Annotated in this window: 54 protein-coding genes and 1 pseudogene (1 of these 55 only partly in view); 25 read left to right on the forward strand and 30 right to left on the reverse strand. The window is 62.6% G+C overall.

Annotation, left to right across the window (positions count from 1 at the left end; genetic code table 11):
• Window positions 1–32: 32 nt before the first annotated feature.
• The 4 genes from AC1DXN_RS00345 to AC1DXN_RS00360 all read right to left on the reverse strand — a co-directional run bounded on the left by AC1DXN_RS00345 (window position 33) and on the right by AC1DXN_RS00360 (window position 2,829).
• Window positions 33–404 (reverse strand): TfoX/Sxy family protein, encoded by a 372-nt coding sequence (locus AC1DXN_RS00345; protein ID WP_477272297.1) that lies wholly within the window; start codon window positions 402–404, stop codon window positions 33–35.
• A gap of 127 nt (window positions 405–531) precedes the next feature.
• Window positions 532–1,128 carry a glutathione S-transferase family protein gene (locus tag AC1DXN_RS00350; protein WP_477248232.1) on the reverse strand — a complete coding sequence of 199 codons (597 nt, stop codon included), beginning with the start codon at window positions 1,126–1,128 and terminating at the stop codon, window positions 532–534.
• A 314-nt stretch (window positions 1,129–1,442) separates the two neighbouring features.
• Window positions 1,443–1,772 carry a hypothetical protein gene (locus AC1DXN_RS00355; RefSeq protein WP_477421430.1) on the reverse strand — a complete coding sequence of 110 codons (330 nt, stop codon included), beginning with the start codon at window positions 1,770–1,772 and terminating at the stop codon, window positions 1,443–1,445.
• 526 nt (window positions 1,773–2,298) lie between these two features.
• Window positions 2,299–2,829, reverse strand: coding sequence for a DinB family protein (locus AC1DXN_RS00360; protein WP_477272293.1), 531 nt, complete (start codon window positions 2,827–2,829; stop codon window positions 2,299–2,301).
• Between the two features lie 96 nt (window positions 2,830–2,925).
• Here AC1DXN_RS00360 and AC1DXN_RS00365 point away from each other — a divergent pair, with 96 nt between their 5' ends.
• Window positions 2,926–3,531: a TetR/AcrR family transcriptional regulator gene (locus AC1DXN_RS00365; RefSeq protein ID WP_477272441.1), complete on the forward strand. Its 606-nt coding sequence runs from the start codon at window positions 2,926–2,928 to the stop codon at window positions 3,529–3,531.
• 117 nt (window positions 3,532–3,648) lie between these two features.
• Here AC1DXN_RS00365 and AC1DXN_RS00370 read toward each other — a convergent pair whose 3' ends face one another.
• From AC1DXN_RS00370 to AC1DXN_RS00380, 3 genes are all read right to left on the reverse strand, one after another.
• Complete coding sequence (locus AC1DXN_RS00370) at window positions 3,649–4,101, reverse strand: hypothetical protein (protein ID WP_477272291.1); 453 nt, start codon at window positions 4,099–4,101, stop codon at window positions 3,649–3,651.
• A 393-nt stretch (window positions 4,102–4,494) separates the two neighbouring features.
• Window positions 4,495–5,343: a 23S rRNA (adenine(2030)-N(6))-methyltransferase RlmJ gene (locus tag AC1DXN_RS00375; RefSeq protein WP_477248242.1), complete on the reverse strand. Its 849-nt coding sequence runs from the start codon at window positions 5,341–5,343 to the stop codon at window positions 4,495–4,497.
• Window positions 5,340–5,960, reverse strand: a complete 621-nt coding sequence (locus AC1DXN_RS00380; RefSeq protein WP_477272289.1) for a hypothetical protein — start codon at window positions 5,958–5,960, stop codon at window positions 5,340–5,342. Before AC1DXN_RS00380 ends, AC1DXN_RS00375 begins: the two co-directional genes overlap by 4 nt.
• Window positions 5,961–7,186: 1,226 nt before the next feature.
• On the opposite strand from AC1DXN_RS00380, the gene AC1DXN_RS00385 reads away from it, so the two are divergent.
• A complete protein-coding gene (locus tag AC1DXN_RS00385; RefSeq protein WP_477272287.1) occupies window positions 7,187–8,224 on the forward strand; it encodes a UDP-glucuronic acid decarboxylase family protein in 1,038 nt (345 codons plus the stop codon).
• Window positions 8,225–9,304 (forward strand): UDP-glucose 4-epimerase GalE, encoded by a 1,080-nt coding sequence (gene galE, locus AC1DXN_RS00390; protein WP_477272285.1) that lies wholly within the window; start codon window positions 8,225–8,227, stop codon window positions 9,302–9,304. It abuts the gene before it with no gap.
• Window positions 9,305–9,423: 119 nt separating this feature from the next.
• Here the strand turns inward: galE and AC1DXN_RS00395 are convergent, their stop codons facing one another.
• The 4 genes and pseudogenes from AC1DXN_RS00395 to AC1DXN_RS00410 form a co-directional block, all read right to left on the reverse strand.
• Complete coding sequence (locus AC1DXN_RS00395; protein ID WP_477272283.1) at window positions 9,424–9,660, reverse strand: DUF995 domain-containing protein; 237 nt, start codon at window positions 9,658–9,660, stop codon at window positions 9,424–9,426.
• Between the two features lie 70 nt (window positions 9,661–9,730).
• Window positions 9,731–10,057 (reverse strand): annotated as a pseudogene (locus tag AC1DXN_RS00400) (DUF995 domain-containing protein); the annotation flags it as partial.
• 180 nt (window positions 10,058–10,237) lie between these two features.
• Entirely contained in the window at window positions 10,238–10,885 is a 648-nt protein-coding gene (locus AC1DXN_RS00405; protein ID WP_477272281.1) for a hypothetical protein, read from the reverse strand.
• Between the two features lie 235 nt (window positions 10,886–11,120).
• Entirely contained in the window at window positions 11,121–11,639 is a 519-nt protein-coding gene (locus tag AC1DXN_RS00410) for a hypothetical protein (RefSeq protein ID WP_477272280.1), read from the reverse strand.
• Between the two features lie 233 nt (window positions 11,640–11,872).
• On the opposite strand from AC1DXN_RS00410, the gene AC1DXN_RS00415 reads away from it, so the two are divergent.
• On the forward strand, window positions 11,873–14,566 hold the full coding sequence (locus AC1DXN_RS00415; protein ID WP_477272278.1) for a DUF6212 domain-containing protein: 2,694 nt from the start codon (window positions 11,873–11,875) through the stop codon (window positions 14,564–14,566).
• A 162-nt stretch (window positions 14,567–14,728) separates the two neighbouring features.
• Window positions 14,729–15,016, forward strand: coding sequence for a hypothetical protein (locus AC1DXN_RS00420; RefSeq protein WP_477272276.1), 288 nt, complete (start codon window positions 14,729–14,731; stop codon window positions 15,014–15,016).
• Between the two features lie 37 nt (window positions 15,017–15,053).
• Here the strand turns inward: AC1DXN_RS00420 and AC1DXN_RS00425 are convergent, their stop codons facing one another.
• Window positions 15,054–16,061: a glycosyltransferase family 2 protein gene (locus AC1DXN_RS00425; protein ID WP_477272274.1), complete on the reverse strand. Its 1,008-nt coding sequence runs from the start codon at window positions 16,059–16,061 to the stop codon at window positions 15,054–15,056.
• Between the two features lie 131 nt (window positions 16,062–16,192).
• Between AC1DXN_RS00425 and AC1DXN_RS00430 the strand changes: the two genes are divergently transcribed.
• Both AC1DXN_RS00430 and AC1DXN_RS00435 read left to right on the forward strand, forming a co-directional pair.
• Window positions 16,193–19,495, forward strand: a complete 3,303-nt coding sequence (locus AC1DXN_RS00430; RefSeq protein ID WP_477272272.1) for a DUF6212 domain-containing protein — start codon at window positions 16,193–16,195, stop codon at window positions 19,493–19,495.
• An 85-nt stretch (window positions 19,496–19,580) separates the two neighbouring features.
• Window positions 19,581–19,865: a hypothetical protein gene (locus AC1DXN_RS00435; RefSeq protein WP_477272270.1), complete on the forward strand. Its 285-nt coding sequence runs from the start codon at window positions 19,581–19,583 to the stop codon at window positions 19,863–19,865.
• A 43-nt stretch (window positions 19,866–19,908) separates the two neighbouring features.
• Here AC1DXN_RS00435 and AC1DXN_RS00440 read toward each other — a convergent pair whose 3' ends face one another.
• Entirely contained in the window at window positions 19,909–20,529 is a 621-nt protein-coding gene (locus AC1DXN_RS00440; RefSeq protein ID WP_477272268.1) for a TetR/AcrR family transcriptional regulator, read from the reverse strand.
• 125 nt (window positions 20,530–20,654) lie between these two features.
• Here AC1DXN_RS00440 and AC1DXN_RS00445 point away from each other — a divergent pair, with 125 nt between their 5' ends.
• Window positions 20,655–21,122, forward strand: coding sequence for a carboxymuconolactone decarboxylase family protein (locus AC1DXN_RS00445; protein ID WP_477272266.1), 468 nt, complete (start codon window positions 20,655–20,657; stop codon window positions 21,120–21,122).
• A 67-nt stretch (window positions 21,123–21,189) separates the two neighbouring features.
• On the opposite strand, the gene arsK is transcribed toward AC1DXN_RS00445, so the two are convergent.
• The 6 genes from arsK to AC1DXN_RS00475 all read right to left on the reverse strand — a co-directional run bounded on the left by arsK (window position 21,190) and on the right by AC1DXN_RS00475 (window position 25,775).
• Complete coding sequence (gene arsK / locus AC1DXN_RS00450) at window positions 21,190–22,434, reverse strand: arsenite efflux MFS transporter ArsK (RefSeq protein WP_477272264.1); 1,245 nt, start codon at window positions 22,432–22,434, stop codon at window positions 21,190–21,192.
• Window positions 22,431–23,843: an NAD(P)-binding protein gene (locus AC1DXN_RS00455; protein WP_477272262.1), complete on the reverse strand. Its 1,413-nt coding sequence runs from the start codon at window positions 23,841–23,843 to the stop codon at window positions 22,431–22,433. Before AC1DXN_RS00455 ends, arsK begins: the two co-directional genes overlap by 4 nt.
• A 53-nt stretch (window positions 23,844–23,896) precedes the next feature.
• The gene (locus AC1DXN_RS00460; protein ID WP_477272260.1) at window positions 23,897–24,217 is read right to left on the reverse strand and encodes an ArsR/SmtB family transcription factor; all 321 of its coding nucleotides are present in this window, start codon (window positions 24,215–24,217) and stop codon (window positions 23,897–23,899) included.
• Window positions 24,218–24,282: 65 nt separating this feature from the next.
• Window positions 24,283–24,705, reverse strand: a complete 423-nt coding sequence (gene arsC / locus AC1DXN_RS00465; protein WP_477272258.1) for an arsenate reductase (glutaredoxin) — start codon at window positions 24,703–24,705, stop codon at window positions 24,283–24,285.
• Window positions 24,702–25,391, reverse strand: coding sequence for an aquaporin (locus tag AC1DXN_RS00470; protein WP_477272257.1), 690 nt, complete (start codon window positions 25,389–25,391; stop codon window positions 24,702–24,704). The genes arsC and AC1DXN_RS00470 overlap by 4 nt, the downstream gene beginning before the upstream one ends.
• A 51-nt stretch (window positions 25,392–25,442) precedes the next feature.
• Complete coding sequence (locus tag AC1DXN_RS00475) at window positions 25,443–25,775, reverse strand: ArsR/SmtB family transcription factor (RefSeq protein WP_477248277.1); 333 nt, start codon at window positions 25,773–25,775, stop codon at window positions 25,443–25,445.
• A 184-nt stretch (window positions 25,776–25,959) separates the two neighbouring features.
• Between AC1DXN_RS00475 and AC1DXN_RS00480 the strand changes: the two genes are divergently transcribed.
• Window positions 25,960–26,541, forward strand: coding sequence for a cation efflux transmembrane domain-containing protein (locus AC1DXN_RS00480; protein WP_477272439.1), 582 nt, complete (start codon window positions 25,960–25,962; stop codon window positions 26,539–26,541).
• Between the two features lie 100 nt (window positions 26,542–26,641).
• Here AC1DXN_RS00480 and AC1DXN_RS00485 read toward each other — a convergent pair whose 3' ends face one another.
• Entirely contained in the window at window positions 26,642–28,876 is a 2,235-nt protein-coding gene (locus AC1DXN_RS00485; protein ID WP_477272255.1) for a heavy metal translocating P-type ATPase, read from the reverse strand.
• Between the two features lie 70 nt (window positions 28,877–28,946).
• Between AC1DXN_RS00485 and AC1DXN_RS00490 the strand changes: the two genes are divergently transcribed.
• The gene (locus tag AC1DXN_RS00490) at window positions 28,947–29,369 is read left to right on the forward strand and encodes a MerR family transcriptional regulator (RefSeq protein ID WP_477272437.1); all 423 of its coding nucleotides are present in this window, start codon (window positions 28,947–28,949) and stop codon (window positions 29,367–29,369) included.
• Between the two features lie 18 nt (window positions 29,370–29,387).
• On the opposite strand, the gene AC1DXN_RS00495 is transcribed toward AC1DXN_RS00490, so the two are convergent.
• The 3 genes from AC1DXN_RS00495 to AC1DXN_RS00505 form a co-directional block, all read right to left on the reverse strand.
• Window positions 29,388–29,996 (reverse strand): class I SAM-dependent methyltransferase, encoded by a 609-nt coding sequence (locus AC1DXN_RS00495; protein ID WP_477272253.1) that lies wholly within the window; start codon window positions 29,994–29,996, stop codon window positions 29,388–29,390.
• A gap of 67 nt (window positions 29,997–30,063) precedes the next feature.
• The gene (locus tag AC1DXN_RS00500) at window positions 30,064–30,513 is read right to left on the reverse strand and encodes a DNA polymerase III subunit chi (protein WP_477272251.1); all 450 of its coding nucleotides are present in this window, start codon (window positions 30,511–30,513) and stop codon (window positions 30,064–30,066) included.
• A gap of 80 nt (window positions 30,514–30,593) precedes the next feature.
• Entirely contained in the window at window positions 30,594–32,090 is a 1,497-nt protein-coding gene (locus tag AC1DXN_RS00505; RefSeq protein ID WP_477272249.1) for a leucyl aminopeptidase, read from the reverse strand.
• 340 nt (window positions 32,091–32,430) lie between these two features.
• Here AC1DXN_RS00505 and lptF point away from each other — a divergent pair, with 340 nt between their 5' ends.
• The 6 genes from lptF (at window position 32,431) to rsmA (ending at window position 40,109) form a co-directional block, all read left to right on the forward strand.
• On the forward strand, window positions 32,431–33,633 hold the full coding sequence (gene lptF, locus AC1DXN_RS00510; protein WP_477272247.1) for an LPS export ABC transporter permease LptF: 1,203 nt from the start codon (window positions 32,431–32,433) through the stop codon (window positions 33,631–33,633).
• 16 nt (window positions 33,634–33,649) lie between these two features.
• Window positions 33,650–34,732 carry an LPS export ABC transporter permease LptG gene (gene lptG / locus AC1DXN_RS00515; protein ID WP_477272245.1) on the forward strand — a complete coding sequence of 361 codons (1,083 nt, stop codon included), beginning with the start codon at window positions 33,650–33,652 and terminating at the stop codon, window positions 34,730–34,732.
• A complete protein-coding gene (locus AC1DXN_RS00520; protein WP_477272243.1) occupies window positions 34,732–37,140 on the forward strand; it encodes an LPS-assembly protein LptD in 2,409 nt (802 codons plus the stop codon). The genes lptG and AC1DXN_RS00520 overlap by 1 nt, the downstream gene beginning before the upstream one ends.
• Window positions 37,141–37,264: 124 nt before the next feature.
• Window positions 37,265–38,203, forward strand: coding sequence for a peptidylprolyl isomerase (locus AC1DXN_RS00525; protein WP_477272241.1), 939 nt, complete (start codon window positions 37,265–37,267; stop codon window positions 38,201–38,203).
• A 12-nt stretch (window positions 38,204–38,215) separates the two neighbouring features.
• The gene (pdxA, locus tag AC1DXN_RS00530) at window positions 38,216–39,244 is read left to right on the forward strand and encodes a 4-hydroxythreonine-4-phosphate dehydrogenase PdxA (protein WP_477272239.1); all 1,029 of its coding nucleotides are present in this window, start codon (window positions 38,216–38,218) and stop codon (window positions 39,242–39,244) included.
• 10 nt (window positions 39,245–39,254) lie between these two features.
• Window positions 39,255–40,109, forward strand: coding sequence for a 16S rRNA (adenine(1518)-N(6)/adenine(1519)-N(6))-dimethyltransferase RsmA (rsmA, locus tag AC1DXN_RS00535; protein ID WP_477272237.1), 855 nt, complete (start codon window positions 39,255–39,257; stop codon window positions 40,107–40,109).
• Window positions 40,110–40,243: 134 nt separating this feature from the next.
• Here rsmA and gmk read toward each other — a convergent pair whose 3' ends face one another.
• The 7 genes from gmk to fabD all read right to left on the reverse strand — a co-directional run bounded on the left by gmk (window position 40,244) and on the right by fabD (window position 46,784).
• Entirely contained in the window at window positions 40,244–40,900 is a 657-nt protein-coding gene (gmk, locus tag AC1DXN_RS00540) for a guanylate kinase (RefSeq protein WP_477272235.1), read from the reverse strand.
• 5 nt (window positions 40,901–40,905) lie between these two features.
• Window positions 40,906–41,796 (reverse strand): YicC/YloC family endoribonuclease, encoded by an 891-nt coding sequence (locus AC1DXN_RS00545; protein ID WP_477272233.1) that lies wholly within the window; start codon window positions 41,794–41,796, stop codon window positions 40,906–40,908.
• A gap of 174 nt (window positions 41,797–41,970) precedes the next feature.
• Window positions 41,971–43,233, reverse strand: a complete 1,263-nt coding sequence (mltG, locus tag AC1DXN_RS00550; protein ID WP_477272231.1) for an endolytic transglycosylase MltG — start codon at window positions 43,231–43,233, stop codon at window positions 41,971–41,973.
• Between the two features lie 90 nt (window positions 43,234–43,323).
• Window positions 43,324–44,586: a beta-ketoacyl-ACP synthase II gene (fabF, locus tag AC1DXN_RS00555; RefSeq protein WP_477272229.1), complete on the reverse strand. Its 1,263-nt coding sequence runs from the start codon at window positions 44,584–44,586 to the stop codon at window positions 43,324–43,326.
• 34 nt (window positions 44,587–44,620) lie between these two features.
• Window positions 44,621–44,857 (reverse strand): acyl carrier protein, encoded by a 237-nt coding sequence (locus AC1DXN_RS00560; RefSeq protein WP_056109445.1) that lies wholly within the window; start codon window positions 44,855–44,857, stop codon window positions 44,621–44,623.
• A 190-nt stretch (window positions 44,858–45,047) separates the two neighbouring features.
• A complete protein-coding gene (fabG, locus tag AC1DXN_RS00565) occupies window positions 45,048–45,785 on the reverse strand; it encodes a 3-oxoacyl-[acyl-carrier-protein] reductase (RefSeq protein WP_477272227.1) in 738 nt (245 codons plus the stop codon).
• A 57-nt stretch (window positions 45,786–45,842) separates the two neighbouring features.
• On the reverse strand, window positions 45,843–46,784 hold the full coding sequence (fabD, locus tag AC1DXN_RS00570) for an ACP S-malonyltransferase (protein ID WP_477272225.1): 942 nt from the start codon (window positions 46,782–46,784) through the stop codon (window positions 45,843–45,845).
• A 231-nt stretch (window positions 46,785–47,015) separates the two neighbouring features.
• On the opposite strand from fabD, the gene AC1DXN_RS00575 reads away from it, so the two are divergent.
• The 9 genes from AC1DXN_RS00575 to radA form a co-directional block, all read left to right on the forward strand.
• Complete coding sequence (locus AC1DXN_RS00575; protein ID WP_477272223.1) at window positions 47,016–48,977, forward strand: LTA synthase family protein; 1,962 nt, start codon at window positions 47,016–47,018, stop codon at window positions 48,975–48,977.
• Between the two features lie 314 nt (window positions 48,978–49,291).
• Window positions 49,292–49,792: a 30S ribosomal protein S6 gene (gene rpsF / locus AC1DXN_RS00580; protein WP_477272221.1), complete on the forward strand. Its 501-nt coding sequence runs from the start codon at window positions 49,292–49,294 to the stop codon at window positions 49,790–49,792.
• Window positions 49,792–50,040: a 30S ribosomal protein S18 gene (rpsR, locus tag AC1DXN_RS00585; RefSeq protein WP_006203718.1), complete on the forward strand. Its 249-nt coding sequence runs from the start codon at window positions 49,792–49,794 to the stop codon at window positions 50,038–50,040. Before rpsF ends, rpsR begins: the two co-directional genes overlap by 1 nt.
• A gap of 218 nt (window positions 50,041–50,258) precedes the next feature.
• The gene (gene rplI, locus AC1DXN_RS00590) at window positions 50,259–50,843 is read left to right on the forward strand and encodes a 50S ribosomal protein L9 (RefSeq protein WP_477248313.1); all 585 of its coding nucleotides are present in this window, start codon (window positions 50,259–50,261) and stop codon (window positions 50,841–50,843) included.
• A 177-nt stretch (window positions 50,844–51,020) separates the two neighbouring features.
• A complete protein-coding gene (locus tag AC1DXN_RS00595; protein ID WP_477272219.1) occupies window positions 51,021–52,310 on the forward strand; it encodes a class I SAM-dependent methyltransferase in 1,290 nt (429 codons plus the stop codon).
• A gap of 84 nt (window positions 52,311–52,394) precedes the next feature.
• Complete coding sequence (locus tag AC1DXN_RS00600) at window positions 52,395–52,718, forward strand: YnfA family protein (protein ID WP_477272217.1); 324 nt, start codon at window positions 52,395–52,397, stop codon at window positions 52,716–52,718.
• A 3-nt stretch (window positions 52,719–52,721) separates the two neighbouring features.
• Window positions 52,722–53,690 carry a small ribosomal subunit Rsm22 family protein gene (locus AC1DXN_RS00605; protein WP_477272215.1) on the forward strand — a complete coding sequence of 323 codons (969 nt, stop codon included), beginning with the start codon at window positions 52,722–52,724 and terminating at the stop codon, window positions 53,688–53,690.
• Window positions 53,691–53,900: 210 nt separating this feature from the next.
• Window positions 53,901–55,391, forward strand: coding sequence for a replicative DNA helicase (locus AC1DXN_RS00610; protein WP_477272213.1), 1,491 nt, complete (start codon window positions 53,901–53,903; stop codon window positions 55,389–55,391).
• A 251-nt stretch (window positions 55,392–55,642) separates the two neighbouring features.
• Window positions 55,643–56,503, forward strand: the 5' portion of a protein-coding gene (radA, locus tag AC1DXN_RS00615; RefSeq protein WP_477272211.1) for a DNA repair protein RadA. 543 nt of this gene lie beyond the right edge of the window; 861 of the gene's 1,404 nt are visible here — the first part of the coding sequence; the start codon lies at window positions 55,643–55,645; its stop codon lies off the right edge, out of view.

Consider the following 56,503-nt stretch of genomic DNA (forward strand, 5'->3'; position numbering starts at 1 on the left):
TCGACCGGCGCAGGATAGCCAGCGCGATCGCCTCAAGCGCGTCGCTTTGCGACCTTGGTGGGTTTCGATTTCGGCGGCAGCGTCTCGACGAAAGCCAACGCGCGATCAAGCCAGCCGGCGAGATCGGCTTCGGTCGCGGTACCCTCCGGCGCGACATGGACATAGCCTTCCATCGCCCGTCCGCCCATCTCCATCGGGCGGGCATGCGGACGCGCGACGGCCGCCTCATGCGCCGCCTTGCCGACACGCACCAGCAGTCCGCGCTTCGAGGTGCCGATCAGCATGTTGCCGTTGAACATGAAGCAGGTGCCGCCGAACATCTTCTGTTCGGTGAAGGCGCGCTGGCCAAGGGCGGCACGCAGGCGCTCGACCATGGGGTCCGCTGTGCTGGCTGATTTCGGCATGTTCGCCACCTGTGTGCGATTTGCGTGGCGTCAGGCAAGCACGGAAGCAGGCGGGGGATCAACAAGGAAGTGAGGGTGTAGCCTGCGGCAACTCCTTCTCACGTTCTTGTGGGAGAAGGAGGAGTGACTACGCCGGTACCGCCGGCTTCAGCTCCGGAAACTTCTCGTCGAAGCGCGCCGCCCAGCGTGTCAGCCGGCCGCGGCCCTTTTCCCACTTTCCGGCAAAGCGCAGCGACAAATAACCAAGGCAGGCGCGCAGCGCCATCTGGCCGGCGGTGATCTTCTTGGGCAGTTTCGGCGGATTGGCGTTGAGCAGATCAAGGGCCGCCGTAATCTTCGACCACTGCTTGTCCAGCCAGGGCTGGTAGACCACATCTTCCGGACGCACGCGCCGCTCATAGACCATCGACAGCGCGCAATCGCAGATGCCGTCGGCCAGCGCCTCCAGCACCTCAGCCTCAAGGCGCTTGTCGGCATTGCGTGGAAACAGCGCACTCTTCGATACACGGTTGAGGTGCTGGGTGATGGCACGGCTGTCGTGGATCGAGCGGCCGTCGTCGAGGACCAGCACCGGGATCTTGCCGAGCGGATTGGCGGCCATCAGTTCGGCTGGCTTGTCCTCGGTCCTGAGCGGCACGAGATCGATGGCGATGCCGGCATAGGCTGCCGCCATGCGTACCTTGGAACTGTAGGGAGAGGACGACGCGTAGAGCAGCTTGGGCATGGTCGGGTTCCTGTTTGCCGATGGGGCAGTGTTGACCGATCAGGCGCAGCCGAGCAATGGCCAGAAGCGAAAAACCCAGCCACCAGAAACCGCCGGTGATTTTTTAGGACCGGACAGGTCTCGGCATTGCAGCGAAAACAAAAAAAGCCCCACCGGACTTCGCCTGACGGCGAAGTCCTGGGAGCTGCGAAAAGATATCCTCCGTCCGCCTCTGTTCTCGCCTTCCGAATACCAAGCCGACCAGCGAGCGGAGCGCCTGTCCGGCACCGCCCTTGACTGCTTGGCACTGTCCCCCGGCGAGGGAAGAAACGCGCTTACTTCTTGCCGGCCTTCGCGGGCGCTGCCTTCTTGGCCGCCGGCGCTGCTTTCTTCACCGGTGCCGAAGACTTCGCTGCCGCTGCCTTTGCCGGTGCAGCCTTCGCGGCCGGCTTCTTGGCAGGTGCTGCTTTCTTCGCTGCCGGTTTCGCCGCTGCCTTTGCGGCCGGCTTCTTGGCCGGTGCTGCCTTGGCAGCCGGTTTCTTGGCAGGCGCTGCTTTCTTCACTGCGGGTTTTGCCGCAGCCTTTGCAGCCGGCTTCTTGGCCGGTGCTGCTTTTGCCTTGGCCGCCGCGGCCTTCGGCTTGGCAGCGGGCGCTGCTTTCTTCACTGCAGTCGCAGCCTTCGCCGCTACTGCTTTTACAGGTGCTTTCTTTGCCGGTGCCTTGGACGCCGGCGCTTTGGATAACTGCTTAGCCATGCGATGCCCCTTTAGTTGTGCCGATGGCCGTTAATGACCCGGCGCGTCAATGCATATCTGACTCGCGCGTGTCTAGCCAGCGAAGCATTACAGTGATTTTAGCAGATTAAGTTTCGGTTACGACCGCAAAGCGATCGTGCTGAATCTTTGATCGCGTAACGAAGTCTGCGGCGGAAATTCTTCGCACTCTATCTTGGTTGATCTTGTCGACACGCTCAGGATTTTTTCGAGCGGCGTCGACCGCAGACACCGGCAGCCGCTCGCAAAGATCATGAAGAGTTGCCGGATCGCACGCTTCGTCTTATCCAGTCGCGACGAACAAGCGCGAAGACGAAAGCAACACGACAGGCGTGTCGTTGCATCATCTTGAGGCATACGATGAAAGTGAGCTTTTAGCTCATATTCCTTAGAGATCACCTCGCTCGCGAAAAAACGTTCAGACGCCGAGCGGCTCGCGTACCGTCTGCAGCCGGCGCTCCGGCTCGGCCCGGTGGAGATGGACGGCGAAGGTGTCCCATGGCGGCGAGAGGGAAAGCCCAACCAGGATGCGGCCGATCTCGCCGCGATGATAGCCGCCGTGCAGAACGACATGGGTCAGCATTTCCTGACGCAACATCAAGCCCTTGTCTTCATTGGTAAAAATGAACGGCACAGGTTCGGACAATTGGCTTGGCGACACGGCTTCAAGATATTCCAGGTACCAGCAATCCATCGCTGCGACATCGGTGCGCAGCGCGTCGAGCGCCGGCGTTTCCTCTGTGTTGTCGGCGCTGTAGCCGTGGCGCGCGCCTGTGAGATGCGCCGCGAATATTTTTGACACCACGTGGCTGTGATTGAGAAGCCGTGTCGCGACGTGGCGCTCCTTGGCGTGCGCATGCGGATCCAGTTTCGCAAGCTTCTCCAGCAACTCGTCATTGGCCCACGTCTGATAGGCGAAGAGACTGCGAAGCAAAACCAGGACACTCATGATCGGTATCCCTTTGCGGAGAATGTGAGTATCTTGTTCATATTCTCGCGGGATGGAGCGGACATGTCTACTCGCATTGCAAAGCCGCGCGTGCGCATGCGCAAGGAGCCGCGCCAGGCGCGCTCCAGAGCGACCGTCGAGGCGATCATTGAGGCGGGTGCTCACGTTCTGAGCGATCTCGGATGGGCCGGCTTCACCACCAACAAGGTGGCCGAGGCGGCCGGCGCCAGCATCGGCTCACTCTACCAGTATTTCCCCGACAAGCTTTCTTTGGTCGAGGCAATCCGGCGCCGTCACTTCGATCAAGTGCTGTCGGTCATTGCCGAGTCGGTCGAAGGGGACAAGCCGCTCAAGAGATTCGCGCAGCAGCTGGTACGTGGCATGATCGCGGCGCACAGCATCCACCCGACATTGCACCAGGTGCTGCTTGACGAGGCGCCGAGCGACCGCGGCTCAAGGGCCGCCCATGCGTCGTTCCAGTCGCGCTATCTCAGTCACTATGCAGCGGCCGTCGCCGTCTATCGCAAGCCGAGAAAGAACGCCGATGTTGAAACCGTCGCGCGCGTGCTGTCCTCCGCAGTCGAGGGCGTTATCCACAACGCAGCGCGACGGGACATGCTGGACTCACCCGAGTTGCAACAGCAGCTGGTCGAACTGATCTGCGCTTACCTTGCCGAACGGCACAGAACCACGCAGCGGTGAGACGGCGGTCTATCGGGGTCGATCTTGTCGCAAACAAGCGCAGTCACCAGCAGCGCCGGGGCGGCGTTGGCATCTTGCCGAGCAACAGCACGAAAATTTCGTGGTTGGAAGACTGCGTCAGCGCAGGACGCGGCAGCGGCCGTTGTAGACCATCCAGCGGTCGAAGCCCGAGACGCAGAACTCGACATTGTCGCCGATCGAGGCAAAGCCCTGGCCTTCCTCGATCAGGTACCAGATGGTGCGGGCGCGGCCGTCGGAGAGGCTGACGGTGGCGCCGCAATAGCGGCGGCCGATCGGCCAGGTGTCGTTGGCCGGCAGATAGCGATGCTGGTGGATGCGGCGGAAATCGGTGATCGCGACATCGGGCAGATGCGGCACGTGATGCACCTGGTAGGAGAAGCGGCTCGTGATCTTGTTCAGCACCCAGGCCTGGCCGCAGACACTGTCGTCATCGTCGGAATAGACGCCGAGGTCCGCCGCCTGCACCGCCTGGGTGAGCCCAAGCGAGGTACCGAGCGGCGTGCAAAGGGCGATGAGTGCGGCAAGAGCGGATCTGGCGAAGCGAGTCATGGCAGCCTCTTGTGGTCGATTGCGTCCACTGTGCGGATTCGCTCACGCGCGGTCAAGCGGTTGCACTGATGATGGTTTCCAGTTCGCAATTGCTTTTGGCAGGCCCGCGCCTCCGGCATGGAACCGGAATGGCTTCGGCGCGTTGACGTCCAGATCCGAGAACCCAAAGACTTGGGTCGTTAAAGAGCCCGCCTTCCCGACCCCTCAGGAAGGCGGGCTTTTTCGCGCCTGCCGCCAGCCTTCGCTCAAAGCGAAGAGGCTGCAGCTTTCCTGGCTCTGCGGAGCATTTGCGGTTGGCACCCGGCTGTCGAAATCTTTAGCGACTTTGCGTCGTCGCCGCGGGCATCGCCAGCCGTCAAAGCGGCCAGCGCGTGAAAACCGGCGCTTGTGTGGCTACTCGCCGGCCAGCCACTCCAGCGACCAATGCGCCGGCTTTTCCACGGCCAGCAATTTGTGCAAGGCCGGCAGCACGGTTCGCAATTCACCCTCCAGCGTGAATGGCGGGTTGACCACCAGCATGCCGCTGCCATCAAGGCTAGGCTCTCGCGAGGCCGGCCTGATCTCGAATTCGATGTCGAGCAGCTTCGGGATGCCGGATTGCTTCAGCGCCTTCCTGAAGGCAATGACCGCCTTGCGGTCCTTGATCGGGTACCACAGCGCATAGATGCCGCCCGGCCAGCGTTTGTGCGCTCTTTGCAGCCCGTCGACGAGGCGCTCGAACTCGCCCTCCTCCTCGAACGGCGGATCGATGAGCACCAGGCCGCGCTTTTCCTTGGGCGGCAGATGCGCGCCGAGCGCCAGCCAGCCGTCGAGTTCGATCACCCGGGTCTGGAAATCGCCGGCGAACAGCGTCTTCAGCCTGGTGACGTCCTTGGGGTGCAGCTCGATCGCCGACAGCCGGTCCTGCTTGCGCATGAGGTGGCGCGCGATCAGCGGCGAGCCGGGATATTTCTCGACGCCGCCCTCGGGGTTGAGCGAACGCACCGCATCGAGATAGGGCGCAAGAAGAGTCGCCGCCGGACCGCCGGGCGCGGCATCGATCAGTCTTCCGATGCCGCCCTGCCACTCGCCGGTCTTCTGCGCTTCTACCGACGACAAATCGTAGCGGCCGATGCCGGCATGGGTGTCGATGACGCGAAACGCCTTGTCCTTCTGCTTCAGATAATCGAGCAGCCGCACCAGCACGACATGCTTGACGACATCGGCAAAATTTCCGGCGTGATAGGCGTGGCGGTAATTCAAGTGGCGCCCCTGCCCCACCGCGGCGGTGGCGGCTGCGAGTTTGGATTTTCCGGCCGGCCACCACCGCCACCACGAAAGCGCCTGGCCAGCAACAGCCCGATCAGGCCAGCGGCCATCAGCGAGAAGCCGACCGGCCGGGCTCTGCTGTCGATCGCGCCGGCACCTGAGCGCAGCACGAGATCCGCCGCCCGTATCTCGATGCCATCGGCGTCGCCCGGACCGACGGTGAAGACGTAGGGGCCGGGGCTGACGGCAGCGATCACGCCAGCCTCGTCGCGAAAAATCTTGTCGGGCAGTTGCGGGCTGACCTGGCGCGGATTGTCGGAATGGTTGAACTGCAGCGTCGAGGCCAGCACCGTCTTGCCACCTGTCGCGGCGGTCAGCGTCAGCACCGTGCGCTGCTGCGAAACAATGCGCTCGGCTTTTGCGGTGAGATCGACCAGCACGCGCACCGGCGCGTCACGCCCGGCCAGCGGCACCGTCACCGGCTTGAAGCGGCCCTGCTCGTAAACCCGCCATGTGCCGATCTCATGGCCGGAGAAATTGCTCATCGCCCACGGATAGACGATGCCGATGCCGGCGCCGGCAAGCAGGATCAGGACAAACAGAAAGCGCATTGAGTCACCCGAGTGTTCGACCAGCTTGCCAATAGCGCTCTAGGGATCAAAAGGCGATGGCCCTGCGCCGCGGGCCTCGCCTGTCCAAGACAAAGGATAATCGCCAAAGGAATTGTGCGGAATCGGCCAAAGCGAGTTGGCCGCCGCCCCAACTGCATCGCGTCATGGCTGCGTCGCAACACTGACGGATTTCTACCTATGCGCTCAAAAGCCATCGCTAAATTAGAAATTTGCTACATAAATGGATGGGGCCAGGACCGTTCCACGACTTTGATTATTGAGGGGCATATTGTGCCCGAGGGATTTCGAATCCAAAAGTCCACAAGAAGCACGATGGCACATATTTCAATCCGAAATGCCTTCGATACCGATCTTCATGCATAATTTCACAGTCACATGAGTTTTATCGCAACTGTAATCAGCCACAAGATTCTATTAATTACGCGCCCGCACTGTTAAATTTTCCTATAATCATTGAATTCCTATGTAGATAATCTTGATATAGGTCGGTCAATAAAGAGCACGAACGCGCCTTCTCCAACCGATGGGGTGAACCTGAACCCCTACATTGGCAATGCCGCGAACATTTTTAGCCCGCGCCGTTTCGGGCGCCGATCGCATCGTTTTCTAAGAATTTATGGAGCAAGCCCGGTGTTACGCTGTTTTCTGTGTTTTACAAATTGGAGCATTTCAAATATAATATGCATCATATGTGACATTCGCTGGTATTTTACTGACGTATCTCGCTCATAATCTAAGATTGTTTTTCTATATCACCGGCTTCTACCATCCAAAAATCCCATAAACATTCGTATTTTCTATTGGTATATTGGGAATTGTGCGACCAATGCTCGAACTTCAGCGGCAGACGCTGCCGGCCTCATGATTAACCACTCTCCAACGTTTACGGTTAACGATTCGCTAATTTAGTTGACTATGCTTTCCACAGGTATATTTTTGATACGTTGGGATGTGCAATTTGGGCGAGCAATGGGCGATGGTGGCACCAGACGCGTAACCGCGATTTCGGGGCGTAATCGAATGCTGAACGGCAGCCAATAGCCGCATAGCGTCGCCCAGCGAACTCAAAAAGCAATCAACGGACATCAGGAGTGACGATTCCGCAGAAGCGGAGGGTTTGCGACGTTCGCAGGGACGTGGCCGGGCAACGCTATGTCCGGTCCGGGCGGTAGCGTGCTCAGTGCGTTAGGGCGATGGGGTGGAATATGGGTAGAACTGTCAACGTTCTGAAACTCGAGTCCGGGAACCGCCGAAGGGGCGCCAACACCAATCGGGGCCGCGCCCTGGTTGCCGGTGGGGCAGGATTTCTGGGTTCGCATCTGTGCGAGCGTCTTTTGCTGGATGGATACGACGTTGTCGTGCTGGACAATTTCCACACCGGCAAAAGATACAATCTCAATGCCATCCTGCGCAATCCGCGCTTTACGTGCATCAAGCACGACATTGTCGATGCATTGCCTTCGGATCTTCAGGTCGATGAAATCTACAACCTCGCCTGCCCGGCCTCCCCGCCGCATTACCAGGCAGATCCGATCCATACGTTCAAGACAAGCGTGATTGGTTCGCTGAACCTGCTGGAACTCGCGCGGCGCAACAATGCCAAGATATTTCAGGCTTCGACGTCCGAGGTCTATGGCGACCCCCTGGTGCATCCGCAGCCGGAGGGTTACTTCGGCAACGTCAACCCGCATGGTCCGCGTTCCTGCTATGACGAGGGCAAGCGGTCGGCCGAGACGCTGTTCTTCGACTATTCGAGAATGTTCGGCCTCGATATCCGCGTCGCTCGGATTTTCAACACCTATGGCCGCCGCATGCAGCCAGACGATGGCCGCGTCGTGTCGAACTTCATCGTCCAGGCTTTGCACGGTGACGACCTGACCGTCTACGGCAGCGGCCAGCAGACACGTTCATTCTGCTATGCCGACGACCTGATCGAAGGCTTCATCCGGCTGATGAATGCACCGAGCGCGCCGCAGCACCCGGTCAATCTCGGCAACCCTGCCGAATTCACCATCATGGAGCTGGCGACACAGGTGATCGAATACACCCACTCGCGGTCGAAGATCGTGCATCGGCCGCTGCCCGTCGACGATCCCAAACAGCGCAAGCCGGACATCTCCTTCGCCAGGGACAATCTCGGTTGGGAGCCAAAGATCAGCCTGAGCCAGGGGCTTGCGCATACCGCGGCGTATTTTGACGCCCTGCTCTACGCGCGCCGGCCCGTCAAAGGGGCTGCGATGTAAATGAACCGCCCGGCAATCCTGGTGACTGGTGGGGCCGGTTACATCGGCAGCCACACCTGCAAGCAGTTGTCAGCCGCCGGCTACCTGCCCGTCGTTTTCGACGATCTGAGCCGCGGCAACGAGAAATCCGTTGCCTGGGGGCCGCTTGTGGTCGGCGATATTCGGGACAGGAAGGCGCTGCAGCAGGCGATCAGGACGTATCAGCCGAAAGCGATAATCCACTTTGCAGCGCTGGCCTATGTCGGCGAGTCCGTTCATGAGCCCGCAGAATATTTTTCGACCAATGTCTCGGGTACCATCGCGGTGCTTGATGCGGCGCGCGCGAACTCGATCGAAAACATCATCTTTTCAAGCAGCTGCGCGACATACGGCGTGCCCGAAACACTGCCCATTCGCGAGACCTCGGCGCAAAATCCAATCAGCCCCTATGGCCGGACCAAGCTGATGGGCGAGCAGATCATCAGGGACTATGCCTGCGCCTACGGAATGAAATATGCGATCCTGCGCTATTTCAACGCCTGTGGCGCCGATCCCGACGGTGAGCTCGGTGAGTGGCACTCGCCTGAAACGCACCTGATCCCGCGAGTGCTCATGGCCGCATCCGGCATCATCGACGAGATCGAGGTTTTCGGCACGGACTACGACACGTCTGATGGCACCTGCGTGCGCGACTACATCCATGTCAGCGATCTGGCGCGCGCGCATCTGAAAGCCCTCATACATCTGGAGGCGGGTGGCGAAAGCCTGTCGGTCAATCTCGGCACCGGACGCGGGGTGTCCATCAAGGAGATCCTCCAGGCGGTCACCCGGATGACGTCAAAATCGGTTCCGGCCGTCTTCAGAACCCGGCGTCCGGGAGACCCGGCAGAGCTCTATGCAGACCCAGCCAATGCACTCAAACATCTCGGCTTTGCGCCGGAACTTTCCGACATCGATACGATCGTCAGGACGGCCGCCCCATTCTTCGGACTGGCGGCCGCCGCATCCACAATTCCGATGCCGACGGCGAACCGCCGCCGGTCAACTGCGCCAGGCATGTCAAATGCATCGGAAAGCTATACCAGCTCGAAAAGCTGGTAGTCGTCCCTGTTTGTAGTGTGTCGGGACGTGGGCTCGCTGAGGTGGGTGGGGCTTCTCAGCGAGCCTTTTCATGCATGCCGTCATACCAAAAATCGCTGCGCGCTTTTGGGCCGCATGCATCAATTCTTGGAATCGATCAGGCTACGGATCTTGTCGAACTGCGCGCCCCTTGTATCGCCTTCCTCGAATTTCCGCTGCTCGTCGGAAGGGTCTTCCGCAGAGTGCCTGAAACTGTACCAGGTTCCGTCCGGATCCTTGCGCTGCTCGAGGGTCCCACCCTGGATGCGGTGGCTGAAACAGGTGCGAATGGGCGCCGCGGCGTAGGTCTTGGACCGCCAGACGAGATCCATGCACATCTTGCCATCGTTGGTCAGATGCCCATCTGCCTTCGCCGACAGAAGCCGTGTCCTGTACGGAGGTCCAGGCCCGGACCGGTCGATCCTTCTGTCCGAAATAGGCTGCTCCGTCATTCCACAACCATGTGCGGTCAGCGTAGAGAAGCTGAAGCTCGAAAGCCGTCGGGACGGTAACGGCATCTGCAGGTGCGCTGTCTTGGGCGGCAGCTGCGTACGCGGCTCCGCAAAGCGCCATCTGGTACCAAATGGCCAAGAGGGGCGCAAGGGAGACACGCCTGGCAAGTCGACGGCACCTTGCCCCGCTCGTTAACTCAGATGGCAATCCGGTCCGGGTCGTCATGCTGAGCGATCGCATTTCGATGTTCGCTTCCCAAGCGGGCGTCGACCAGCCGAGCATGCCGCAAGAACGGGCCCGGTCCGTCCTGCGTTGACATGTGGCCGTGATTGGCTTCACGCCGCAACCGTCAAGTATCTCGCATGCTATTGACTGCCGCGCGAAGATGTCAACCTTCCTGTGAGACCGGCTGCATCTGTCGCAACGCCTCAGGACAACGTCCTTGGCAATGATATCCAGACGTCACCCGAGCGGGTAGAAATCGTCCCCGGAGACAGTTGTGAGATAGGTGGTGAATTCCCAGTAATTCTCAATGCGCTCGACAAACGGGCGCGACGGCTGCTTCAGGATCTCGGTCTCAAAATGGTCCAGGCGCTGGGCGCCGCCGAAATAGGCGATTATGGCGTTTCCGACCAGAGGGTCGGCGATATCATTGTAATGGATCGGGAAATAGGGCTGCCCTGTTTTGAACAGCACGGATCTGATCTTGGCCCGGAACAGGTTCAGGTCAGAGAGATATGCGTTGAACCGGTGAATGTCGAAATACACCTTTTTCCGGCGACGGCCGGCAGGCAATGGTTCCGAGGCTAGAACCAGCCAGACCCCGGATGCTTCAGCCTCGAGCAACGAAACGAAGGAAGCTATCGGGTTCCTGACAAGCCAGAGCTTCTTGACGCTTTCATCTTCTAGCACGGGAAGAATGGCGGGACGCACCTGATCGGGAAATATATGAAACCCGACAAAGCGGGCAGAGGGATCGTCGAAAATCCGCGCAATGAACAGCTCGGATTCGGCATCCCGCACGTCAACGCTTTCGCGCTGCAGATTCATTTTCTCGTGGTAGTCGAAGCGCAAACCGACAAAGTTCGGATTGAAGACTTCGCCGTGCATCACCATCCCTTCATACTGATTGAGATGGCGATTGAGTGCTTGAGACCCGGTTCGGGGCGAAGCGAGAAGGACGAACTTTTGACAAGACTGCATGTCGCACCAAGTTCGAGACGACCGAGACGCCCGAAAATACACCAATGACCTGTTCAATCAATTGGGCATCGCCGCATGGTTCAGCGACGGCGGGCGCTGTCGAGCACCCGCCGTCGTGACGTTTCAGTATTGGCTCCAGCAATCAGCCGCCACGCAACCGCGTCGGGCTCAGGCTCGCGATTGTCGTGCCCCGCTGTTCGGACGGGCACGTCGGCAGAAAGCGGCTCGCATCCGCGTATGTCATCGTCGCGATGGAACCCTTCAGCCCACCGCGCTTGGCGATCCAGCCGCGAACCCAGCCAGGGTAGTTTTTCATCATGAAATTCGCGGCCACCTGATTGCCCCGCGCCCCAGCGCCATACGGCAGGTGAAAGCCGAACGACGCGTTGTGCGTGACGCACATCTTGCTCTTGGGCATCGACAGATACAGCGTGCAGGCCGAGTCGCACGCACCGTTGAACCGCACGAAGGTGCCGCTGCGGCGCATTTTCAGCGCACGGATGGCATAGTCGATCACATATCCGCCGCGATCGCCACTGACCGTCTTGACGTTGGCAGTGCCAAGGCTGATGCGCGGTCGCAGCAGTTCACCTGCGGAGCTCGCCGAGACCATTGCGCCCATCAAACCGAGCGCACCGAGAAACTTCATTATCGTTTTCATTTGCGCCTCCTGCTATGCCGTCAATGACTAGCTGGGAGGCGTAAAGATTGAATATTCCGCGTCGCTAAAGTTGTATCAGTCGGTTGATTGTACAGCCATTTTAGGACCTGCTTGACGATTTGGTTTACTAATGGCGCAGAAGGATGATCACTAAGAAGTAAACCCGGCGCGGGCATCATTGCCGATCGACCGTGCGGAAGCGCACGCGGCGGAATTGGATCAGAGGACGTTGGATGGCCGTTGGTGGCAAGGCGCAGACGCCGTCAAAATCTGAAGGCAAGCCTCGCCGCGTTTGTGTCGTGACGAATGTGATCGACCAAGGTGGCGAAGACGCCACCATGGTCGAGCTGGCCAGGCTTTTCGCCAAAGATGGCGACGACGTCACCCTGCTATGGGTTCCTGGCAGGGATGCAGCATCTCTCGAAGAGGAGGCGGCGCACCATCGCGACCTGGAGGCGGCCTCGGTGCGACTGGAAATTCTCGACAAGTCCGACCAGCTGCTTCCTTCGCTGGCGACGCCCGAGAGCCGGTCCGCCGCGGTGCTGCATTATCTCGAACGGTCCGGCCACGATTTGGTCTACGCGCCGCTTGAGGGCGGATTGCCTTACTACACGCTGCTGGCGGTCGAGACTGCTGCCTTTGCCGCGCCGCCGATCGTGGTCGTCGCCCATGCACCGGGAGAATGGGAACATGAAGCCGACAAGGCGTTCATGGGCAGCACCAAGGCGGTTGCCGTCGCCTACATGGAGAAATACTGCGCCGAGATGGCGAACAGGACGATCTGTGTGTCGGCCGCCTTGCGACGGTGGATGTTGTCGAAGGGCTGGAAAGTGAAGAAGGCGATAGTAACGCCGATGTTGCTGTTGCAGCACCGCCTCGGCCCAGCCGGAGTGCGGCCGTCGACTGCGACGAGAAGCACAAGAGAACTTGTCGTCCTGGCCGGGTGGCGCTTCCGCGATGGCCTGACGCTGCTTTGCGACGCGCTCGACATCATCGCGCCAACAGCGCCAAAAGGGCTGACGGTCACCGCATTCGGTCCCTTCGGAAAGATCATGGGCGAGCACAGCGGTGGACTGCTTCTGAGACGCGCCGAGCGGTGGCCTTTCAAGCTCAACCTGTTGGCGCGCGCAAGCCCCGCCGCAAAGCTCGATTACGTCGCGCGGACGGGCGCGCTCGCTGTCATCCCCGCCCGCGCCGCATCGACGGGCGGCGCCATCGCCGCATGTATCGAGGCGGGGCTGCCTTTCGTTGCGACCAATGTCGACGCGAACGCCGAGACCTGGAATGCGCAGGCGAGGCAACCGCGGCTGGTCGATCCTGACGCTGCGGCATTGGCGCAGGCGATTTCGGCGGCTCTCAATGACCCGCCTCGCCCACGGCCTGTCGACAGCCTGCGCCAATGTCGGCAATCCTGGCTGGATACGCGCAATTTGCCGACGCCAGCCAAGCGCAGGCGCGTCGATAAAGGTGCCGGGTCGTCGCCACTGGTCTCGATCGTCATGGCCCACCGCAACCGGCCGCTCTATCTGAAACAGGCAATCGCAGCGATCGAGGCGCAAACCTACGATAACCTGGAACTGGTTCTGGTCGACGACGGAAGCGACCTGGACGAAGACAGGCGGTTGCTGGATGCGCTGGAACCGACTTTCCGTCAGCGCGGATGGAAGATCCTTCGCCGACCGCACAAGCATCTCGGCGCGGCGCGAAATGCCGGCATCCGCGCTTCGCAAGGCGAGCTGATCCTTTTCGTCGACGATGACAACGCGCTGTTTGTGGAGGCCGTCGATCATTTCGTACGTGCCATGGCAACATCGGGCGCTGACATCTGCACTGCGTTCCAACTGATCTTCTACGAGGATCTCGTGCCCGAGGATCGCGCCGACGGGCTGATCCAGTACCTGCCCCTGGGTGGTCCCGACGCGCTCGGCCTGATCCACAACGTCTACGGTGACGCGAATGCGATGATGCGCCGATCTGTCTTCTCGCGGATCGGGTTCTTGATCGAACAGCCCGGCTACGCCATGCACGACTGGGAATTATTTGCGCGAGCCTCCCTCGCCGGACTCAAGATCAGGACGATTCCAAAGCCGCTATACTGGTATCGCTCGAAACCGGATGGAATGTTCCGGACGTCGAATTGGTACGACAACCGGCTTCCTGTCCTGGAGGCGTTCAGGTCGAGCCAATCCGTTGACGTCCGCCTGCTGTATCATTTGGCCATCGCCCAGAACACGCAGCGGTCCGAAATGGAAAGTGCCCGCGAAAACCTGAAATATACCCCCGGCAATCGAAAATATCTGGAGCTGTGCGACATCGAACCGAACAGCGATGCGGCCATAGAGAAACTCGCGAGCATTGCTGGATCGATCGGCCGCCCCGATACGGCTGCCACCTTGCTTGGACGCCCCGCCGCCGCCGCATACCACGATGCCCCGGATCGTCCTGATGCCGGCGGCAGTTCGCTCACCCTCGGCTACGACGTACTGAGGAGCGCACGGTTGCTTACCCTGCGCGTCGCGGCTCTGCCGCTGCTGCTTGTCGCACCGGATGATGGCGGGGTGTTCCTGCGTCCGCATACGGACGGCGCGGTCGCGGCATCGCTTGATCATCAATTTCCAGCCTTCTTCCGGAAGGTGGAAGCAATCGTCGAAGTCGCTCATGCCGATGCGCCGGCGATGGATTTCGGTCTTGCCCTTGTTCGCCCCGATCAAACCATAGATTGGCAACAGGACATCGCCGCGCAAACGATCGCCTTTTCGGGCTGGATGAGCGTCGAAGACAAATTCGTGCGCCATCCCTTGGTGGCAGCGCTTCGCACACGACGGAAAATGCCGCTTTCAATCGTTCTCGCCGTTCGCTTCGCTGGAACGTCCAATGGCTCTCCGACCAATGCTTTCTTTCGCAGGCTGACACTGTTCGGTGATTAGCGGCGATCCGGCAAAGCAGGTGAGGCCCCTGAGCGCAAGCGAGGCCCCGGTCCGATCAATTGCGCGCGTTAACCATGTTGGCTCAACCTTGCCAAAATGGTTGACAAAACGTTAACAGATGCTAATATTTCCAGTGGGTTATTTAGTGTGTGGGGTGGTATTATGCGCAAGGTCCAATCGCTGCTTTTGGGCGGCCTTAGTCTGCTGGGGTTGAGCGTCGCTTTCTCCGGCGTGGCACAGGCGAGAATGAATGTTGGTGTTCAGGAAGCCGAGCTCGCCTGCGAGCAGGCTCTTAAACTCGGCACCATAGAGGCGCTTGAGGATTATCTGCACCGTTACCCGGATGCTCCGTCAGCCTGCAAGGCGCTTGCTCTCAACAGCCTGTCGCAGTTTGGGCCAGGTGGCGGGACCCGCAACGGTGGTGACGGTGGCCACCGTTACGGCGGATAAGCATCGGCCGGATTTTTCCCTTGATAGCTTGGGCACATCAGGTGGGCTCGTCCCTGCGTTGTTGCGGCATGGTCAGGGTTGACACGAATCCGGCATAGCGCTCCGAGGTTTTCATCCAGCCGAACTCCACGAGTTGCGCGGCGTCACCGCGATAGCGGACAGAGCGATCGTTACGGAGCGCCAGCTTCGGATTACGCTCCAAGGCTTCCATACAAGCGGCGCGCTCCTCAAGCCCTTTTTCCTTGACGGCCGCATTCTCGCTAAGGGACGACACCGATTTCTGGCGGAAGCCCCAGACGAATTTGAAGTGGAGCAATGCGACGCGGAGTTCGCTGAATCGGACTTCGCTTATCGTGTGTTGCGCGACGTTATAATGCCTGCCCCGCCCCCACCGTACGATCGGCACTTTTGTGAGGCATGGGGGGAACGTTTGCTTGAACCGGCCGTGCCAGAAGGCGCGTTCCCTCACGCCACCGAACATCTGCTCCGCTGGATACTTGCCGTCGCGGGCGCGTAGCCACCCCGGCTCCGGGTCGAAGTAGGGTGAGGCCTCGACCAGCGGGATCGTGCCGTCATAGCGGCACTCGGCCAGCGGGCCGTCGGCGTACATGTCGATCATGGAGCCGATTACAGCTTCGGCGCCGGTGGAGTCGAGATAGCGGCAAAGCTGCCGCAGGCTTGCCCGCTCGCAATCGGGATAAACGAGAAGCTCGTCGGCGTCGACCGAAACGCACCAATGGCCGGTACCGAAGACATTCATGAGCGTGTTGGTCCATCGCGGCGGATCGACGTTTTCCGCGAAATGCGATCCTTCGGTGTGGAAGCAATGGCTGTCCGGCTGCTCCAGGATCAGCTCGCGCGTCCCGTCCGTGGAGCCGTTGTCCAGGAAGAAAAACCGGTCGACGCCGAGGCCGCGGTAATGCTCGAGAAGTTGCGGTAGCAACGTTGCTTCGTTGCGCAGCCCGACAAAGCACAGGATCTCTCCATCGGCCATGTCGATCGGCCGATCATCCAGTCGCGCGAGATGTTTTGGGGAACGGACCATCCGAAAACCATTAAGTCCGTTCACGCGAAAGGCAAGTGCGGTATGGTGAGCTCCGCGAGATAGTTATCGAAGTATTATCGTACAGTCGGCAAGACTGTTCCTGCGAGGCAGGCCGACAAAGGAGGACTGATTTGAGCGTTCGCTCCAAGACAGGCGCGGTGTCCGGGGATAAGCGGCAGGCAAGCAAGACGGCCCGCAATGTGTGTATCGTCTCCGAGGTCGAGTTCGGCTCGACGGTGACCGCCGATCCCGGGTCGGCGACCTACGCGCTGGCTCAGCATCTGGCGGCAACAGGTGACACTGTGACATTGCTTTGGGTGCCAAGCCCGCTCGGCAGCCAGCCCGATGATCAGGAGATCGCCAAGGTAGGCAAATGGTGCTTCGACAATTTCCTGGTCAGGCTGGAATTGTTGCCACCGTCACCCGACTTGCTGCGGGGCCCGGAGTCGAGCGACAAGAACTCGTTGGCTGTCTACCACTACCTCAAGCAGAACGCTTCCGACGTCGTCTATTTTGCGCTTGAGGGCGGACTGGCGCATTTCCCTACCCTTGCGAAGCGCACGGGCGTCTTTCCCAATCCTCCCGTGATCGTCGTGCTCGCGCATGAACCACTTATGTGGAAGCTGGAGGCCAATGCCCAGGCGGTCGAACGCAAGGAGCAGATGACCGTCGCGCACATGGAAAGGACGTCGGCCGAAACGTGCGACCATCTTGTCGTCATCGGCCAGTCGCTGCTCGACTGGATGGCGAAGGCAGCTTGGAAGCTGCCCGCCAGCCTTCACATTGCCGCGCCCCTTGAGCCGCTGGAGTGGCGTTCGAACTTCGTCGTCGATCATTACAGGCCGCGAGAGCGGCCGACCGCGGAAGTGGTTCATTTCTCAGGCACGGAGGCGCGTGATGGACTGACACTGTTCTGCGATGCGCTCGATCGTCTGGCCGACAAAGGTGTCACTGATTTGGCGGTGACGGTTGTCGGCGCATTTGGTCATGTCCTGGGTGAGCATTCGGGCGGGATGGTCGTTCGTCGGGCGCGGCAATGGCCGTTCAAATTGAAGCTCCTGCCCATTCGGGATGAGCCTGAGATCTTCCGATATCTGCGCCAGAGCCATGCGCTGGTGGCGATTACGCACTCGGCTGCCCAGCTCCCGCTGGATGTGGTGACCTGCCTCGACGAGGAAATCCCGTTCGTCGCGACGGACGTCGGCAGCATACGCGACATGCTCCATCCGAAATCCGCCGACGAAGTCATGATGGAGGCATCCGCTTCCGCCATAGCAGCCAAGATCGCGTCGGTTCTGGAAAGCCGATCGTTCGGCCCGGCGAAGCCGCTGCAAAGACGGGAAGCGCGCGACAAAGCCTGGAGCCGGCTGCACGCAAAATTCTCCCGTGAACCCGGTAAGGTCTCCAGCCGCAGCCCGAGCCGGCCGCCGCTCGTTTCGATCATCACCGCGCACTACAACCGGGCGCGCCTGTTGCCGCAGGCGATTGCCTCTGTTCGGCGCCAGGACTATCCCAACATCGAATTGGTGCTCGTTGACGACGGCAGCACCGACCCGGACGCAATCCAGTTATTGGCGGAGCTCGAGCCGGAGTTCGGGCAGCGTGGCTGGCAGATCATCCGGCAGAAGAACGGCTACCTCGGCAAGGCACGCAACACGGGAATCCGCGCCGCCAAGGGCTCGCTGATCCTGTTCCTCGACGACGACAACGCACTTTTCCCGAACGCCGTCAGCACGTTCGTCGCCGGCATGCAAAAGTCCGGCGCCGATATCTGCACGACCTTCGCCAAGTGGCTCAACGAGCCCTTCGTGCCGCCGGACACAAAAGCCGGCTACATGCTCTATTTCCCCGTCGGTGGCCCTACCGACATCGCCCTGCTCAACAATCCATATGGCGATGCCAATGCGTTGTTCCGGCGTGAGGTGTTCGACAAGATAGGCTACCTGAATGAGGAGCGGGGCTTTTCCGCAAGCGATTGGGAATTCTTCCTTCGGGCGGACCTGGCAGGCCTGGAGATCGTCCCCATTCCAGAGCCGCTCTATTGGTACCGGTCATCGCCGACGAGCATGAACCGCAATGCCGAGTGGCTGAGGAACCGCAAGCCGATCATCGCGGTCTTCCGAAAGCATAGATTCGCGAATACGGACATGTTCGTGCAACTCGGCATCAACTCGAACACTGCCAATCATGAGAAGGACCTCAACCTCTGGAATTTGGAGCTGCGGGTCAACGACGAACGGTATCTCAAGCTAAGCACGGGCTCCGCCAACAGCGATGATGCAATGCAGTTGCTGGCCGAGATCGCGGCGCGCGAAGGCAGGGCCGATACGGCGATTTCGCTTCTCGCTCATACAGGGCGAATCGACTTCGCCTTGGGTGTGGTCGAAATGCTCAACGCGGCGGCCGACGAGACGGTGCCGGAGCTACTCTCCTCGCTTTACCGCGAGCAGTATCTCTCCGCCGAGCCCCTGCGTCTGGCTCACGTCAGTTCGCATCCGGATGCCGATCCAGACCTGCTGAGCTATGTCGAACAATCGCCGGACCAGCTGTTTCTCGAAGCCAAGGGCAGCAATGTCACCATGGCTTTGCTGAAGGGCGTCTGCCCACCGGGCGTCACCAGCGCCAGCTGCTGGGTTTACCTCGACGAGGAGCTGGCGGACCCTGCTCAATTTCAGCTCGTCATCGTAGACGCGGAAAACCAGGCCGTCGGCGATCTCGCCCAGCTCCTTGAAAGCGGCAACGGGAGCGGCTGGGCCGATCTCCGCCGAGCGCGCGAGGCGCGCGAAATAAGGGCGACAGTCAGTTCGCCGGCATCAGGCAGGCGCGATCTGTTGCTGGCGGTGAGGTGCGGCGGCAGCAGTCCGAGCGGGCGCGTACTCGGCGGCTTTTCAGGCATCCAGATCCGCCATGCCGTTTCGGTCGGTGCAACGCGCCCGCGCCTCAATGCGCCGCAACAGCGCCAACGTATCCGCCGGATGACCGATGATGAACTGAAGCGTGCAACGCTCGTGACCGATTATCCCTCCGAGCTGCCAACACTGCTCGTCGCCGGCGACAATGGCGGCATCTTCCTGCGACCGAGCACGCATGGCATTGTTGTTGCCGCCCTCAATTCGGCTTTCCCCGCCTTTGCCAGAAGTATCATGGCGACAGTGGAGATAGCTCACGAGGATGCCTCCCCCTTCGAGTTCGCCATGGCGCTGGGCAGGCAGGAAGAAAAACTCGTGTGGAAACACGATGCTCCGGTGGGCGCCTTGTCATTCTCCGGATGGACGCGCGTTTCGAGACCTTTCGAACTGCATGACCTGAAAGTTTCGATCCGGGAGATAGATCGCAAGTGGCTGACGATCTATCTGGCAATCCGGCTGCCACGCGGCTCGAAGCCGACGCCGTCCAATGCTTTCTGGCGCAAGTTGTTGTTGCTGTGGGACTGATGGGCGCGGGTCATCGGGACCCGGTCGTGCCTTGTCGACGTTTAAGTGCGGCAGTAGATTAAGTCCGCGTGGAGGCGCCAGGACCATGAGGAAATCCCTGAATCTTGGTCTGGCGTTTGTTGTCATTGCCGGAAGCGCAGTGTCTTTCGCCGCGGCCGCCCTGACGGCCTTCGCGGCCACGGAATTCACCGGCGCCGACGCTGCAAAGACGAACAAGCAACTGGCCAAGCAGCGCCTGAAGGCGATCGAGGATATCTTGACCGCAGCCGGGATCGACAGCGACCGTATGGTGGACACCAAAGTCGAGTACGTTGGCGACCAGAAACCGAACGTCGTTCGCAGTCGTTTGGCCACCGCGTCCCTGATGTAACGGTTCGCGAAATCTCTGGCGCCTGCCGCACCTTGCCTGACCACTACCTTGCATCGGCGCTGTCGCGCAGACGTTCCATCTCATCCAGCAGCATGTCGAGGCCGAGCTCGAATGTCGCGTCGAATTCGGCGGTGCCGAAGAAGGGGCCGGCGGCCATGACATTGGGAAAATCACGCGCCAGTTGCTCGTCGCTCACCGTGCTGACCGCCGACGGACCTTTGGCATAGCCTGATGTCTCGTCGAGGATGGCGCCCATCAGGTAGTATCCGGCCGTGCGGAACAGCCGCGCCGCCAGCTCGGCGCTGAAGCCGCCGGCTTCGAACAGACCGAGAATGCTGTTCAGCCAGGCGAGGCAGGTCGGCGAATTCATCCGGTAGGTAACGAGGAACGGCGCGAAGGCCGGATGCTCGCGGCCGACGCGGCGGAAATCCTGCATGGCCGTGCGCATCCTTTGCCGCCACGGCAGGCCGGCATCGGGCATTTCGAGCGCGCCGACCAGCCGGTCGACCAGCGCTTCTTGCAGATGCGCCAGCGAGGGAAAGTGATGATAGATGCTCATCGCCTCGCAGCCGAGCGCTGCCGCCAGCTTGCGCATCGAAAAGCCGGCAAGCCCCTCCCGCTCGATCACCTCGAAGGCGGCATCCTCGATCATCTGTCGGGACAACCGCCCACGTGTTCGCGTTTTTTTGATCGATGAGTCCATGGCGTCGCTTGACAACTTACACTGTAAGGTTCATTTTCCGCATCACCTTACATCGTAAGGCTAACAAAGACCAGAGGAGAAAAATCATGTCTGCTTACCGCATTCTTTCATCCGTGCCGTCTTCCATCCGCCGTGCGTCCCTGCTCGCCGTTGCCGCCTGCGCGCTTGCGCTGTCGGCGCCGGCCCATGCCGACGACTATGACGCAGCCATCAAGGACATGCAGGCGACGATGGGCGGCGTGCCAAGCTTCGTGAAACAGTTTCCGAAAGCCGCTGTGCCCGGCGCGTGGGCCGAGGTCAAGGCTTTGCAGTTGAGTGACAAGACGGCGCTGCCGCCCAAGGTCAAGTCGCTGATCTCGCTGGCCGTCGCAGCGCAGATCCCGTGCACCTACTGCATCTGGTCGGACACGCAGGATGCCAAGCGCGCCGGCGCCACCGACGAGGAAATCCAGGAGGCCGTGGCCGTGTCGGCGCTGACCCGCCACTGGAGCACCGTCTTCAACGGCATGCAAATCGATTTCGACACGTTCAAGAAGGAAATGGGCGGGCAGTGAGGTTTTGAAGACAGGGAAGCGATGGCCCGGAGAAGCGGGCCGTCGCCTGTCTTGACAAGGACGCTCGTCAGACGATCTCCGCACCAAGTGCCGCGGTGGTCTCATCCGCAGTCTTGCGCGATTTGTTCTGGCTCCGGCTGAGCAAGGCAATCCCGGCAAACGCCGCAATTCCACACAGCCCGACCAGCACGTTGAGCCAAAGCGCCGGAAAGACGCCGACGGCGGCAATCATGAAAGTCAGACCAAACGGCGCGAAGGCGGAACAGAACTGACGCGCCGCGGTGATCCAGCCGACATAGGAGCCGTAGCGCGCGTGGCCGAACAATTCGAGCGGCAACGTGCCGGTGACGATGCTCATCAGGCCCGAACCGAAACCGAACAACACGGCAAACAGGACGGCGCCCGGCACTGACGGCGCCGCAACAAGCAGCACCGCAAGACCGCCAGCCAAAGCCGCAGTGGCGCCGAGCGCCAGCCATGTCTGGGACAGGCCATGGCCGAACAGCATGTTGACCAGGCGGCTCGCCACCTGCGAGGGGCCAAACAGGCTGGCGACAATCACGGCTGCTCCGCCAAGCCCGACCATCGTCAGCAACGGCACCATTTGGACCAGGATCGCCGACAGCATGAACCCCTCGATGGCAAAGCCTACCAGCATCAGGACGAAGATCGGCGACCAGCCATCGCGTTGCGTGGGCGTCGAGATGCCGGCAGTGGCGGGAACGATCCGGTGCTTCTCGCCAATGCTGCGGGAAAACCGCGCGAGCCACCAGTGGATCGGCAGGCAGACGCCGATATTGAGCGCGGCGAAGAGGAGGAGAACCTCGCGCCAGCCGAGATGGTTGTGCAACACCGTCGTCAGCGGCCAGAACAGTGTCGAGGCAAAGCCGGCGATCAAGGTGAGATGGGTGATGCCGCGACCGCGACCGCCCAGTTGCACGATGGCGACGAACGCCGTGCTGTAGAGCACGAAGCATGAGGCCAGTTCCATCGCCAGCACCCCGGCGGCAAAACCGATACGTCCAGGCGCCAGTGCGCACAGCAGCAGCGCACCGGCCGCGGCCAGCGAACCAGGCACCATAAGGCGGGCAGCGCCATATCTGTCCGCCAGGCTGCCGGCAATGGGTGCCAGAACAGCACTTGCCAGCAGCGATGCCGAAAGCACCGCGAACACCCATTTCGGTGACCATGCCAACTCCGTGGCGACGGCCGGCGCAAGGATGCTGTAGCTGTAGTAGAGCGTGCCGTAGCCGATGATCTGGGTGACGCCGAGCGCCCAGATCGCCGAAGGGGGAACCTTGCGGTCGCTCACTCCGCGGCTTCCATCGCGCTCGACTTTTCCACGCCGCAGCCACAACCAGCCTTGCCGACGGCTTTGGCCTCGGCGTCGGCGACGCAGCAAGCATCCGCCTGCTTTGGCGCCGGACCGCCGCAGCAGCCTTTGGAAGCCTCGCCAACTGTAGACGAAGGCACCGTGCAGACGCCGGTTTCCGGCAGCACCAGTTGCACGGCGTCGGCGGAAGCGATGTCGCCGGCGATCGCCGCTGCGACAGAGCGGACCTGCTCATAGCCGGTCAGCAGCAGGAAGGTCGGCGCGCGGCCATAGCTCTTGATGCCGGCGGTGTAGAAACCGGGCTCGGGATGGCTGAGCTCGCGGTGACCATGCGGCGGCACGTCGCCACAGGAATGCTCGTTGGGATCGATCAGCGGCCCCAGCGCCTTGACGCTTTCGAGCCACGGATCGAGGTCCAATCGAAGCTCGCGTGTCAGCGTGAGATCAGGCCGCTGTCCGGTTGCGGCGATGATGCGGTCGACGGGACCGATCAGCCGCAAGCCATCCTTCGTTTCACCGTCGACGATCAGACGGCCGTCGACCATGCGGATGGCGGTGGTGGCAAAGCCGGTCACCAGCGTGACGCGGCCGCTTTCGGCGAGGTCGCGCAAATCGGCGCCGAGCTCGCCACGCGCCGGCAGTTGGTCGGCATCGCCGCCGCCATAGATGCGCACGAGATCGGTGCCGCGCGTCACCCAGATGAACGCCGTGTCCGGCTCGACATCCGCCAGCCTGGCAAGGTCGAGCAAGGCATTGGCGGCCGAATGGCCGGAGCCGGCAACCAGCGTCGTGCGGCCGGCATAAAGCGCTCGGTCGCGGCCGAGAATGTCGGGGATGCCATAGGCGATGCGATCGGCACATTCCTCCTCACCTTCGGCAGCGATGCCGCCGGCGCCGAGCGGATTGGGCGTTCGCCATGTGCCCGAGGCGTCGATGACGGCGCGCGCGCTGTCGCGCCTTGTGCCATCGGCGGTCTCGACCACCAGCATGAAGGGCCGCGTCTCACGTTGCTTGCTCACAACCTTGTCGGCGCCCCAGCGCGAGATGCCGACGACTCGGGCGCCGGTTTCGATCGATGGCGCGAGCTCCGGAAGGTTTGCAAGCGGCTTGAGATAGCGCGCGACAAGCTCATTGGCGGTCGGAAACGTCTCGGGCTCCGGCATTTCCCAGCCATGGGATTCTAGCAGTGCTCGGGCTGTCTGGTCGACGCAATAGCGCCAGGGCGTGAACACCCGGACATGGCCCCAGTCCCTGAGGTTGGAGGCAACGCTGCTGCCTGCCTCATAGAGCTTCACCGGCAGGCCCTGCTTCAGCAAATGGACGGCTGCCGCCAGACCGACAGGACCGGCGCCGATGACGGCGACAGGAAGATCATCTCGCAAGTTCATTTTACACCTTCCATATTTCCGGGATTACCGAAATAGCTGGCAAAAAAGAGAGATCAGGCGGCGGCCTCTTCCGCGGTCGAATTGCAAGCGGCGTCGGCGCAGCACTCGTCGGCGAGAAAGCCGATGAGTTCGTTCATGATGGGGTAATTGGCGCGGCAGATCAGTGTCGTTGCCTGCCGCTCCTGCGTCACCAGTCCGGTGAGGATGAGACGGTGCAAATGATGCGACAGCGTCGAGGCGGCGATGCCGAGGCTTTCCTGCAGAGTGCCGACCGGCCTGCCCGCTGCGCCCGCCCGAACCAGCGTGCGATAGAGGTTGAGCCGCGTCGGATTGCCGAGCGCTTCGAGTTGTTTGGCTGCTTGTTCGAGTTTCACCGAAATAGCATACGCCGACGATCGCGGCGGTCAAGTCCTATTTCGATAAATCTCGAAATATGGCTTCAGACTACCCGGCTGCCGCCGGCATCGATGACGACTTCGCCGTCTTCCTTGGTGAAGGGGCCAATATCGGGATTGGGCAGGATGTCGAGCACCGCTTCCGACGGCCGCGCCAGAACGACGCCGCGCGGCGTCACCACGATTGGGCGGTTGATCAGGATCGGATGCGCCAGCATGAAATCGAGAATCTCGTCGTCGCTCCATTTGGGATCGCCAAGATTGAGCTCGGCGTAAGGTGTGCCCTTCTCGCGAAGCAGTTCGCGCGGTGTCATTCCCATCGCCGCAATCAGCTCGACCAGTCTTTCACGCGACGGCGGCGTCTTCAGATATTCAATCACCTCCGGCTCCTCGCCGGATTGCCTGATCATGGCCAGCGTGTTGCGCGACGTGCCACAGGAAGGGTTGTGATAGATGGTGATGGTCATTGCGCAGCTCTCATTTCTGCCGTGGTTTTGGGTTCGGCGAGAAGCCAGCCAGCCAGCGCCATGGCGAGCAGCGCGCCGACCAACTCAGCGCCGATGAAGGCCGGGACATCGAGCGGCCTGATGCCGGCAAACGTGTTGGAGAATGCGCGTGCAGTGGCGACGGCCGGGTTGGCAAACGAGGTCGAGGCGGTGAACCAGTAGGCCGATGTGATGTAGAGCCCGACCAGCCAGGGAATGGCGTTGCTGCGAAAGCGCAGGCCGGCCAGGATGGTGAAGACCAAACCGAAGGTGGCCACCAGTTCGGCAATCCACTGGCCGCTTCCGCTCCGCACGGTCTGGGAAATCTGCAGGATGGGCAATTCGAACATGGCATGCGCCAGGAACGCGCCGGCAATGCCACCGAGGATCTGTGCAGCGACATAACCTAGCGCTGCATTGACCCCGATGTCCCGCCGCAACGCAAACACCAGCGTCACCGCCGGATTGAAATGCGCACCGGAAATCGGCCCCAGAATGGTGATCAGCACCACCAGCATCGCGCCGGTCGGAATGGTGTTTCCGAGCAGCGATAGCGCCACGTCATCGGTCAGGCGATCGGCCATGATGCCCGAACCGACAACCGCGGCAACCAGCAGAGCGGTGCCGAGCGCTTCGGCGACGAGGCGGCGTGACAGATCAGTGGCCATGGGACTCAACCGGCTTCGGAAGATTGCAGAACTCGCTCACGGCTTCCTCCCCTAACACCTGCAAGTCACGGCCTGGGCAACCGGCTGGCAAAGCTCAGGCGCGCCGTTGCAGCAATCCTCCATGAGGTAGGCAAGCAGGTCGCGAAAGCCGGTCATGTCGGCGACATAGCGGATGGTGCGGCCCTCGCGCTCGGCACGAACCAGCCCGGCATGGTCGAGAACCTTCAGATGCGCCGACATGGTGTTCTGGACGATACTCAGGCGCGCCGCGATCTTACCGGCCGGCACGCCTTCGGCGCCAGCTTGCACCAGCAGGCGAAACACCTCAAGCCTGGTGTCCTGGCCGAGCGCTGCGAGCGCAAGAAGAGCTGTTGTCTTGTCCATGCATCCATAAATCCGGAACTAAGGATGCTTATCGCCGCAATATGAAAGTTGGATGACAGGCAGCGCCCGAAGATCGGAAGGCGACGGCCCAGTCAATCCGACCGGAAAGGGTGGGGTCTGTTTCCTCTCGCCAAGCATCGCGAAGCCGGTGGCCCAATGCAGCGGTCTCGTTTACGTTCAGAAGATGAACCTCCCCCTCCGTCGCATCGTCCTTATCGTCGCGCTGCTCAATCTCGCCTATTTCGGGCTCGAGTTCGCGGTGGCGCTCACCATAGGGTCAGTGTCTCTGTTCGCCGACAGCATCGACTTTCTGGAAGACGCCTCTGTAAATCTCCTTATCCTGCTCGCACTTGGCTGGTCAGTCCGCTCTCGCGCACGAGTGGGGATGGCTCTGGCACTCATCCTACTCGTGCCCGGTCTGGCCACGCTCTGGACGGCGTGGGAGAAGTTCAACGTGCCGGTGCCGCCGCAGCCGATCGCCTTGACCCTGGCGGGCCTGGGCGCTCTGGCCGTCAACCTCTCCTGTGCCTACATGCTCGCCGCGTACCGTCACCGTGGCGGCAGCCTGACAAAGGCGGCCTTCCTGTCGGCCCGCAATGACGCCTTTGCCAACATCGCCATTATTGTCGCCGGGCTGGTCACGGCTTTGCTCTGGCACTCCGCCTGGCCCGATTTAATAGTGGGTTTAGGGATCGCGGTTATGAACGCCGATGCGGCCCGCGAAGTGTGGGAAGCTGCCCGTGAAGAACACCGTGCGGCGGCGTGAGAACCGGGTAGAGCCGCCCTTGGCCGGCGCAGCCGTGGGTTCATTCGCCCCGTTGGGTTGCACTGGCGGATGTGATACGACGCACGTCGACCGTCGCAACCTACGTGGAGCCCTTCCAGCGCAACAACCGCATGGCGTTGGCTGTCACTAGCACCGTCGCGCCGGTATCGGCGAGAATAGCGGGCCACAGACCAGTCATGCCAGCTATGGTAGTCATCAGAAACAGTACCTTCAGCCCCAGCGCCATGGTGATGTTCTGCTTGATGTTGGCCATGGTCGCTTGAGACAGCCTTATCATCGCAGCGACGTCTCCGACGCGGCCATGCAACACCGCTGCGTCGGCAGTCTCCAGGGCGACATCGGTGCCGCCACCCATGGCGATACCGACATCGGCCGCCGCGAGCGCAGGCGCATCATTGATGCCGTCGCCTACTTTAGCGACGAAAAGCCCCTGCCCTTTCAGCTCGCTGATAATGCGCTGCTTGTCCTCAGGCAGCAGCTCAGCCCGGACCTCAATGCCCAACTGCTTGCCGATAGCCGCTGCCGTGCGCTTATTGTCGCCGGTCAGCATGACGGTCTTGATGCCGGAATCTGTCAGCGCCTTGAGACCGGCCAACGCATCCGGCCGGGGCTCGTCACGCATTGCAATGGCGCCGACGATTTCTTCGCCTATGAGCACAATGGAAACCGTTTTGCCCTGATCATTAAGCGCTGTAATCTCGGCTGTTTGTTCGGCCGAGAGCTCGACCGTGTCGCTGGCCGCCTGCGGCGACGCCAAGAACACTTCGGCACCTTCCACGGTGCCTTTCACGCCCTTGCCGCCCAGCGCCTGCGCCTTGGATGCCGGTGGCACCTTTACCTTTTCGGCAGCAGCCTTCGCGAGGATAGCGAGTGCCAGCGGATGGCTTGAGCCGGTTTCCAGGGCAGCGGCCAGACGCAACGCGTCTGCGTCAGGACGGCCAAAAGAAATCACATCGGTGACTTGTGGCTTGCCGAGGGTCAGCGTTCCGGTCTTGTCCAACGCCACGGCGGTGATCTTGCCGAGGCCTTCCAGCACCGCGCCACCTTTCATCAAGAGGCCGCGCCTGGCGCCGGCCGAGAGCGATGCCGCAATGGCCGCCGGTACCGATATGACGAGAGCGCAGGGACAGCCGATAAGCAGCAACGCCAGACCTTTGTAGATCCATTCGTTCCAGTCACCGGAAAAGGCCAGCGGCGGAACGATGGCCACTAGAGCCCCGACGGCGACAACGCCGGGCGCGTACCAGCGTGAGAAACGATCGATGAAGCGCTCCGTCGGCGCCTTGCTCTCCTGTGCCTCCTCGACCAGCTTGACGATGCGGGCAATGGTGTTGTCGGAGGCTGCCGCTGTCACGATGATGCGCAACACGCCATCGCCATTGATGGTGCCGGCGAACACGTTGGCGTCGACGCCCTTGCGGACCGGCACGCTTTCTCCCGACACCGGCGATTCATCGATGGCACTTTCGCCTTCGACAATCCTGCCATCGGCTGGAATGCGATCGCCAGGCCGCACCAGAATGACGGCACCAACCTTAAGGGCTTCGGCCGGAACTTCGCGCGTGGCGCCATTCTCTTGCAGCAAGGCCGTCTTGGGCACCAGCGTGGTCAGCGCCTGGATGCTGGAGCGAGCCTTGCCGGCGGCCACCCCTTCCAGCAACTCGCCGACGAGGAACAGGAAGACCACCGTGGCGGCTTCCTCGCCGGCGCCGATGATGACGGCGCCGACCGCAGCGATGGTCATCAGCATTTCGATGGTGAAGGAAATGCCGGCGAGCGTAGCCATCGCGGCCCGCCATGCAACCGGCACCAGGCCGATCAGCATGGCGGCAATGAAGACCCAGACGCCGGTGGCCGGCCAGAAATAGTGAATCGCAAAAGCTGCGGCCAATGCCCCGCCGCTGGCGATGGCCAGTCGCCCCTTGGCGCTTTTCCACCACGGTCCCGAGGTGGGCGTGTGCTCGTGGCCGTGCAAGCCCTCCACATCTCCGTCATGGTCATCTTTGGCCGTGCCGGCGTGGTCGTGGCCCGCGTGGTCATGACCGCCCTTGGCGCCGTGCCCGGCCAGCTTGGCATTCTGTCCGGCCTCGCTTGTGAGCTGAGCCACGTAATAGCCGAGGCCTGTCACTTTCTTTTCGATCGCGGCGAGATCGCTTTCCGCGGTGTGCCTGACGGTCATGGTGCCTGATGTGACCGAGACGTTCACATCCTCGACGCCATGCATGCGCCGCACCGCGCCATCGATTTTCGTCGCGCAGCCGGCACAATCCATGCCTTCGACGCGATAGCGGGTTTGTGCGGCGGTTGCAGCCATCGTCTCATTCCTTGAACCATTCCAGTCCGACGCTACATTCTCTAGCGGCTAGAGGAGCAAGCGAAAAATGATGCGCAGCGTCCCGATTGGCGAAGCGGCACGACGGAGCGGGGTGAAAGTGCCGACCATCCGCTACTATGAGCAGATCGGTTTGCTGCCCGCGCCTGTTCGCAGCGAGGGCAATCGCCGGCACTATGAGGCGAGCGATTTGCGCCGGTTGGCGTTTATTCGCCATTCACGCGAGTTGGGGTTCGACATCGAAGCCATTCGCACCCTGCTAACGTTGCAGGACAATCCCAGCCAGCCCTGCGCAACGGCCGACACCATAGCCCAGGCGCGGCTGGCCGACGTGGTTCAGCGAATCCGCAGCCTCACGGCATTGAAAGCCGAGCTGGAACTGATGGTCGAAGGCTGCCGGCATGGGAAGGTCGGCGAATGCCGGGTGATCGAGGTGCTGGCTGATCACAGCCAATGCGAACATGCCCGGCACTGACTGGCAGTTGGGATACTCTCAGCCCGTTGGCTGCTCAAACACGGCGCCATAGTGATAGGGCGGTATTTCGACCACATGCCTTAGCCGCAGGCCGCTCGCCTCGACCGCCTCGATGGTTTGTTGCGGCGACAGTCTCAATTCGGTCCTTGGTCCGCGAGGTTCGCCCAGGATCACCGTTTCCTCGCGCTGGCGGCGATGCCAGTTGACAATGGCGAAGGCGCCACCAGGCTTGAGCGTTGCACGCAGGGCACGAGCCAAGCGCAGCCGCTCGGGAACGCCGTGAAAAGCGTTCGCCATAAAGACGAAGTCAGGTCGCCGCGAAACCAGACTGGCAAGCCCGTAAGCATCGCCCGCCACAAAGTCGCAATTGGTCACGCCGTTTTCGGCCACTCGCTTGCGCGCCAACTCCAGGAAATGCGGGTCGATGTCGATAGCCGTAACGTGAAGCGCGATCCTGGCGATCGGCAGCGTGAACCAGCCATCACCGCAGCACAGATCGACCACATCCATACCCGGTTCGAGCCCTACTGCGGCGAGCACACCATCAGGGTCGGGCCACAGTGCTTCCCACCAGCCGCTGGTAGGCATTTCGGTGCCCTCGAAAAATCCAGGAAGATTGGTGACCATGATTGTATTCCGGTAGATGCCGCGATTGATTCACTCTTGGCGGAACTGAAATGAGACACCGCCCTTACTAAGCCTTGCGTTCCCAGCGGCGGTCCGGCGTTTGCTGCCAATAGGTCACGGCGTGGCCCGCCTCCTTCATCGTCTTCCAGTGGCCCCGCGCCGCCTCGACCTGGGCGGCGTCGTGGCCGTCGAACATGAATACCGCGCGTTCGTAGCCGCCAAGCTCAGGCGGCATCGCGCCGTCGACCAGGAAGCGTATCTTTGCCTCGTTGGGATTCTCCTGGCCGGTGGTCAGCAGGATCGGCTGCTCCGCCGGAAAGGCTTCGCGGTCGATCGCATGGGCCAGGAACGAATCGTCGCGAAACGTCCACAGATGCTGGTCGAGCGCGTCGCGCCGCTCCTCGGTGCCGGTCTGCACCACGGCGCGCCAGCCGCGATCGACGCTGCGCTCCAAGAGGCCGGGCAGCGCGTCCTCCAGCGTCGATTCGGTCAGGTGGTAGAACAGGACGTCGGCCATGATTGCGCCTCTGGAGCAACTCCAGGAAAAGTGTGCAGCGGTTTTCCGTCAGGAATTGCGTAAAAACAAGGATTGAAAGCCTATCCCTCGTAGTTGTCGCGGACCAATCGGTCGAGCAGCCTGACGCCGAAGCCGGAGCCCCATGACTGGTTGATCTCGCTTGGCGGCGAGCCCATCGCGGTGCCGGCGATGTCGAGATGCGCCCACGGCGTCTCCTTGACGAAGCGCTGCAGGAACTGCGCGGCGATGATGGCGCCGCCATAGCGGCCGCCGATGTTCTTCATGTCGGCATTCTTGGAATCGATCAGCTTGTCGTATTCGGCGCCGAGCGGCATGCGCCACAGCCGCTCCTGCGTCGCCTGCCCGGCCGCCGTCAACTTCTCCGACAGTTCGTCATTGTTGGAGAACAGGCCGGCATAATGCTGGCCGAGCGCGACCATGACGGCACCGGTCAGCGTCGCCAGATTGACCATGAACTTCGGCTGGAAGCGGTCGTTGCAATACCACAGCGCGTCGGCCAGGACGAGGCGGCCCTCGGCGTCGGTGTTGAGCACCTCGATGGTCTGGCCCGACATCGAGGTGACGATGTCGCCAGGGCGCTGAGCATGGCCGTCGACGGCATTTTCGACCAGCCCGATGATGCCGACGACATTGGCTTTCGCCTTGCGCGCGGCCAGCGCGTGCATCAGCCCGGTGACGGCCGCAGCACCGCCCATGTCGCCCTTCATGTCCTCCATGCCCGACGCCGGCTTCATCGAATTGCCGCCGGTGTCGAAGGTGACGCCCTTGCCGACGAAGGCTACGGGTGAGTCCTTGGCCTTGCCGCCATTCCATTGCATGACGGCCATGCGGGCGCCGCGCGGCGAGCCCTGGGCGACGCCGAGCAGCGAGCCCATGCCGAGCTTCTTCATCTCCTTCTCGGCCAGGATCTCGACCTTGACGCCGAGCGCCTCGAGCTCCTTGGCGCGGGCGGCAAATTCCACCGGCCCCAGCGCATTGGCGGGTTCATTGACAAGATCGCGCGCCAGAAGCACGCCGTCGATCACCGCCACCTCTTCGGCAAAAGCCTTTTTCGCCGCGGAAGGATCGGCGGTGTGGATGGTCACCTTGACCGGCTTCTTCGGCTCGTTCTTACCGTCATCCTTGTCCTTCTTGGTCTTGTACTTGTCGAAGGAATAGCTGCGCAAAATTATGCCGGCGGCAACGCTCGCCGCTTGCCTGCCGGCAATGGTGGCGCCCGGCACATCGAGCACGACGGCCACCTCCGTCGCTTTGCGCAGCGACGCGGCGACGGTGCCGCCAAGCTTCAGCCAGGCATAGTCGTCGAGGTTGGACACCTTGCCGGCGCCGATCGCCACCAGCCGGTCGAGCGCTGTCCCCTCCGGCGCCAGCACTTCGACAAGGCTGGCGAACTTGCCGGTGAAATCGGCCACCGGGAACGCCCGGTCGAGGGTTTTCGCCGGATCGCAGGCCTTTGCCGGCTCGCCAAGGCTGCCGTCGTCAGCCGCCAGCACGAAGGTGCTGCCCTTTTTGGGCGCGGCAAATTTGGCGAAGGCGATCGAAGGTCTCGAATTCATCAGGTCCTGCTTTCGGGAAACGGCTAAGCTCTAGGGGAAGTGTGCGCGACATTTGGTCGTTTTCCGGCATTTGGCAAGACTTTGCCGAAATTGCATCCCATATGCGCGGTTGAATCGATGACGATTCGTCGCGGCACGGCCCCGCTTCTTGCCGCAACCTGTTGTTAACCATTGATGTTCGCCCTTTCTTATCCATTGCCGCCGACACTCCGGCACGCGGGACGGCGATGTGGAACGGGACCGGATCGAACCGCCGGATGGAAGCAGTTGTACAGGCGCCTGCGGACGACTACCTTGTCGGCAGGCATGATGCCGTTCGGCAAAATCGAGAAAAGCCTTAATGAAGGTCGTTGAACGCTACATCATGCGTCGCGCTTTGGCGGTGTTCCTGGCTGCGCTGGTGTGGACGCTGGCCATCGTGTGGACGACGCAGGTGCTTGCCAAGATCGACCTCGTCACCGACAGCGGCCAGTCGGCGCTGACCTTCTTCGAGGTCGCGGCGCTGATCATCCCGACAATCATCCCGATCGTGGTGCCGTTCGCCCTGGTGGTGGCGGTCGCCCAGACGCTCAGCGTCATGAATTCCGATTCGGAACTGGCCGTCATCAACGCCGCCGGTTCCTCGCGCTGGACCATCGTGCGGCCGATCATGCTTTTGGCGCTGGCGGCGGCGGTCTTTTCCTTCGCGGTCGACAATGGCATCGAGCCCTATGCGCGGCAGAAGAACCGCGAGCTGGTGGCGTCGTCGCGCGCCGATCTGTTGTCGCTGATCATCCAGGAAGGCACTTTCCGCAAGATCGACGAGGGCCTGTTCCTGCAGATCGGCGAGCGGCTTCCCGACAACCGGCTTGGCGGTATCTTCGTCGCCGATTCGCGTGAGGAAGGCGCGAATCTGGTCTACTACGCCAAGACGGGCAGCGTCGTCGAACGCGGCAACGAGAAGGTGCTAATGATGAATGACGGCGTCATCCATCGCAAGACACTGACCGGCGACCTCTCGGTCATCCGCTTTTCGTCCTATGCCTTCGATCTGTCCGCCTTCATGGCGGCGGCGAACGAGGTCACGCTTTTGCCCAAGGACCGCACGACCCAGTACCTGCTCAACCCAAGCCCCAACGACAAGATGTTCCAGCGCCAGCCAAGCCGCTACAGCGCCGAAGTCAACCAGCGTTTTTCCGAATGGTCGTACTCGCTGGTGTTCGCGCTGATTGCGCTGGCGGTGGCCGGTGACGCACGCTCGCACCGCGAGGCGCGCATCCATCCGCTGATCACGGCCATTGCGGTTGCACTGTTCGTGCGCTGGCTCGGCTTCTTCGCCGCCGGCAAGGCCGACAAGATCCCGCAATACGCCTATATGGTCTACGGCGTGCCGATCGTGGCTTCATTGATTGCCATCTGGTTCATCGTCTCAAATCGGGCCATGGAACTGCCCGGCGCCTGGGCCGACTGGATGACCAATCTTGCCAGCCGCTTCAGCGACGGCTGGACCGCCATCAAGCTGCGCTTCGCCAGGCGCGGCGCGTCCGGGCAGGGAATCGGCTGATGGGCTGGACTCGCTAATGGGCTGGACTCTGGGCCGCTACTTCTTCTTCCGCTACGTGGCGATCACGGTGTGGTTTTTCATCGGCCTGCTGGCGCTGGTGTTCCTGATCGATTTCACCGAGCTTTCCGGCCGCATCGTCGGCTTGCCGGGTTTCACCTATGGCTCGGCCTTCGCCATTTCGGCGCTGCGGATGCCGATGATCATGCTGCAGACCGTGCCGTTCGTCGGCCTGTTCTCGGCCATGGCGACGCTGGTGTCGCTGAACCGCAAATACGAGCTGGTCATCGCGCGATCGGCCGGCGTTTCGGCCTGGCAGTTCCTTTTGCCGTGCTGCATCGGCGCGCTCTTGTTCGGGGTGTTGTCGGTCGGCATCATCAATCCGATAGCCGCGCACGCCTTCTCCTGGTCCGAACAGATCGAAACCGAGCTACGCTCCGGCAAATCGAACGCCGTTTCGCCCGACGCGACGCCCTGGATCCGGCAGAAAACCAACTCCGGCGACACCATCATCGGCGCCCGCGCCATTCTCAGTCAGGGACTGGAGATGTCCGACGCCGTCTTCTTCGTCCTGTCTGCGCAAGGCGACATCGTCGAACGCAAGGATGCGGCGCGCGCCTTCCTGCGCGACGGCTATTGGGAGCTGCAGGACGTCAAGGTGTTCAAGAATGGCACCGTCCGGTCGCTGGCCAGCGACCGGGTGGTGACCAATCTCAAGCCGGAATTCGTGCAGGAACGGTTGGCGCGCCCGGAAACCATCCCTTTCTACGAGCTGCCGAGCAAGATTGAGGTTGCCCGTTCCTTCGGCCTGAAGGCAAATGCCTTCGCCATGCAGTTTGATTCGCTGGTGGCGTTGCCGTTCCTGCTTGTCGCCATGACGCTGATTGCGGCAACAGTATCAATGCGATTTGCGAGGATGGGGCAGTCGGCAACGATGATTCTGGGTGGCGTCCTGGCCGGCTTTCTGCTTTATGTCGTTTCGGTGCTGGTCAAGGCATTCGGCGTGGCGGGATTCGTTCCCACAGCCGTGGCTGCATGGGTTCCGGTTGTCGTGGCTATGTTCTTTGGGGTGACATTCCTGCTATACAAGGAAGACGGCTAGTGAGGGAGGCGGTTTTGCGCAGCCATAGGCAGGCCGGTTTGGCACGCCTTTATGGGGCGAGCGCCTTGGCATGCCTGCTCGCCTGCGCCGTGCCGATGGCCCCTGCGCTGGCGCAGGACGTCACCGACATGGCGTCGAAGGTTCCGGCCGGCACGCAGATGCTTTTGGCCGCCGATACGCTTGTCTACAACAACGACAACCAGACCGTGACCGCCGTTGGCGGCGTCCAGATCGACTATGGCGGCAATCGCCTGGTCGCCCAGCGGGTCGTGTACGACCGCAACACCAAGCGCCTGGTTGCCAGCGGCGCTGTTGAAATCATCAACAGCGACGGCACCAAGATCAATTCGGACCATATCGACATCACCGACGATTTCGCCGACGGCTTCGTCAATGCGCTGCGCGTCGAAACGCCGGAAAAGGCCTATTTCGCCGCCGAGAGCGCGGAGCGGATGGGCGGCGTGCTGACGACCTTCCACAACGGCGTCTACACCGCCTGCGAGCCGTGCGAGGACAAGCCGGACAAGGCGCCGACCTGGCGCGTCAAGGCCAGGAAGATCATCTGGAACGGCGAGAAGAAGACGGTTCGCTTCGAGAACGCGAATTTCGAGTTCTTCGGCTTTCCGCTGGCCTACCTCCCGGCCTTCGAGATCGCTGACCCGACGGTCAAGCGCAAGAGCGGCTTCCTGATCCCCGGCATCACCTACAACACCGATCTCGGTGTCGGCGTCAAAATCCCCTATTATTTCGCGCTGTCGCCGACTTACGACCTCACCGTCACCGGCAGCGGCTATACCAAGCAGGGTTTCCTCGGCGAGGCCGAGTGGCGCCAGCGCTTCAACAATGGCGAGTACAGCCTGAAGATCGCCGGCATCCGGCAAGAGAATCCCGACGAATTCATCGACAGCAGTGGCCACAACGTCAATTCCGGTGCCGCTGGCGACCCGAACAAGTTCCGCGGCATGATGGGCACCAAGGGCCAGTTCGCCATCAACCCGCGCTGGGATTTCGGCTGGGACGTCCTGCTGCAGTCCGACAAGAACTTCTCGCGTACCTATGCCATCGACGGCTACAAAGACGCCGTCCATCAGTCGACGGTCTACCTGACCGGCCTCAACGGCCGCAATTATTTCGATGTGCGCGCCATGCGGTTCCAGGTTCAGGAAAACACGCTGGTCAACGATCCGACCGCGCGCGCCGGCAAGCAGCCCTGGGTGCTGCCATCGCTCGACTATGCCTACATCCCCGACATGTCGGTGGCCGGCGGCCAGTTGTCGCTCAACGTCAATGCGCGGGTCATCAGCCGCGACAGCTTGGACAAGGCGCTTGATTCGGCCTCAAACGTCGAGCGCGTGCGCGGCATCGAGGGCCAATCCGGCCGCCTCACCGCCGAGGCCGAGTGGAAGCGCACCTTCACCACCGATGGCGGGCTGCAACTGACGCCGCTGCTGGCGCTACGCGGCGACGCCAGCTACCTCAATGCATCTTCGGCCTCACTCGCCGCGATCAACCAGATGGCGACAAACCTCGGCGAGAACGACGACATGCGTTCGTCGCTGGCCCGTTACATGGCAACCGCCGGGCTTGAAATGCGCTGGCCGGTGCTGTTCTCGATGCCCAGCTCCAGTCATATCGTCGAACCGATGGCACAACTCTTCGTGCGCCCGAACGAGCAATATGTCGGCGGCCTCAGCGTCCCCAACGAGGACGCACAGAGCTTCGTCTTTGATGCCACGACGCTGTTCGAACGCGACAAATTCTCCGGCTACGACCGCATGGAAGGCGGCAGCCGCGCCAATGTCGGCTTCCGCTACTCCGGCGCCTACGACAATGGCTGGAGCACCAACGCGCTGTTCGGCCAATCGTATCAGCTAGGCGGACAGAACTCGTTCGCCGCGCCGGACCTGGTCAATGTCGGTGCCTATTCGGGTCTCGAGACCCCGACCTCCGACTATGTCGGCCTCGTCGGCTTCAACAGCCCCAGCGGCTTCTCCGGTTCGCTCAGCGGCCGTTTCGACGAGCAGAGCTTCGAGGTCCGCCGCGCCGAGGTGAAGGCGGCCTATTCCGGCCTGCCGGTTTCGCTGAGTGCAAAATACGCCTTCATCCAGGCGCAGCCGCTCTACGGCTTCACCACCGACCGTCACGAGGTCACGCTTGGTGCCTCGACGCACCTTAACGAGAACTGGCGCATCTTCGGCACCGGAACCTATGACTTGCAGCAAAGCGTGCTGGTCAAGGACGGGGTCGGCTTTGCCTACAATGATTCCTGCTTCACCTATTTGATGACGTTCTCGGAATCGCGCGACTCGGTCACCAAGGAAGTGTCGCAGAATGTCGGCTTCAACCTGTCGTTCCGCACGCTGGGCGATTTCGGTTCGTCGACCAGCGCCGTCGACACGATCCAGTAACAGGCGATCTTGCGCGTCCAGGGGTGGGCGCACGCGGCTTCAGCGACATCGTTTTGCCGCATAAAGCAGGCACGGGTTTTGGCTCCCTGGCATGGGGTTGGGCGGGAACCGGGATAGATTTGGGATGCTTTCGATGAGGAAATACCTCTTTTCGGCAGGTTTCGCGCTGCTTGTGGCGGCGACCTCGGTCTCGATCACCATGATGACGCCGCCGGCTTTCGCCAGCGAGATCAAATACGTCGTCAACGACGTACCGATCACCACCGGTGACATCGCGCACCGGGCCGCGTTCCTGCGCCTGCAGCACAAGAAGGGCGACGCCGCCAAGGAAATGGTCGACCAGACGCTGCGCGTCACCGAAGCCAGGCGCCTCGGCATCCGCGTGAGCGACGCCCAGGTCGAGGCCGCCTATCAGCGCTTTGCCTCGACCAACAAGATGCAGCTCAAGCAGCTTGACGGCGTCATGGCGCAGTCCGGCGTCAGCAAAGAGCATTTCAAGGAGTTCATCCGCGCCCAGATGGCCTGGAACCAGGCGCTCAGCGCGCGTTACCGTGCTGAAAGTGGCGGGGACGGGGCAGTCAGCGAACAGGATCTTGTCAAGAAGATGCTCGAGAAAGGCGGCGCCAAGCCAAGCGCCACCGAGTACATGCTGCAGCAGGTCATCTTCGTGGTGCCGGCGGCCGAGCGCAGCGCCACGCTGGCCAAGCGCAAACGCGAGGCCGACGCCATGCGCGCCCGCTTCAACGGCTGCAACACCACGCGCGAATTCGCCAAGGGCCTGATCGACGTCACCGTGCGCGATCTTGGCCGAGTGCTGGCGCCGCAATTGCCGCCGGACTGGGCTGAACAGGTCAAGGCCACCAAGGTCGGCGGCGCTACGCCTACGCGCGCGACCGACCGCGGCGTAGAGTTCATCGGCATCTGCTCGTCGCGCGAAGTCTCCGACGACAAGGTCGCCCAGATGGTGTTCCAGAGCGAAGGTTCCACCGACAAGAACGCCGACGCGCTCAGCGAGAAATATGTCGAGGAGTTGCGGAAGAAAGCCCGCATCGTCCAGCGCTGAGCTGGCTTGGCCGTGCTTGACGCAGAACTTCCGCTGGCGCTGAGCGTCGGCGATCCTTCCGGCGTAGGGCCGGAGATCGCCATTGCCGCGTGGCAGGCGCGCGACAGCGCTGGCGTACCGCCATTCTACCTTCTCGCCGACCCGTCGCTGATTGCCGCGCGGGCGCGTCGGCTCGGGGCCGATGTGGCGATCGTTGAGACAACGCCGGCGCAAGCGGCGCGTGTCTTTCACCGAGCCCTGCCCGTCGTGCCGCTGGTTGCCCGCTTCGTCGACAGTCCCGGCCGGCCGGACCCGGCCAATGCCGCCGGCACCATCGAGGCCATCGGCCGCGCCGTGGCCGACTGCCTTGCCGGCCGGGCCGCGGCCGTCGTCACCTGCCCGATCGCCAAGAAGCCGCTCTACGATGCCGGCTTCCGCTTTCCCGGCCACACCGAATATCTGGCGCATCTGGCGTCGCTTCACGGCGGCGTCGAAGTGACGCCGGTAATGCTGCTTGCCGGTCCCGACTTGCGCACCGTTCCGGTGACCATTCACATCGCGCTGGCCGAGGTGCCGAGGGCGCTGACGACGGAGCTGATCGTCACCACCGGCCGCATCACCGCCGCCGACCTGGCAAGTCGTTTCGGCATCGCCAAGCCAAGGCTCGCCATTGCCGGGCTCAATCCGCATGCCGGCGAAGGCGGCGCGATGGGCAGCGAGGACGAGCGCATCATCCGCCCGGCGATCGACATGTTGCGCGCGCTTGGCATTGACGCTTTCGGGCCGCTGCCGGCCGACACGCTGTTCCATGCAAGGGCCCGGGCCGGCTACGACGTGGCGATCTGCATGTATCACGACCAGGCCCTGATCCCGGCCAAGGCGCTAGCCTTTGACGAGGCGGTCAACGTGACGCTCGGCCTGCCCTTCATCCGCACCTCGCCCGACCATGGCACCGCCTTCGACATCGCCGGCAAGGGCATAGCGCGCGCCGAGAGCCTGATCGCGGCGCTGGTCCTCGCCCGCAAGCTGGCCAATACCGGAACGAAGGTCGCTGCCGCATGAGCCCTCGGATATGAGCATCGACGGGCTGCCGCCGCTGCGCGAGGTGATCGAGCGCCATGGGCTGCAGGCGAAGAAGGCGCTCGGCCAGAATTTCCTGCTCGACCTCAACCTCACCGGCAAGATCGCGCGCACCGCCGGCGAGCTGGCAAACTGTACCGTGATCGAGGTCGGCCCCGGCCCCGGCGGGCTGACCCGGGCGCTGCTGCTTGCCGGCGCCCGCCGCGTTGTCGCCATCGAGCGCGACGAGCGCTGCCTGGCGGCGCTTGCAGCGGTGTCGGACCACTATCCCGGCCGGCTCGAGATCATTGCCGGCGATGCACTGAAGACGGATTTCGCCGCCCTTGCCCAGGAGTGGTCAGACGGCGACATGCATGGAAGCGGGGGGCCGGTGAAGATTGTCGCCAACCTGCCTTACAATATCGGCACCGAACTGCTGATCCGCTGGCTGACAATTGCCGAGTGGCCGCCCTTCTATGTCTCGATGACATTGATGTTCCAGCGCGAGGTGGCCGAGCGCATCGTGGCCAGCCCGGGCAGCGACGCCTATGGCCGGCTGGGCGTGCTGGCCGGCTGGCGGACAGAGGCGAGGATCGCCTTCGACGTGCCGCCGCAAGCGTTCACGCCGCCGCCCAAGGTGACGTCCTCGGTGGTGCATCTGGTGCCGCGTGCCAGCCCCTTGCCCACCGAGGTGAAGAAGCTCGGCCGCGTCACAGAGGCGGCCTTCGGCCAGCGTCGCAAGATGCTGCGGCAGAGTGTCAAGAGCCTCGGCGGCGAGGCATTGCTGATGCGCGCCAACATCGATCCGACGCGGCGGGCGGAAACGCTCAGCGTCGAGGAATTCGTGCGGCTGACGAATGCAGTCTAGCCCCCTTCTCCCCGTTCACGGGGAGAAGATGCCGGCAGGCAGATGAGGGGCAGCGCAAACTTTCGTAGGCACGGCGCCGCCCCTCATCCGGCCCTTCGGGCCACCTTCTCCCCGCAAACGGGGAGAAGGAAGATTCACTCCGTTTTCTCGTCCAACAGCCCTGAAACGAAGTCGAACAGGCCCGGCCGGCGATCGCGCCGAAGCCGTTCTGCCGTCACGATGCCGCGCACCTCGGCGAAGGCGCGGTCGAGATCGTCGTTGATGATGACGAAATCATATTCCTTCCAGTGCTCGATCTCGTTGCGGGCGTTTTTCAGCCGCATCTCGATCACCGATTCCTGGTCCTCGGCCCGGCGCTTCAGCCGTGCCTTCAATTCCTTCATCGATGGCGGCAGGATGAAGATCGAGACGATGTCGGCGCGCATCTTCTCCTTGAGCTGCTGGGCGCCTTGCCAGTCGATATCGAACAGCATGTCGCGGCCTTGCGCCAGCGCCAGTTCGGCCGGCTCGCGCGGCGTCGCGTAGCAATTGCCGTGCACCTCCGCCCATTCGAGCAGCGCGTCGGAATCGCGCAGCCGCTCGAACTCGCGCATCGTGCGGAAGTGATAGTGGACGCCCTCGATCTCTGAGCCGCGGCGCGGCCGCGTGGTGACGGAGACCGACAGTTCGAGGCTTGAATCGCTTTCCAGCAGATTGCGCGCGATCGTCGACTTGCCGGCGCCGGACGGCGACGAAAGCACGAGCATCAGCCCCCGACGGCGAATGCGGGAACCTACATCCTTGGCGGCCATCGGGGTTACTCCAGATTCTGGACCTGTTCGCGAAACTGGTCGACCACTGCCTTCAGCTCCAGCCCGATTGCGGTCACCGCCGCGGCGTTCGACTTCGAGCACAGCGTATTCGATTCGCGGTTGAATTCCTGCGCCAGAAAATCGAGCTTGCGGCCGATGGCGCCGCCCCCTGCCAGCAGTGCCCGGCCCGACGCCACATGCGTCTTCAGCCGGTCGATCTCTTCACGGATGTCAGCCTTGGTGGCGAGAAATGCCGCCTCCATGTGCAGGCGGCCGGCGTCGAGATTGGCCGACGCATCCATCAGCAGTCGGACCTGCTCGGCGATGCGTTCGCGGATCGCCGCCGGCTCGCGCGACGGATCGGCCTCGGCCTGCAGCGTCAGCGCCTCGATGGCGTCGATGTGGCCGGACAGCAATGAGGCAAGTGCCGCGCCCTCGCCCTGGCGCGCCAGCTCCAGCCCGCCCAGCGCCACTTCCAGCGCCGACACGATCGCCGTATCGAGGGCTGCCCGCGCCTCTTCGGTTTCGGTGCTTTCGGGAATGTCGAGCACGCCGCGAAGCGCAAGCAGCCCGTCAGCCGTCGCGGGTGCCACGCCGAACTGCTCCTGCAGCCGCTTGGCCAGTCCGGCCAGATCCTTCAAGAAGGCTTCGTTGACCACCGGCTGGACTTGCGCGCCGGCGGCGCGACCAATGGTCAGCGTCGCCTGGAAATTGCCACGGGAAAAGCGCTTCTGCAGCGTCTGCCTGACCGCCGGCTCCAGCCGCTCAAAACCTTGTGGCAGCCGCAGCCTGACCTCGACGCTCTTGCCGTTGACCGACTTGACCTCCCAGGCGATCGACGTGCCGTCCTGTTCGGCGACAGCGCGCGCAAAACCGGTCATGCTCTGCAAACTCATGGTTTTCGTACGTCCCCCTGGCGGCATGCCCCGAAAACGCTCCGGACATGCCTGGCTTCAAAATGCCGGAGCGTCCCATGCGTGTTTAATGCGACGCCGGGCGCTCTTATAAAGTTTTAGAGCGTCCCTGGCGCGTTCAAATGGACACGCGAGGGGCGACTTTAGAAATCAGCGCTACTGGGCGGCTCCGGCATCGCCGCCAGCGTCGCCATTGTCACCGGTATCGCTGCCGTCACCGTCATCGCCGGTTTCGGCCGGCTTGGCGGCGCCAGTCTGGTCGGTGCCTTGGGCTGCCTTGGCGGCATCGTCTGCCTGCTTCTTCTGCAGCGCCCGGTAACGGGCAACGTTCTCATTGTGCTCTTCCAGCGTCGCGGCAAAGACATGGCCACCGGTGCCGTCGGCGACGAAATAGAGATCATCGGTTTTCGACGGATTGGCGACGGCTTCGAGCGCGGCGCGGCCGGGATTGGCAATCGGCGTCGGCGGCAGGCCGTTGATCAGATAGGTGTTGTAGGGCGTCGGCTTCTCGATGTCTGACTGGTAGATCGGACGATCGGCGGGTTTGCCCTTGCCGCCGAACAGGCCGTAGATGATGGTCGGATCCGACTGCAGCCGCATGCCCTTGGCCAGCCGGTTGAGGAAGACGGCGGCGACGCGCGAGCGCTCATCCCCCTTGCCCGTCTCCTTCTCAACGATCGAGGCCAGCGTGACGAAGTCCTCGACATTGGCCAGAGGCAAGTCGGGCGCGCGCCGCTGCCAGACGTCGTCGACCAGCTTCTTCTGGTCGGCCAGAAGCTTGTCGACCATCTGCTGGCGCGTGGCGCCACGGGTGAAGCGCAGCGTGTCGGTGGCGAGGCTGCCCTCCAGCGGCAAGGCCGCCGGCATGTCGCCGGTCAACGCGGCCTGATCGGCGATGCGCTGCATCGCCTGCTCGACCGTCAGCCCTTCGGGAATGGTCAGCGAATACATCACCGACTTGCCGCTCTTCAAAAGTTCCATGATCTCGCGCATCGAGGCCTTGGGCTTGATCTCGTATTCGCCGGCCTTCAGCGCGGAATCGTTGCCGTAGGCGCGCACGCCAAGGCGGAAGATGCGGGCGTCGCTGATCAGTCCGCGGCGCTCGAGCTGGTCGGCGATATCCTGGACGCCGGAGTTCGACTTGACCAGGAAGGTGTCGCCATTGACCGACGGGCCGGCCTCGTTGAACGCCTGCTTGCCAAAATAAAGCGAGATGCCGGCCGCCAGAACCATCAGCATCACCGAGGAGATGACGAAGTTCATGAACACGACGACCTGGCTGCGCGAGGCGCGCGAACGCCGCGGCGGTGGCGTGCCGGCTTCAGGCCGCAATGCCTCGCTGGCCGTCTTCGGCACGATCGGACCGGGCGCAGCCTGTCGCTGCCCAAATTCCCCGTTGCCTGCCGGATTTGTGTTCATAGCGCCCTGCCGTTTGATCTCTCAACGAATCCCCTCGGGCAGAGTAGGGGCGAATATGGCAAAATTGACGACAGGCTGTTGGCGGGCCGGTCAGCCATTGTAGCGCAGGAAGACGAGCGAGGCGTTGGTGCCGCCGAAGCCGAAGGAATTGGACAGCGCCACATCGATCTGGCGAGCCCGCGGTGTGTTCGCGACCAGGTCGATCGCTGTCTCGCGCTCCGGGTTGTCGAGATTGATGGTCGCCGGCGCAATGTTGTCGCGGATGGCAAGGATCGAAAAGATCGCCTCGGCGGCACCGGCCGCCCCCAGGAGATGACCGATTGACGACTTGGTCGACGACATCGAGATTTTCGACGCGGCATTGCCGACCAGCCGCTCGACGGCGCCGAGCTCGATCGTATCGGCCATGGTCGAAGTGCCATGGGCGTTGATGTAGTCCAGATCGGACGGGGTAAGCTTGGCCCGGTTCAGCGCCGCCGTCATGCAGCGGAACGCGCCGTCGCCATCTTCGGCAGGCGCGGTGATATGATAGGCGTCGCCGGTCAGCCCATAGCCGGTGACCTCGGCATAGATTTTTGCGCCGCGCGCCTTGGCGTGTTCGAGTTCTTCCAGCACGACGACGCCGGCGCCCTCGCCCATGACGAAGCCGTCACGGTCACGGTCATAGGGACGCGAGGCTTTTTCCGGCGTGTCGTTGCGCTCGGTGGACAGCGCCCGGCAAGCGGCGAAGCCGGCAAGCGAAAGCCGCGTCACCGGCGATTCGGCACCGCCGGCCAGCATCACGTCGGCATCGCCGAAGATGATCAGCCGGGCGGCATCGCCAATGGCGTGCGCGCCGGTCGAGCAAGCGGTGACGACGGCGTGGTTGGGGCCTTTCAGCCCATGCCGGATCGACACTTGTCCGGACACAAGGTTGATGATGTTGCCAGGAATGAAGAACGGGCTGATGCGGCGCGGGCCGCGTTCCTTCAGGATGATGGCGTTTTCGGCGATGCCTTCAAGGCCGCCAATGCCGGAGCCGATCATGACGCCGGTGGCGCAGCGCTCCTGCTCGTTTGCAGGCTCCCAGCCGGAATCCTTCAGCGCTTCATCGGCGGCCGCGATCCCGTAAAGGATGAAGTCGCCGATCTTGCGCAGTTCCTTTGGCTCGAGCACGGCTTCGGGATTGAGCGTACCGTTAGAGCCGTCACCGCGGGGAATGACGTGGGCGATCTTGCAGGCAAGATCTTCCACTTCGAACTCGGTGACGCGCTTGGCCGCGCTGCGGCCGGTCAGAAGTTGCTTCCAGCTGTGCTCGAAGCCCATGCCGAAAGGCGAAACCAGGCCAAGGCCCGTGACGACGACACGCCTCATCGCAGGTCCTCCCCGGTGATGCCTGCGAAAAGCCTCAGGCCGAAGCCTTGTCGATGTACTTCACAGCGTCGCCGACGGTCAGGATGGTCTCTGCCGCATCGTCCGGAATCTCGACGCCGAACTCTTCTTCGAACGCCATGACGAGTTCGACCGTGTCGAGGCTGTCTGCGCCCAGATCATCGATGAAGCTCGCCTGCTCCGTCACCTTGTCGGCTTCGACGCCAAGGTGTTCGATGACGATCTTCTTGACGCGCTCTGCGGTGTCACTCATTTGGGGCATCCTCGTCTTTTGTTTGTCTGTCTTCGTTAGCGGGCAGAATGCCGCTAATCAAGCTGAAAGATGGTCCTGCCGGAAACGCAACGACAACGGACCGGTTTTTGCCCGAACCGCCGGGTTGCGGGCCGCATTACACGAAAAATAGCGCGCGTCCAAGCCGAAATGGGGTGTTTTCCCGCAACTGTTAGATCATTGCCATGCCGCCATTCACATGAATGGTCTGGCCGGTGACATAGGCCGCCTCGTTGGAAGCGAGATAGGCGACAGCCGAGGCGACTTCGGCGCTGGTGCCCATGCGCCGGGTCGGGATCGCCGCCATGATCGCCTCTTTCTGCTTGTCGTTGAGCTTGTCGGTCATTGCCGATTCGATGAAGCCGGGGGCGACGCAGTTGACAGTGATGTTGCGGGTGGCGATCTCCTGCGCCAGCGACTTGGAAAAGCCGATCATGCCGGCCTTGGTGGCGCAATAGTTGGTCTGGCCGGGATTGCCGGTGACGCCGACCACCGAGGTGATGTTGATGATGCGGCCATGCCGGCGGCGCATCATCGGATGGGTGAGTTCGCGGGTCAGCCGGAACACGGCGGTGAGGTTGACCTCCATCACGCTGTCCCAGTCGGCGTCGGCCATGCGCACGAACAGCCCGTCCTTGGTGATGCCGGCATTGTTGACCAGAATGTCGACACCTTCGAGATCGGCCTCCGCCTTCTGGCCGAGCGCCTTGACCTCGTCGCGGTTCGACAAATTGGCCGGAAACAGCTTGACGCGATCACCGAGCTCGGCGGCCAACGTCTCCAATTTCTCGACGCGCGTGCCATGCAGGCCGACAATGGCGCCTTGCGCGTGCAGCACCCGCGCGATCGCCTCGCCAATGCCTCCCGAAGCGCCGGTGACGAGTGCCTTGCGGCCGGTCAATTCGAACATTTTTGTCTCCCGATCTCAGAGAACACCCTTGGCACGAGTGCGATCAAATCGCCAGTCTCAACCAAGCGCCGCCAGCGCCGCCTCGACATCGGCCGCCGTGCCGACGGCGCCGGTGGCGATGTCGCGGTTGATGCGCCGCGCCAATCCTGACAGCACCTTGCCGGCGCCCACTTCGTGAAGCGTGGTAACGCCGTTTTGGCCGAACCACTCCACCGTTTCGCGCCAGCGCACGCGGCCGGTCACCTGTTCGACCAGGCGGCTGGCGATGACGTCGGGATCGCTGGTCGGGGTCACCGACACGTTGGAGACGACGGGAACGACCGGCGCGTTCTTCGTCACGCCTGCCAGGGCCTCGCGCATGACCTCGGCCGCAGGCGCCATCAGCGCCGAATGGAAGGGCGCCGAGACCTGCAGCATCAACGCCCGCTTGGCACCCTTTTCGGTGCACAGCTTGGCCGCCAGTTCGACCGCGGCCCTGGCGCCGGAGATGACCAGCTGGCCGCCGCCATTGTCGTTGGCGATCTGGCAGACTGAGCCCTTGGCGGCCTCCGCGCAGGCGGCTTCGACATCGGCCTGCTCCAGGCCGATGATCGCCGCCATGGCGCCCTCGCCGGCCGGCACCGCCGCCTGCATGGCGTTGCCACGGATGCGCAGCAGCCGGGCGGCATCGGCGACAGACACGAAACCGGCGGCGGCAAGTGCCGAATATTCGCCGAGCGAATGGCCGGCGACATAGGCGACCTTGTCCTTCAGCGAAAAGCCGCGCGCTTCAAGCGCCCGGACCGCCGCCAGCGACACCGCCATCAGCGCCGGCTGGGCATTGGCGGTCAGCGTCAGCGTCTCCTCCGGTCCTTCCCAGATCAGCTTCGACAGGTTTTCGCCGAGCGCTTCGTCGATTTCCTCGAAGATCTGGCGCGATTCAGGAAAGGCGTCGGCAAGGTCCTTGCCCATGCCGACAGCCTGGCTGCCCTGTCCCGGAAAGGTGAATGCGACGGCCATGTGAGGCTCCAGAGGCTGGTTTTTCCCTGCCTGTGACGCAAGGCGGGCGGCCAAGTCAAGTCCACCGGGGGCCATTCGCGACCGGTTTCGGCACGGCGTCAGCGGGCGAGTGCCTGATCCAAAAGGCTTTTTGGCGATCACTCATGATGAAAACCGAACACGATTCGTTTGCTGGCTCTTCTCATTTTCGCCACAGGCGCTAGCTTTGCGTGACAGTTCGATGACAATTCGATGACGCATTTGTTGCGGGCCGGGGATTTTAAGGTGGCAAACCGTATGAAGCGCGCTGGCAAGGCCGCGCCGCAGTTTCTGGAAGGCGATCCGTCCACCGGCTATCTGCCGGGCCGGAAATGGCCTGTCATCCGCTATGGGCTGCTCAGCCTGCTCGCGTCCGCAATCCTGGTTTTCGCAATCGAACTGATCGTGCGCGGCGACTTCATGGGCACGGTCGGCTTCTTCCTGCAGCCGTTCAAGCCGGGCTGGACCACCATCATCATCTTCGCGCTGATCCTCATCGGCCTCGATGCCGTGCTCGGCCGCAGCCACCAGAGCCTGATGATCGTCGCGCCGCTGACGTTGGCGCTGGCGTTTGTCGGCCACCAGAAGTCGCTCTATCTCGGCGACCCGCTCTATCCCACCGACTTCCTCTACTCCCGCCAGATCGTGGCGCTGATGCCGCTTCTGGTGCGTGATCGCCCGGGAACCGCCATCATGATGGCGGTTGGCATCGTCGGCGGGCTGTCGCTGCTGGTCTATGGCTGGCGGCTATGGCGCCGCCGGGTGCCGGCGCTCAGCCACAAGGGCCGGCTCGCCCGACTGACGCTGACCGTGCCGCTGCTCGCCTTCGTCGTCTCGATCATGGACTATGCCACTTTCTCGTGGACCCGCGACCGGCTGCAGATCATCCCGATTATGTGGGACCAGAAGGAAAACTACGCCTCCAACGGCTTTGCGCTCGCCTTCGCGCTCAACGTGCCGATGGCCCATGTCTCGGCGCCGGCGGGCTACTCCGAAAAGGCGATCGCGGCGATCGACAGATCCGACGTGACGGCGTCGGTGCCGGCAGAGAAGCCCGACATCATCATCGTCATGAGCGAATCCTTCTGGGATCCGACCAAACTGCCCGGCGTCACCATCACGCCCGACCCGATCCCCAATGTGCGGGCACTGCGCTCCGGCTATATGTTCTCGCCCGAATTCGGCGGCATGACCGCCAACATCGAGTTCGAAGCGCTGACCGGCTTTTCCAACGCCTTCCTGCCGGCCGGCAGCATTCCCTACCAGCAATATGTACGCACCCCGACGCCTTCGCTGGCGACGTTCCTGAAAAGCGAGGGCTACAGGGCGCGCGCCATCCATCCCGGCACCAACTGGTTCTGGAACCGCGGTGCTGTCTATGCCGATTTCGGTTTCAACGACTTCAAGTCGGAAGAGAACCTGCCTTATCTGGAAAAGCGCGGCCCCCTGGCCTCCGACGCGGCGATGACCGACGAGATCATTCGCGAGGCCGACGCCAGCGACGATCCGGTGTTCTTCTTCGCCGTCAGCCTGCAGAACCATGGCCCCTACGAGCCGCATCGCTATTACAATCCGACCCACAAGGTCGACGCGCGGATCAGCCCGTGGGCGCGTGAATCGCTGCTAAGCTATGCCGAAGGCTCCGCCGACGCCGACCGCGGCCTCGAGCGGCTGATCGAATGGGCGAAGAAGCGCGACCGGCCGACCGTCATCGCCTTTTTCGGCGACCATCTGCCGCCGCTCGGGCCGGTCTATGTCGAGACCGGGTTCCTCAAGGACAATGTCGCGCCGCGCAAGGAACCGTCGGCCGAGGCGGCGCTCGAGCATCACCAGACGCCGCTGATCCTGTGGTCGAACCGGACGGGTCCGGCCGAAGACATGGGCGCGGTCAGCCCAGCCTTCCTGCCCTACCATATCCTGACCATGGCCGGCATCAGCCACCCCTACTACACCGGCTTCCTCGGCGCCTTGCGCGAGCACTACCGTGTCGTCGACCGCAATCTGCTGTTGACGCCGGCGGGCGACGCCACGCCCGACTGGGCACGGCAGAAGACGATCGATCCGGCGATCAACGATTTCCGCCTGCTGCAATACGACATGATGTTCGGCAAACGCCACGCAGCCCCCGACTTCTTCCCCGAAACGGTCGACAAGCTCGTCGCTCATACGAGCTGAACGCCGGCGTTTTTCGGCCCTGCGACGCCAAGGATGCTGCCTGCAACGCTGCTTGTGCTTGCCTTCCAGCCGGATTGCTGTATAGACGCCCGCAATCTGCCGGTCCTTGCTGGGGGCTGAACGGAGGGCCGGAGGTTTTATCCAAAACCTTCGTGTGAAGCCAGAAGCGCTTCCGCCTCCCGTGTCTCCGCTCTCGACCGTCTCGAAATGCTCCTTTCTTCCCCGCCCCCTTTTGGGATCAGCGGGTCAGAGAAGTTGCAGAGGCTTTTGCCGCCGGGAACCGGGAGAGAAACGAAGAAAGGCACTGAACCACTATGGCTCTATACGAACATGTGTTTCTTGCCCGGCAGGACCTCTCGCAGCAGCAGGTCGATGCGCTTGTCGAACAGTACAAGGGTGTCATCTCCGCGAATGGCGGGTCCGTCGGCCGGGTCGAGAACTGGGGACTGAAGTCCCTCACCTACCGGGTCAACAAGAACCGGAAGGCATACTACACGCTTATGGACCTCACCTGCCCGCCGGCCGCGCTCAACGAGATGGAGCGCCAGATGGGCCTGTCCGAGGACGTGCTGCGTTTCCTGACTGTCAAGGTCGAGGCGCATGAGGAAGGCCCGTCGGCCATGATGCAGAAGCGCGAAGAGCGCTCGGAACGCGGCGGCTTCGGCGACCGCGACCGTGGCGATCGTGGTCCGCGCTCGTTCGGCGACCGTGATCGCGGCGACCGTGGCGATCGTCCGCCGCGCTCGTTCGGCGACGCTGGTGCCGATCGTGGTCCGCGCCGTCCGCGCGAAGGCTTTGAAGGGGGTGCAGAATAATGGTCGACATCAATCAGATCCCGACCCGGCGCCCGTTCCACCGCCGCCGCAAGACCTGCCCGTTCTCCGGCGCCAACGCGCCCAAGATCGACTACAAGGACGTGCGTCTGCTGCAGCGCTACATTTCCGAGCGCGGCAAGATCGTGCCGTCGCGCATCACCGCCGTCAGCCAGAAGAAGCAGCGCGAGCTCGCCAAGGCGATCAAGCGCGCCCGCTTCCTCGGCCTGCTGCCATACGTGGTTCGCTAAGACTTTCGAGCGGGCGGTTCGCCGCCCGCTTTTTTCTCCCACGGCGACGGGCGCCGCAGGGTTTCTCTTCAAATCCCGGGTTGAGGTCAAAGACCTCTAACTGCCGCGACAGGCAGGACAGCGACACCAGCGCCAAAGGCGCTAGAAGCTTCCTGACCTGTTCCAAACAATTCGGCGTCGATCCCATGGATTGGCACCCAAACTGAAGGAACAAAACCATGGAAGTCATTCTTCTCGAACGCGTTTCCCGCCTCGGCCAGATGGGCGATACCGTCAAGGTCAAGGACGGGTTCGCCCGCAATTTCCTGCTGCCGCAGGGCAAGGCGCTGCGCGCCAACGAGGCCAACAAGAAGAAGTTCGAGGGACAGCGCGCCCAGCTTGAAGCCCGCAACCTCGAGCGCAAGTCGGAAGCCTTGCAGGTTTCGGAAAAGCTCGACGGCAAGAGCTTCATCGCCGTGCGTTCGGCTGGTGAAACCGGCCAGCTCTACGGTTCGGTGTCGACCCGCGACATCGCCGATCTGCTGACGGCTGGCGGCTTCTCGGTCAACCGCAACCAGATCCTGCTCAACCAGCCGATCAAGACCATCGGCCTGACCAATGTGGCGATCGCGCTGCATCCGGAAGTCGAAGTCACCATCACGCTCAACATCGCCCGCACGGCCGACGAAGCCGAGCGCCAGGCCAAGGGCGAGACGCTGACCACCGCCGAAGCCATCTATGGCGACGACATCAACGACAACGCCCGTCCGGAAAACTTCTTCGACCCGAACACCGAGTTCGAAGGCGGCGAAGAGAACGCCTGATCAAGCATGAGGAAGCGCCAGACCGGCGCTCCCTCATCACTTTGTCGGCATCCAGCCTTTGTGGACCAATGCCCGGGCCTCTCGCCCGGGCATTTTGTGCCAAGCGGAACTTTTCGAAACCCTATATATTGGTGCAGAATTTAGACAGGCTGTCTGACCGAAAGGGGACAATTGGTCATGAATATTCTGCTCAAGCGCGTTCTCGATCGCCTAGTGCGCACAGGCAGTCTCAAGGTCACCGGGCCGAGAGGCTCGACGGTGGTGTTCGGCGACGGCAGTGGCGAGATGGTGCACATGCACATCAAGACGGCGCATGCCGAGCGCGCAATCACCTTCGACCCGATGCTGGCGGTGCCGGAAGCCTATATGGACGGCGAGCTCGACATAATCGAGGGCGGCGTCCTGGGCGTGATGCGCATCGCCTTCCAGAACATGGGCAGCGGCGGCATCGACGCCACCTGGGCGAAGGCGATCGAAGGCCTGCGCCACGCCTTCCGCCGCCTGCAGCAGATCAACACCGCGACGCGGGCGCGCCGCAACGTGCAGCGCCACTATGATCTGTCGGGGGATCTCTACCGGCTCTTCCTCGACGAGGACATGCAGTATTCCTGCGCCTATTTCGAGCAGCCGGACATGACGCTCGACGAGGCGCAGGCGGCCAAGAAGCGCCATATCGCCGCCAAGCTTCGGCTGAGGGCCGGGCAGACGGTGCTCGACATCGGCTCCGGCTGGGGCGGACTTGGCCTCTTCCTGGCAAAATCCTTCGACGTCGACGTGCAAGGCGTGACGTTGTCGACCGAACAGCACGGCGTCGCCACCGACCGCGCTCATGCGCAAGGCCTGGAAAACCGCGTGCATTTCGAACTAAAGGACTACCGCGAGCTCAACGAGCGTTTTGACCGCATCGTCTCGGTCGGCATGTTCGAACATGTCGGCGTCAACCACTACCGCACCTTCTTCGACAAATCGGCGACGCTGCTGAAGCCGGACGGCGTCATGCTGCTGCACACGATCGGCCGCTCCGGCGTGCCGTGGGCAACCAGCGCCTTCATCCGCAAATACATCTTCCCGGGCGGCTACATCCCCTCGCTCTCCGAAGTGATGCCAGCAATCGAGAAGTCGGGCCTCATCGTCACCGATGTCGAGATCCTGCGGCTGCACTATGCCGACACGCTGAAGCACTGGAGCCAGCGCTTTGCCGCCAACCGCGACAAGGCCAAGGCGATCTATGACGAGCGCTTCTGCCGCATGTGGGAGTTCTACCTGGCCGCCTCGGAAGCCGCCTTCCGCTGGCAGGATTTGGTGATCTTCCAGATCCAGATCGCCAAGACGAACGATACGCTGCCGATGGCCCGCGACTACATGGCCAAATGCGAAAAGGCGCTGGAAATGCGCGAGATCGGGCATCGCCAGCAGCAGCCGGTCGCCAAGCCGGCCCGCCGCCGCAAGGTGGCGGATCAGGAATAGGCCGCCGAGGCAAGCAATCGGCCATTGTTCTTGCCATTGCCCGCCCAACCATGAAAAAGGTCTCGTTATCGCGAGACCTTTTTCATGACCTATCTCCTCTACGTCGTTGCCGCGCTGGCCGAGATCGCCGGCTGTTTTTCGTTCTGGGCGTGGTGGCGGCTGGAGAATTCGCCGCTATGGCTGTTGCCCGGCCTCGTCTTGCTGGCCCTATTCGCCTTCCTGCTGGCACTGGTCGACACGTCAGCAGCCGGCCGCGCCTATGCCGCCTATGGCGGCATCTACATTGCCGCGTCGCTGGCCTGGCTTTGGCTGGTCGAAGGCGTGCGTCCCGATCGCTGGGACCTTGCTGGGGCCACGCTCTGCATTGTCGGCGCCTCGGTCCTCCTGCTCGCACCTCGAGGCGCCTGAACGATGGAGTTGCCTGCCCCACTGCGACAAGGCGTCGAGCGCATTCTCGAAAAGGTGCCGTTGCCGGTCCTCAAGCAAGCGGCAAAGACGCTTTCGGACCGCTACCGCGCCGAACTGCGCGACGGCCGCCTGCACATGGCGGAGCACATGGCGGTGAAAGCCTATCTGGCGACGCGGCTGCCGGCGACCTATGCCGCCGTCCGCGCCAGCCTCGACGCGCTGAGCGCAGCACGGCCGGACTATGCGCCAAAGAGCCTGCTCGACGTCGGCGCCGGCCCCGGCACGGTGCTTTGGGCTGCGACCGATCTCTGGCCTGACCTCGAACAGGCAGTGCTGCTGGAAGCCAGTGCCGCGGTGCGCAAAGTCGGCGAGACCCTTGCCGCGGACGCGATGACCACCAAAGTCGCCTGGCTGGCCGGCGACGTCACCATCGACCTTGCCGATCTCAAGCTGGCCGAACTGGTCACTTGCGCCTACGTGCTCGACGAGATCCCGCCGGCGTCATTGCCCAAACTCGTCGACCGGCTGTGGCAGCTGACCGCCGATACGCTGTTGATCGTCGAGCCGGGCACGCCGGCCGGCTGGCAGCGCATCCTTGCCGTGCGCCGGCAGCTGATCGAGGCCGGCGCGCATGTGCTAGCCCCATGCCCGCATGACGCGCCCTGCCCTGTCAGCCCGCCCGACTGGTGCCACTTCGCCCGCCGTGTCGCCCGCTCGCGCCTGCACCGGCTGGCCAAGGACGCCGACGTGCCGTGGGAGGACGAGAAGTTCATCTACGTCGCCGCCTCGCGGCAGCCCGCGTCCTCACACCCCGCGCGCGTGATCGCACCGCCGAAATCGGGTTCCGGCAAGGTCTTGCTGAAACTTTGCCAGCCGGACAGCAGCGCTGACGAGAAACTGTTCACCAAGCGCGATGGCGAGACGTTCAAACGCGCGCGACGCCTAGACTGGGGCGATGCGCTGCCCGAATAAGCCATAGATGTGGATTTTCTTGTTTTGTTCTCCTTCGAGAAACGCTACGCTCCCCAACTCGATTCGAGTCAATGGCGATTCTTTCCACCGAAATATCTTGGCTGTGAATCGCGGGCATCAACGCTGATTGGACGCGAGTGATGCATATAAGTCAGCACCGGATTTTTCGCGTTCTGATATCGAGAAGCCGGGATCGAAATCGGGGACATCATGGCTGAGGCAGCGCGCAAATTCGGCGTGGCGGAAACACCGCTCTATCGCGAGGCGCCGAACAACATCGAGGCCGAGCAGGCGCTACTCGGCGCCATCCTCGTCAACAACGATGCCTTCTACCGCGTCTCCGACTTTTTGAAGTCCGGCCATTTCTACGAACCGCTGCATCGCAGGATATTCGAGGTCGCGGCCGAGCTCATCCGCATGGGCAAGGTGGCGACGCCGATCACGCTGAAAACCTTCCTGCCGGCCGACGAGAAGGTCGGCGAGATGACGGTGGCGCAATATGTCGTGCGCCTCGCCGTCGAGGCCGTCACCGTCGTCAACGCCACCGACTATGGCCGCGCCATCTACGATCTGGCGACGCGGCGCGCGCTGATCACCGTCGGCGAGGACATGGTCAACATCGCCTATGACGCGCCGGTCGACATGTCACCGTCCGAACAGATCGAGGATGCCGAGCGGCGCCTGTTCGAACTGGCCGAGACCGGGCGTTACGATGGCGGCTTCGAAAGTTTCACCGATGCGGTCAAGACCGCCGTCGACATGGCCAATGCCGCCTATATGCGCGACGGCCATCTTTCGGGCCTCGCCACCGGCATGCGCGATCTCGACCGCCGCATGGGTGGCCTGCAGGCGTCGGATCTGATCATCATTGCCGGCCGCCCGGGCATGGGCAAGACATCGCTCGCCACCAACATCGCCTTCAACATCGCCGAGATGTATCAGCCGGCGCAGCAGGCCGACGGTTCGTTCAAGGCCGCCAATGGCGGCGTCGTCGGCTTCTTCTCGCTGGAAATGTCGTCTGAGCAGCTCGCCACCCGCATCATTTCCGAACAGACGGAAATTTCGTCGTCAAAAATCCGCCGCGGCGAGATTTCCGAGATGGATTTCGAAAAGCTGGTCGCCTGTTCACAGACCATGCAGAAGATTCCGCTGTTCATCGACCAGACCGGCGGTATTTCCATCGCGCAGCTGTCGGCCCGCGCGCGTCGCCTGAAACGCCAGCGTGGCCTCGACCTCATCGTCATCGACTATATCCAGCTGATGCAGGGTTCCAGTGCCAAGTCCTCGCAGAACCGCGTGCAGGAAATCACCGAGATCACCACCGGGCTGAAGGCGCTGGCCAAGGAACTCTCAGTGCCGATCATCGCGCTGTCGCAGCTGTCGCGTCAGGTCGAAAGCCGCGAAGACAAGCGCCCGCAGCTCTCCGACCTGCGTGAATCCGGTTCGATCGAGCAGGACGCCGATGTGGTGATGTTCGTCTATCGCGAGGAATACTATCTGAAGAACCGCGAGCCGAAGCCCGGCACCGACGAATACATCAAATGGGAACACGAGATGAACGAGATGCGCGGCAAGGCGGAAGTCATCGTCGCCAAGCAGCGCCACGGCCCGACCGGTTCGGTCAGCCTTGCCTTCCAGGGCGAGTTCACCCGCTTCTCCGACCTGGCCGAAGAGCATCATTTGCCGGATCGGTTTGAGTAGGCGCTTGGCGGGCGTCGAGACAAAGATGCGGGACGGCAGCGCTCTACGGCGCCCCCCTCTGTCCTGCCGGACATCTCCCCCACGAGAGGGGAGATCGGACTGCGCGTCGGGTTTCGCCAATTTTCAACGTTGCAGAAAAGAGCGCCGCCGCGGGCGACTGCCAATCTCCCCCCTCGTGGGGGAGATGTCCGGCAGGACAGAGGGGGGCGCGAAGGATCACGACGCTCGCCAATTGGCGGGAAGGTAGCAGCTTGGCAAAATCCCGCGTGCAGTTCATCTGCCAGAATTGCGGCTCGGTGCATCAGCGCTGGGCCGGCAAATGCGATGCCTGCGGCGAGTGGAACACACTGGTCGAGGAAGGCACCTCGGGTGGCATCGGTTCGGGTCCGGCCAACACGCGCAACGCCCGCAAAGGCCGCGCCGTTGTGCTGACCACGTTGTCGGGCGACATTGAGGATGCGCCGCGCATTATCTCCGGCATCGGCGAACTCGACCGCGCCACCGGCGGCGGGTTCGTGCGCGGCTCGGCCCTTCTGGTCGGCGGCGATCCTGGCATTGGCAAGTCGACGCTTTTGACCCAGGCTGCCGCCGCACTCGCTGCAAAAGGCCACCGCATCGTTTATGTCTCGGGCGAAGAGGCGGTCGCCCAGATCAGGCTGCGGGCGCAGCGGCTCGGCGTCGCCGACACACCGGTCGAACTCGCCGCCGAGACCAATGTCGAGGACATCCTGGCGACAATAGCCGACGGCAAGCGGCCGGACCTGGTGATCCTCGATTCGATCCAGACGCTGTGGACCGACATGGCCGATTCGGCGCCCGGCACCGTCACCCAGGTGCGCGCCTCCGCCCAGGCGATGATCCGCTATGCGAAATCCACAGGGGCGGCGATCGTGCTGGTCGGCCATGTCACCAAGGAAGGTCAGATCGCGGGTCCTCGCGTCGTCGAGCACATGGTCGACGCGGTGCTCTATTTCGAGGGCGAAGGCGGCCACCACTACCGCATCCTGCGCACGGTGAAGAACCGGTTCGGGCCGACCGATGAGATCGGCGTCTTCGAAATGTCGGACAAGGGCCTGCGCGAGGTCGCCAACCCGTCCGAGCTTTTCCTCGGC

It is taken from the genome of Mesorhizobium sp. P2_H9 (assembly GCF_056403215.1).

Coding starts and splice junctions, on each gene's coding strand:
- AC1DXN_RS00495 (WP_477272253.1), bottom strand. CDS start 29,996: ATGGTCACCAATCTTCCTGGATTTTTCGAGGGCACCGAAATGCCTACC.
- AC1DXN_RS00380 (WP_477272289.1), bottom strand. CDS start 5,960: ATGCGCTTTCTGTTTGTCCTGATCCTGCTTGCCGGCGCCGGCATCGGC.
- AC1DXN_RS00435 (WP_477272270.1), top strand. CDS start 19,581: ATGAGGAAATCCCTGAATCTTGGTCTGGCGTTTGTTGTCATTGCCGGA.
- AC1DXN_RS00595 (WP_477272219.1), top strand. CDS start 51,021: ATGAATATTCTGCTCAAGCGCGTTCTCGATCGCCTAGTGCGCACAGGC.
- rpsR (WP_006203718.1), top strand. CDS start 49,792: ATGGTCGACATCAATCAGATCCCGACCCGGCGCCCGTTCCACCGCCGC.
- AC1DXN_RS00455 (WP_477272262.1), bottom strand. CDS start 23,843: ATGAACTTGCGAGATGATCTTCCTGTCGCCGTCATCGGCGCCGGTCCT.
- AC1DXN_RS00545 (WP_477272233.1), bottom strand. CDS start 41,796: ATGAGTTTGCAGAGCATGACCGGTTTTGCGCGCGCTGTCGCCGAACAG.
- lptF (WP_477272247.1), top strand. CDS start 32,431: ATGAAGGTCGTTGAACGCTACATCATGCGTCGCGCTTTGGCGGTGTTC.
- AC1DXN_RS00505 (WP_477272249.1), bottom strand. CDS start 32,090: ATGAATTCGAGACCTTCGATCGCCTTCGCCAAATTTGCCGCGCCCAAA.
- AC1DXN_RS00560 (WP_056109445.1), bottom strand. CDS start 44,857: ATGAGTGACACCGCAGAGCGCGTCAAGAAGATCGTCATCGAACACCTT.
- fabF (WP_477272229.1), bottom strand. CDS start 44,586: ATGAGGCGTGTCGTCGTCACGGGCCTTGGCCTGGTTTCGCCTTTCGGC.
- AC1DXN_RS00475 (WP_477248277.1), bottom strand. CDS start 25,775: ATGGACAAGACAACAGCTCTTCTTGCGCTCGCAGCGCTCGGCCAGGAC.
- AC1DXN_RS00370 (WP_477272291.1), bottom strand. CDS start 4,101: ATGACTCGCTTCGCCAGATCCGCTCTTGCCGCACTCATCGCCCTTTGC.
- AC1DXN_RS00385 (WP_477272287.1), top strand. CDS start 7,187: ATGGGTAGAACTGTCAACGTTCTGAAACTCGAGTCCGGGAACCGCCGA.
- AC1DXN_RS00350 (WP_477248232.1), bottom strand. CDS start 1,128: ATGCCCAAGCTGCTCTACGCGTCGTCCTCTCCCTACAGTTCCAAGGTA.
- rsmA (WP_477272237.1), top strand. CDS start 39,255: ATGAGCATCGACGGGCTGCCGCCGCTGCGCGAGGTGATCGAGCGCCAT.
- fabG (WP_477272227.1), bottom strand. CDS start 45,785: ATGTTCGAATTGACCGGCCGCAAGGCACTCGTCACCGGCGCTTCGGGA.
- AC1DXN_RS00605 (WP_477272215.1), top strand. CDS start 52,722: ATGGAGTTGCCTGCCCCACTGCGACAAGGCGTCGAGCGCATTCTCGAA.
- AC1DXN_RS00485 (WP_477272255.1), bottom strand. CDS start 28,876: ATGGCTGCAACCGCCGCACAAACCCGCTATCGCGTCGAAGGCATGGAT.
- rplI (WP_477248313.1), top strand. CDS start 50,259: ATGGAAGTCATTCTTCTCGAACGCGTTTCCCGCCTCGGCCAGATGGGC.
- AC1DXN_RS00445 (WP_477272266.1), top strand. CDS start 20,655: ATGTCTGCTTACCGCATTCTTTCATCCGTGCCGTCTTCCATCCGCCGT.
- AC1DXN_RS00575 (WP_477272223.1), top strand. CDS start 47,016: ATGACGCATTTGTTGCGGGCCGGGGATTTTAAGGTGGCAAACCGTATG.
- AC1DXN_RS00360 (WP_477272293.1), bottom strand. CDS start 2,829: ATGAGTGTCCTGGTTTTGCTTCGCAGTCTCTTCGCCTATCAGACGTGG.
- arsC (WP_477272258.1), bottom strand. CDS start 24,705: ATGACCATCACCATCTATCACAACCCTTCCTGTGGCACGTCGCGCAAC.
- fabD (WP_477272225.1), bottom strand. CDS start 46,784: ATGGCCGTCGCATTCACCTTTCCGGGACAGGGCAGCCAGGCTGTCGGC.
- AC1DXN_RS00415 (WP_477272278.1), top strand. CDS start 11,873: ATGGCCGTTGGTGGCAAGGCGCAGACGCCGTCAAAATCTGAAGGCAAG.
- AC1DXN_RS00480 (WP_477272439.1), top strand. CDS start 25,960: ATGAACCTCCCCCTCCGTCGCATCGTCCTTATCGTCGCGCTGCTCAAT.
- galE (WP_477272285.1), top strand. CDS start 8,225: ATGAACCGCCCGGCAATCCTGGTGACTGGTGGGGCCGGTTACATCGGC.
- AC1DXN_RS00410 (WP_477272280.1), bottom strand. CDS start 11,639: ATGAAAACGATAATGAAGTTTCTCGGTGCGCTCGGTTTGATGGGCGCA.
- AC1DXN_RS00405 (WP_477272281.1), bottom strand. CDS start 10,885: ATGCACGGCGAAGTCTTCAATCCGAACTTTGTCGGTTTGCGCTTCGAC.
- AC1DXN_RS00525 (WP_477272241.1), top strand. CDS start 37,265: ATGCTTTCGATGAGGAAATACCTCTTTTCGGCAGGTTTCGCGCTGCTT.
- AC1DXN_RS00425 (WP_477272274.1), bottom strand. CDS start 16,061: ATGGTCCGTTCCCCAAAACATCTCGCGCGACTGGATGATCGGCCGATC.
- AC1DXN_RS00600 (WP_477272217.1), top strand. CDS start 52,395: ATGACCTATCTCCTCTACGTCGTTGCCGCGCTGGCCGAGATCGCCGGC.
- AC1DXN_RS00395 (WP_477272283.1), bottom strand. CDS start 9,660: ATGTGCATGGATCTCGTCTGGCGGTCCAAGACCTACGCCGCGGCGCCC.
- AC1DXN_RS00420 (WP_477272276.1), top strand. CDS start 14,729: ATGCGCAAGGTCCAATCGCTGCTTTTGGGCGGCCTTAGTCTGCTGGGG.
- AC1DXN_RS00490 (WP_477272437.1), top strand. CDS start 28,947: ATGCGCAGCGTCCCGATTGGCGAAGCGGCACGACGGAGCGGGGTGAAA.
- AC1DXN_RS00500 (WP_477272251.1), bottom strand. CDS start 30,513: ATGGCCGACGTCCTGTTCTACCACCTGACCGAATCGACGCTGGAGGAC.
- AC1DXN_RS00365 (WP_477272441.1), top strand. CDS start 2,926: ATGCGCAAGGAGCCGCGCCAGGCGCGCTCCAGAGCGACCGTCGAGGCG.
- mltG (WP_477272231.1), bottom strand. CDS start 43,233: ATGAACACAAATCCGGCAGGCAACGGGGAATTTGGGCAGCGACAGGCT.
- lptG (WP_477272245.1), top strand. CDS start 33,650: ATGGGCTGGACTCTGGGCCGCTACTTCTTCTTCCGCTACGTGGCGATC.
- rpsF (WP_477272221.1), top strand. CDS start 49,292: ATGGCTCTATACGAACATGTGTTTCTTGCCCGGCAGGACCTCTCGCAG.
- AC1DXN_RS00470 (WP_477272257.1), bottom strand. CDS start 25,391: ATGGCCACTGATCTGTCACGCCGCCTCGTCGCCGAAGCGCTCGGCACC.
- AC1DXN_RS00610 (WP_477272213.1), top strand. CDS start 53,901: ATGGCTGAGGCAGCGCGCAAATTCGGCGTGGCGGAAACACCGCTCTAT.
- AC1DXN_RS00345 (WP_477272297.1), bottom strand. CDS start 404: ATGCCGAAATCAGCCAGCACAGCGGACCCCATGGTCGAGCGCCTGCGT.
- gmk (WP_477272235.1), bottom strand. CDS start 40,900: ATGGCCGCCAAGGATGTAGGTTCCCGCATTCGCCGTCGGGGGCTGATG.